This window comes from Armatimonas sp., assembly GCF_043757465.1.
Classification (GTDB): Bacteria; Armatimonadota; Armatimonadia; order Armatimonadales; family Armatimonadaceae; genus Armatimonas.
In genome coordinates this window covers 54,771-96,133 of the sequence record NZ_JAYVPL010000156.1, presented here as the reverse complement: position 1 = coordinate 96,133, position 41,363 = coordinate 54,771, and the positions used below count along the sequence as shown (strand labels likewise).

General features: G+C 59.1%; 44 protein-coding genes (1 of these 44 only partly in view). 23 read left to right on the top strand and 21 right to left on the bottom strand.

Annotated elements, in window-relative coordinates; all coding sequences use genetic code 11:
* The first annotated feature begins 207 nt into the window (after positions 1-207).
* On the top strand, positions 208-942 hold the full coding sequence (locus ACH2ED_RS21885; protein WP_395094856.1) for an SDR family NAD(P)-dependent oxidoreductase: 735 nt from the start codon (positions 208-210) through the stop codon (positions 940-942).
* Here ACH2ED_RS21885 and ACH2ED_RS21880 read toward each other — a convergent pair.
* The gene (locus ACH2ED_RS21880; RefSeq protein WP_395094855.1) at positions 939-1,586 is read right to left on the bottom strand and encodes a hypothetical protein; all 648 of its coding nucleotides are present in this window, start codon (positions 1,584-1,586) and stop codon (positions 939-941) included. The two genes, ACH2ED_RS21885 and ACH2ED_RS21880, sit on opposite strands and share 4 nt — an antisense overlap.
* A 15-nt stretch (positions 1,587-1,601) precedes the next feature.
* Complete coding sequence (gene hisG, locus ACH2ED_RS21875) at positions 1,602-2,474, bottom strand: ATP phosphoribosyltransferase (protein WP_395094854.1); 873 nt, start codon at positions 2,472-2,474, stop codon at positions 1,602-1,604.
* 93 nt (positions 2,475-2,567) lie between these two features.
* On the opposite strand from hisG, the gene ACH2ED_RS21870 reads away from it, so the two are divergent.
* The 9 genes from ACH2ED_RS21870 to ACH2ED_RS21830 all read left to right on the top strand — a co-directional run bounded on the left by ACH2ED_RS21870 (position 2,568) and on the right by ACH2ED_RS21830 (position 12,283).
* Complete coding sequence (locus tag ACH2ED_RS21870) at positions 2,568-3,287, top strand: hypothetical protein (protein WP_395094853.1); 720 nt, start codon at positions 2,568-2,570, stop codon at positions 3,285-3,287.
* Positions 3,288-3,431: 144 nt separating this feature from the next.
* On the top strand, positions 3,432-4,124 hold the full coding sequence (locus ACH2ED_RS21865) for an RNA polymerase sigma factor (RefSeq protein WP_395094852.1): 693 nt from the start codon (positions 3,432-3,434) through the stop codon (positions 4,122-4,124).
* 5 nt (positions 4,125-4,129) lie between these two features.
* Entirely contained in the window at positions 4,130-4,759 is a 630-nt protein-coding gene (locus ACH2ED_RS21860; protein WP_395094851.1) for an EI24 domain-containing protein, read from the top strand.
* Between the two features lie 5 nt (positions 4,760-4,764).
* Complete coding sequence (gene tsaD, locus ACH2ED_RS21855; RefSeq protein WP_395094850.1) at positions 4,765-5,778, top strand: tRNA (adenosine(37)-N6)-threonylcarbamoyltransferase complex transferase subunit TsaD; 1,014 nt, start codon at positions 4,765-4,767, stop codon at positions 5,776-5,778.
* 4 nt (positions 5,779-5,782) lie between these two features.
* Positions 5,783-7,186 (top strand): AAA family ATPase, encoded by a 1,404-nt coding sequence (locus tag ACH2ED_RS21850; RefSeq protein WP_395094849.1) that lies wholly within the window; start codon positions 5,783-5,785, stop codon positions 7,184-7,186.
* Complete coding sequence (locus tag ACH2ED_RS21845; protein ID WP_395094848.1) at positions 7,183-7,806, top strand: DUF4276 family protein; 624 nt, start codon at positions 7,183-7,185, stop codon at positions 7,804-7,806. The genes ACH2ED_RS21850 and ACH2ED_RS21845 overlap by 4 nt, the downstream gene beginning before the upstream one ends.
* Positions 7,803-9,071 (top strand): 3-deoxy-D-manno-octulosonic acid transferase, encoded by a 1,269-nt coding sequence (locus ACH2ED_RS21840; protein WP_395094847.1) that lies wholly within the window; start codon positions 7,803-7,805, stop codon positions 9,069-9,071. Before ACH2ED_RS21845 ends, ACH2ED_RS21840 begins: the two co-directional genes overlap by 4 nt.
* A 43-nt stretch (positions 9,072-9,114) precedes the next feature.
* Positions 9,115-10,203, top strand: a complete 1,089-nt coding sequence (gene lpxK, locus ACH2ED_RS21835) for a tetraacyldisaccharide 4'-kinase (RefSeq protein WP_395094846.1) — start codon at positions 9,115-9,117, stop codon at positions 10,201-10,203.
* Positions 10,136-12,283 carry a putative bifunctional diguanylate cyclase/phosphodiesterase gene (locus ACH2ED_RS21830; RefSeq protein WP_395094845.1) on the top strand — a complete coding sequence of 716 codons (2,148 nt, stop codon included), beginning with the start codon at positions 10,136-10,138 and terminating at the stop codon, positions 12,281-12,283. The genes lpxK and ACH2ED_RS21830 overlap by 68 nt, the downstream gene beginning before the upstream one ends.
* 8 nt (positions 12,284-12,291) lie before the next feature.
* Here ACH2ED_RS21830 and ACH2ED_RS21825 read toward each other — a convergent pair whose 3' ends face one another.
* Positions 12,292-13,071, bottom strand: a complete 780-nt coding sequence (locus ACH2ED_RS21825) for a sugar phosphate isomerase/epimerase family protein (protein WP_395094844.1) — start codon at positions 13,069-13,071, stop codon at positions 12,292-12,294.
* Between the two features lie 75 nt (positions 13,072-13,146).
* Here ACH2ED_RS21825 and ACH2ED_RS21820 point away from each other — a divergent pair, with 75 nt between their 5' ends.
* Positions 13,147-14,052 (top strand): ROK family protein, encoded by a 906-nt coding sequence (locus ACH2ED_RS21820; RefSeq protein ID WP_395094843.1) that lies wholly within the window; start codon positions 13,147-13,149, stop codon positions 14,050-14,052.
* Positions 14,052-15,329 carry a PP2C family protein-serine/threonine phosphatase gene (locus ACH2ED_RS21815; protein ID WP_395094842.1) on the top strand — a complete coding sequence of 426 codons (1,278 nt, stop codon included), beginning with the start codon at positions 14,052-14,054 and terminating at the stop codon, positions 15,327-15,329. Before ACH2ED_RS21820 ends, ACH2ED_RS21815 begins: the two co-directional genes overlap by 1 nt.
* Here ACH2ED_RS21815 and ACH2ED_RS21810 read toward each other — a convergent pair.
* Together ACH2ED_RS21810 and ACH2ED_RS21805 are read right to left on the bottom strand one after the other, a co-directional pair.
* Positions 15,326-16,117: an SDR family NAD(P)-dependent oxidoreductase gene (locus tag ACH2ED_RS21810; RefSeq protein WP_395094841.1), complete on the bottom strand. Its 792-nt coding sequence runs from the start codon at positions 16,115-16,117 to the stop codon at positions 15,326-15,328. The two genes, ACH2ED_RS21815 and ACH2ED_RS21810, sit on opposite strands and share 4 nt — an antisense overlap.
* On the bottom strand, positions 16,114-17,097 hold the full coding sequence (locus ACH2ED_RS21805; protein ID WP_395094840.1) for a sugar phosphate isomerase/epimerase family protein: 984 nt from the start codon (positions 17,095-17,097) through the stop codon (positions 16,114-16,116). The genes ACH2ED_RS21810 and ACH2ED_RS21805 overlap by 4 nt, the downstream gene beginning before the upstream one ends.
* Positions 17,098-17,191: 94 nt before the next feature.
* On the opposite strand from ACH2ED_RS21805, the gene ACH2ED_RS21800 reads away from it, so the two are divergent.
* The 4 genes from ACH2ED_RS21800 (at position 17,192) to ACH2ED_RS21785 (ending at position 21,876) form a co-directional block, all read left to right on the top strand.
* The gene (locus ACH2ED_RS21800; RefSeq protein ID WP_395094839.1) at positions 17,192-17,464 is read left to right on the top strand and encodes a hypothetical protein; all 273 of its coding nucleotides are present in this window, start codon (positions 17,192-17,194) and stop codon (positions 17,462-17,464) included.
* A gap of 12 nt (positions 17,465-17,476) precedes the next feature.
* Positions 17,477-17,749, top strand: coding sequence for a hypothetical protein (locus tag ACH2ED_RS21795; protein ID WP_395094838.1), 273 nt, complete (start codon positions 17,477-17,479; stop codon positions 17,747-17,749).
* 87 nt (positions 17,750-17,836) lie between these two features.
* Positions 17,837-19,762: a hypothetical protein gene (locus tag ACH2ED_RS21790; RefSeq protein WP_395094837.1), complete on the top strand. Its 1,926-nt coding sequence runs from the start codon at positions 17,837-17,839 to the stop codon at positions 19,760-19,762.
* 50 nt (positions 19,763-19,812) lie between these two features.
* A complete protein-coding gene (locus ACH2ED_RS21785; RefSeq protein WP_395094836.1) occupies positions 19,813-21,876 on the top strand; it encodes a hypothetical protein in 2,064 nt (687 codons plus the stop codon).
* A 20-nt stretch (positions 21,877-21,896) separates the two neighbouring features.
* Here the strand turns inward: ACH2ED_RS21785 and ACH2ED_RS21780 are convergent, their stop codons facing one another.
* Together ACH2ED_RS21780 and ACH2ED_RS21775 are read right to left on the bottom strand one after the other, a co-directional pair.
* Positions 21,897-22,220 (bottom strand): hypothetical protein, encoded by a 324-nt coding sequence (locus tag ACH2ED_RS21780; protein ID WP_395094835.1) that lies wholly within the window; start codon positions 22,218-22,220, stop codon positions 21,897-21,899.
* A gap of 3 nt (positions 22,221-22,223) precedes the next feature.
* Entirely contained in the window at positions 22,224-23,489 is a 1,266-nt protein-coding gene (locus ACH2ED_RS21775) for a Gfo/Idh/MocA family protein (protein ID WP_395094834.1), read from the bottom strand.
* A 326-nt stretch (positions 23,490-23,815) separates the two neighbouring features.
* Here ACH2ED_RS21775 and ACH2ED_RS21770 point away from each other — a divergent pair, with 326 nt between their 5' ends.
* Positions 23,816-25,204, top strand: coding sequence for a choice-of-anchor tandem repeat GloVer-containing protein (locus ACH2ED_RS21770; protein WP_395094833.1), 1,389 nt, complete (start codon positions 23,816-23,818; stop codon positions 25,202-25,204).
* Here the strand turns inward: ACH2ED_RS21770 and ACH2ED_RS21765 are convergent.
* On the bottom strand, positions 25,149-26,957 hold the full coding sequence (locus tag ACH2ED_RS21765) for a beta-L-arabinofuranosidase domain-containing protein (protein WP_395094832.1): 1,809 nt from the start codon (positions 26,955-26,957) through the stop codon (positions 25,149-25,151). The genes ACH2ED_RS21770 and ACH2ED_RS21765 overlap by 56 nt on opposite strands.
* Before the next feature lie 28 nt (positions 26,958-26,985).
* On the opposite strand from ACH2ED_RS21765, the gene ACH2ED_RS21760 reads away from it, so the two are divergent.
* The gene (locus tag ACH2ED_RS21760) at positions 26,986-28,422 is read left to right on the top strand and encodes a S10 family peptidase (protein ID WP_395094831.1); all 1,437 of its coding nucleotides are present in this window, start codon (positions 26,986-26,988) and stop codon (positions 28,420-28,422) included.
* A gap of 91 nt (positions 28,423-28,513) precedes the next feature.
* Here ACH2ED_RS21760 and ACH2ED_RS21755 read toward each other — a convergent pair whose 3' ends face one another.
* The 3 genes from ACH2ED_RS21755 to ACH2ED_RS21745 are packed head-to-tail and all read right to left on the bottom strand — an operon-like array spanning position 28,514 to position 30,969.
* Positions 28,514-29,023 (bottom strand): hypothetical protein, encoded by a 510-nt coding sequence (locus ACH2ED_RS21755; protein WP_395094830.1) that lies wholly within the window; start codon positions 29,021-29,023, stop codon positions 28,514-28,516.
* Between the two features lie 3 nt (positions 29,024-29,026).
* The gene (locus ACH2ED_RS21750) at positions 29,027-29,656 is read right to left on the bottom strand and encodes a hypothetical protein (RefSeq protein ID WP_395094829.1); all 630 of its coding nucleotides are present in this window, start codon (positions 29,654-29,656) and stop codon (positions 29,027-29,029) included.
* Between the two features lie 26 nt (positions 29,657-29,682).
* A complete protein-coding gene (locus tag ACH2ED_RS21745) occupies positions 29,683-30,969 on the bottom strand; it encodes a DUF4038 domain-containing protein (protein WP_395094828.1) in 1,287 nt (428 codons plus the stop codon).
* Positions 30,970-31,005: 36 nt separating this feature from the next.
* Here ACH2ED_RS21745 and ACH2ED_RS21740 point away from each other — a divergent pair, with 36 nt between their 5' ends.
* On the top strand, positions 31,006-31,266 hold the full coding sequence (locus ACH2ED_RS21740; protein WP_395094827.1) for a hypothetical protein: 261 nt from the start codon (positions 31,006-31,008) through the stop codon (positions 31,264-31,266).
* A 2-nt stretch (positions 31,267-31,268) separates the two neighbouring features.
* Positions 31,269-31,844, top strand: a complete 576-nt coding sequence (locus ACH2ED_RS21735) for a hypothetical protein (protein ID WP_395094826.1) — start codon at positions 31,269-31,271, stop codon at positions 31,842-31,844.
* 14 nt (positions 31,845-31,858) lie between these two features.
* On the opposite strand, the gene ACH2ED_RS21730 is transcribed toward ACH2ED_RS21735, so the two are convergent.
* The 7 genes from ACH2ED_RS21730 to ACH2ED_RS21700 are packed head-to-tail and all read right to left on the bottom strand — an operon-like array spanning position 31,859 to position 36,652.
* Complete coding sequence (locus ACH2ED_RS21730; protein ID WP_395094825.1) at positions 31,859-32,263, bottom strand: iron chaperone; 405 nt, start codon at positions 32,261-32,263, stop codon at positions 31,859-31,861.
* The gene (locus ACH2ED_RS21725; RefSeq protein WP_395094824.1) at positions 32,253-32,711 is read right to left on the bottom strand and encodes an SRPBCC family protein; all 459 of its coding nucleotides are present in this window, start codon (positions 32,709-32,711) and stop codon (positions 32,253-32,255) included. Before ACH2ED_RS21725 ends, ACH2ED_RS21730 begins: the two co-directional genes overlap by 11 nt.
* A 60-nt stretch (positions 32,712-32,771) precedes the next feature.
* Complete coding sequence (locus tag ACH2ED_RS21720; protein WP_395094823.1) at positions 32,772-33,620, bottom strand: NAD-dependent epimerase/dehydratase family protein; 849 nt, start codon at positions 33,618-33,620, stop codon at positions 32,772-32,774.
* 30 nt (positions 33,621-33,650) lie between these two features.
* Positions 33,651-34,253 (bottom strand): hypothetical protein, encoded by a 603-nt coding sequence (locus ACH2ED_RS21715; protein ID WP_395094822.1) that lies wholly within the window; start codon positions 34,251-34,253, stop codon positions 33,651-33,653.
* A gap of 32 nt (positions 34,254-34,285) precedes the next feature.
* Positions 34,286-35,143, bottom strand: coding sequence for a sugar phosphate isomerase/epimerase family protein (locus ACH2ED_RS21710; protein ID WP_395094821.1), 858 nt, complete (start codon positions 35,141-35,143; stop codon positions 34,286-34,288).
* A 14-nt stretch (positions 35,144-35,157) separates the two neighbouring features.
* Positions 35,158-35,757, bottom strand: coding sequence for a GDSL-type esterase/lipase family protein (locus ACH2ED_RS21705; RefSeq protein ID WP_395094820.1), 600 nt, complete (start codon positions 35,755-35,757; stop codon positions 35,158-35,160).
* A 7-nt stretch (positions 35,758-35,764) separates the two neighbouring features.
* Positions 35,765-36,652 carry an aminoglycoside phosphotransferase family protein gene (locus ACH2ED_RS21700; protein WP_395094819.1) on the bottom strand — a complete coding sequence of 296 codons (888 nt, stop codon included), beginning with the start codon at positions 36,650-36,652 and terminating at the stop codon, positions 35,765-35,767.
* 30 nt (positions 36,653-36,682) lie between these two features.
* On the opposite strand from ACH2ED_RS21700, the gene ACH2ED_RS21695 reads away from it, so the two are divergent.
* Positions 36,683-37,762 (top strand): hypothetical protein, encoded by a 1,080-nt coding sequence (locus ACH2ED_RS21695; protein WP_395094818.1) that lies wholly within the window; start codon positions 36,683-36,685, stop codon positions 37,760-37,762.
* An 89-nt stretch (positions 37,763-37,851) separates the two neighbouring features.
* Here the strand turns inward: ACH2ED_RS21695 and ACH2ED_RS21690 are convergent, their stop codons facing one another.
* Genes ACH2ED_RS21690 through ACH2ED_RS21680 form a run of 3 tightly spaced genes read right to left on the bottom strand, consistent with a single transcriptional unit; the run spans position 37,852 to position 38,738 of the window.
* Complete coding sequence (locus ACH2ED_RS21690; RefSeq protein WP_395094817.1) at positions 37,852-38,322, bottom strand: DUF1579 domain-containing protein; 471 nt, start codon at positions 38,320-38,322, stop codon at positions 37,852-37,854.
* A 39-nt stretch (positions 38,323-38,361) separates the two neighbouring features.
* Complete coding sequence (locus tag ACH2ED_RS21685; RefSeq protein ID WP_395094858.1) at positions 38,362-38,559, bottom strand: GNAT family N-acetyltransferase; 198 nt, start codon at positions 38,557-38,559, stop codon at positions 38,362-38,364.
* A gap of 20 nt (positions 38,560-38,579) precedes the next feature.
* Positions 38,580-38,738 (bottom strand): hypothetical protein, encoded by a 159-nt coding sequence (locus ACH2ED_RS21680; RefSeq protein WP_395094816.1) that lies wholly within the window; start codon positions 38,736-38,738, stop codon positions 38,580-38,582.
* Between ACH2ED_RS21680 and ACH2ED_RS21675 the strand changes: the two genes are divergently transcribed.
* Together ACH2ED_RS21675 and ACH2ED_RS21670 are read left to right on the top strand one after the other, a co-directional pair.
* Complete coding sequence (locus ACH2ED_RS21675; RefSeq protein ID WP_395094815.1) at positions 38,737-39,906, top strand: PQQ-binding-like beta-propeller repeat protein; 1,170 nt, start codon at positions 38,737-38,739, stop codon at positions 39,904-39,906. The two genes, ACH2ED_RS21680 and ACH2ED_RS21675, sit on opposite strands and share 2 nt — an antisense overlap.
* A gap of 165 nt (positions 39,907-40,071) precedes the next feature.
* On the top strand, positions 40,072-41,363 hold the 5' portion of the coding sequence (locus ACH2ED_RS21670; RefSeq protein WP_395094814.1) for an aldehyde dehydrogenase family protein. 133 nt of this gene lie beyond the right edge of the window; only the first 1,292 of its 1,425 coding nucleotides appear in the window; its start codon is at positions 40,072-40,074; its stop codon lies off the right edge, out of view.

Below are 41,363 nucleotides of genomic sequence, written 5' to 3'. Positions count from 1 at the left end.
GGGCATCTCTCAGGATGCCCACTTCTTCTAGGGTTTCGGCTCTCAGGCCGAAGTCTTCCGAGACATACCCCGGAGCTTGCTCCGGTCGGATTGTGATTCGCCTCCCGCCGCTGCCTGTCCACAATCCAGTCTTCCAGAATCAACATGGTTTTATTGTTTGCTTATTGTTTGCTATTCTATCACAATAGGAGAGGTACACTCGGAGGCATGCTACTAACGGGAAAGAAAGCGCTGGTGACGGGCGCGGGGCGAGGCGTAGGTAGGGCGATTGCGCTGCTGCTGGCCGCTGAGGGCGCAAGTGTCGTGGTGGCCTATCGCGCCTCGAAAGCCAGCGCGGAGAGCCTGGCAAATGAGATCGGGGGCGTGGCGCTGCAGGCGGATCTCACGGACACGGCGCAGGCGGAGCGCTTAGTTGCGGAGGCGTGGGAAAAACTGGGAGGGCTGGATATTCTAGTGAACAATGCCGCAGGCTTCGGGCCACTCAAATCGCTGGCGACCTTCACCTGGGACGAGATCAACACGGAGTGGGAGGCCGTGGTGAAGCCCGTTATCACAGTCACGCGCGCCGCGCTGCCGCACTTTCAGGCACAGAAATCCGGCAAGATCGTCAATCTCTCGGCCACTCTTTTGCAGCGGCCCGCACCGGGGCAGGGGGCGCACGCGATGGCAAAAGCCGCCGTGCTCGCCTACACCCGCTCGCTGGCACGAGAGATCGGCCCCGATGGGATCACGGTGAACGCCGTCTCGCCTGGTATGGCGCTCACGGAGTTTTCCGAGAGTCTTCCCGAGTCACTCAAAGCCGCCGTCGCCGAGCGCACCCCGCTGCGCCGCCTCGCCACACCCGAAGACGTCGCTCGCGCCGTGCTCTTTTTCTGCTCACCGCTCTCGGACTTCATCACGGGGGCGAACCTCGCCCCCGACGGTGGCCTGGCGGTGCTTTAGTCGGGCTCAGGTAGCGGATCAGTTTGGAAGAAGTTTGCCTGTGGAGGATTCCCCTGCACGATTGCCTCCAGAACATCAAGTTGTTCTGAAGAATAATTTGCCATGAGGGCGAGCTTTATCGCGAGAAATTTTTCCTCTCCCATACGCCTCAGTAGTTCTCCTGCCAGACTATTTAGCATTTCTTTTTTGCGGACGGGAGGTAATACTCTACCAAAGCGATCCTGAGCGTTTAAACTCACTCGAATCAGCGCGAGCGAATCCATCAAAAGTAAGGTTCGCCAGAGAGGTTTTCCTTCCTGCGGTTTTGCACTGTAAAGGAGAACATGAAGCAAAGACTCCCGAAATTTTGGTTGCGAATACAGCAGAGCGTGCTGTGTTGCACTCTGTCGCAGAGAGAAAGCCAGTAATTTCTGATGCTCATGATCGCTCAATAATGCTTCTAGGACTCCCTGTTTTGCCCGGACAAAACCCGCCAAATCCAGATCCACAGAACGGCGCACCTGATCTTCGTCCTGTGGCTTCCATTGATTACGCCACAGGCCAAACCCAAGAAGAGTAAAGGCATCCTCTGCTGTCGCAATATGCCGTGGGCGACGCGTAAAACGCGGATTCTCGGCAAGTTGTTCCCACTCTCCATGCTCCATAAGTCTTCTGGGAGGCTAGTACACGACTTTGTTGAGGGGATACTCAACCAGCCCACTGGCTCCGGCGCGCTTGAGGCGTGGAATCAGATCACGGGCTTGGTGCTCCTCGATAATGATCTCGATAGCAAAACCCTCATCGCCCCAGAGCGGGCTGACCGTGGGCTTCTTGAGCGCGGGAAGCTGCGCGATCACGGCCTCAAAGTCCTCTTTGGCGACATTGAGCTTAAGCCCGACAAGCCCTCCGGCGTTCAGAGCGCCCGTGAGCAGCATCGCAAGGCTCTCGATCTTGGCACGCTTTTCAGGATCCGCCCAAGACGCTTTGTTGGCCACAAAACGCGTGGTTGAGATAATAATCGGGTCGCCGACAATGCGTAGTTTGTGTGCTTTCAAGCTGGAGCCCGTCTCGGTGTTCACCACAATCGCATCCACGAGCTGCGGGACTTTCATCTCATCGGCCCCCCAGCTAAACTCGACATGTGCCGTCACGCCATTGGCCGCTAGCCAGTTGTTGGTCAGCCGGACATACTCCGTGGCCAGGCGCTTGCCCGCCAGGTCTTTTACCGACTGAATCTCCGAGTCGGCGGCAACAGCCAACACAATACGCATCGGGTTGCGGGTCGCCTTGGAGTAGGCCAGCTCACAGACCTCCACCACGTCTACGCCGTTGTCCGTGATCCAGTCCCAGCCCGTCAGACCCGCATCAATCACGCCATCTTCTAAGTAGCGCGGGATTTCCTGGGGGCGCATCAGAATCGCCTCGATTTCGGGGTCGTCCACCGTGGGATGGTACGAGCGAGAGTCCACGCGCACGCTCCAACCGGCCTGCGTGAAGAGCCGGAAGGTGGCCTCCTGTAAGCTGCCTTTGGGCAGTCCAAGCTTCAATTTCATAGTCGTCGCTCAGTATATCGCGCCCCAAAAAAATATTTTTTAAGTTTTGTCACATTTGTGCCATCGGCCACGTCTAACCAAATAAGGAAAGCAATGAAGAGCGCTGTGAGTGTAGATGAGAACTTAACTGCCCTTCCCCGGCTCCTCCCTGAAGGCCGGATCGAGGAGGAACCGCTCCCGTCTGCGTTTCATGAGCGCTTCCCCGTTTTGCTGATTGGGCGGCGGACACAGGGGACGATCTGGCCGGACCACTCTGAGAACGCGGCGGCGCTGGAGTGCTACCGTGAAGGCTATAAAGCTTTTCATGAGGATCAGGATGCCATCGCGGCAATGCGGGCCTACGAGCAGGCGCTGGAGCACGATCCACTCTACTTTCGGGTTTGGGTGGAGCTGGCAGTGGTTTGCTTGATAGATAATACGGCAGCGAGCATTGAGAAAGCGGAGGGAATCTTCGCCCGGCTCTGCTGCATTGAACCCGATGGGGAGTGGCTGACTCGGGAGGTCGCGAGTATCTTGCGCCAGAATCTGGGCTACACCCGGATAGTGCGCTACCAGCGGACAGGGGATAGAACCTATCTTGAGCTGGCGGACACGGAGTATAGGCTAGCCAACGCGCTGGCGGAGCAGGAGCGGCTGGAACTGCTCTGCTCCTGGGCTTATGTGAAATTGGAGCGGGGAGAAAAAGAGAGCGCGGAGCGTCTGTGGGAGCGTGCCGTCAAAGCGGCGCCCTCTCCAGCGACCCTCGCGGAATTTGTGGGTAAATTTGCTTCGCTTGCGGTACTATGGAAGCAGGATTCGAGAGTAAGACCATGAAAAAATTAATGCTTTTAAGCGTCGCAGCATTGTTGCTGACCGCAGTCGTTGTTCCGGCGTATGCACAGGTTGGCGTTCCTCCGCCTCCGCCCACTAAGGGCGGTTCGTAGTTTAAGAGATCTCTGGAGAAGGAGGCCTAAGACAATGAATGCACAGGCGCTAAATGCACTACAGGGGCTCAAAGCATGGCACGACCAAGCTGCCCCCCAACCGACCCAAGCTACTGTTTCTGCCGCACCGAAGCGACAGACCAATACAGAGCTGCTTGCCGTTATCCGCGAGAGTGCAAACTCCAAGCGGGAGCGTGATGTTGCCGCGGAGATGCTGCGACGGCAGGTCAAGTCACTGTGCGCGGCGACACTCGCGCGACAGGCACGCACCCTCCTGGCCAATGAGCTGGAGGATCTAACCCAGGAAGTGGTGATCCGTCTGCTTCAGAGCCCTGCGAGCACGGAGCCGACATCGGCCTACATCGCTCGGATCGCGACTAACCTGCTCATTGACCGCCAGCGCCATCTCGTGCGCCGTGGTCAGGACAAGCAGGCATTCTCCCTCGACGATACCGAAGACGGTGAGACCCGCGACCTGCCCGACCTGGAGACCCGTGTTGAGGAGAGCGTCCTGGCGCGCATTCAGCAGCGGGCGATCCGTGAGGCACTGCTCACTCTGCTCAAGCCCAATGAGGCTCTTGTTGTGCTGCGCCGCGCCGAGGGCGCTAGCCACGATGAGATCGCTGAGGAACTAGGCACGAACGCCGCCTGTGTCCGAAAGCAGGCCGAGCGTGGCCTCAAGCGCCTGCGCGAGCACGCCGAAGCGGGCCGCTTCGCCTTTGCTTAGTTTGTATGGACGCACTCAAAGGCATTGGCCTCTTACTCAAAACACCGCGCCTCTGGCCGCTCGCTCTTGTGCCGGGGCTAGTCGCCTCCGCGCTCTACTTGATCCTGGGGTGGATCACCTGGCAGCGCTACGGGGCGGGGCTGGAAGAAGGCGCAAAAGTCATCGCTTTTCTTTTGTATTTGGTGCTTTTCCCCTTCGCTTTTTATCTACTGGGAAGTAGTTTTTTGGGGGTGGTCTTCGATCCGCTGAGCCGGGAGACGGAGCGCCTGCTTGATGGCACGGTGCTCAACTGTCCGCTCAAGCCACTCCCGCTTTTTGGCGACACGTGCAAGCGGCTCCTGCTCAATGGAAGCATCTGCGTGCTCGCTTTCGCGCTTGGCCCCGTTCTAGGCTCCGTGGCGGGGGTGTGCGGTGCGGGACTGATCAGCCTGCTCGATTATACGTCGCCCGCGTTCTTGCGGCGCGGCACGACTCTGGGGCCCCAAGCCCGCTTGCTGCTCCCTAAACCCGATATCTACACACTCAGTTTTGCCGCCGTTGCCGGGCTCCTCTCACTCGTCCCCTTTTTGGGCCTCTTCTTCGCTCCTGGCCTGATCGTTGGGGGGACACTTCTGGCTCGCCGTCGGCTACAATAGCGTTTGTGATTGTTTTTGGAATTGAGACAAGCTGCGATGAGACAAGCGCAGCCGTAGTAGTAGACGGACGCACGCTGCTCTCTAATATCGTGGCCTCGCAGATGGAGGAGCACGCGCGCTACGGAGGCGTAGTGCCCGAGCTGGCGAGCCGCCGTCATGTGGAGCAGCTGATTCCTGTCTTTCGACAAGCGCTTGCCGAGGCGAACTGTGCGTGGACCGACATAGACGCCATCGCGGTGACCAACCGTCCTGGACTCTTGGGGGCGCTTCTGGTTGGGACATCGGCGGCAAAGGCACTAGGGATGGCGCTCAAAAAGCCCGTGATTCCCGTGCATCATATCGAGGCGCATCTCTACGCGAACTGGCTCACCCCCCCCGATAACGAGAGAGCTATTGCCGATTACCCTGCGGTGGCGCTGGTTGTCAGTGGTGGGCACACGGACTTATTTCACCTGCGCGGCCACGGCGACTATGTTTTATTAGGCCGCACGCGCGATGATGCTGCCGGAGAAGCTTTTGATAAGTGCGCACGCCTGATGGGCCTGGGCTATCCTGGGGGGCCTGCTGTGCAGAAAGCGGCAGAGGGCGGCAACCCCAAGGCGATTACTTTTCCCCGTGCCACGCTTCCGGGAACCCATGAGTTTAGCTTCTCGGGCCTCAAGACCTCGGTGCGCTACGCCTTGCAGGGCGAGAACTTACCCCCCATTGCCGATATTGCTGCGAGCTTCCAGGAGGCCGTGGTAGATGTGCTGAGCAAAAAGACTATCGCGGCGGCAAATGAGCTGGGGGTGGAGCGCGTCTTACTGGCAGGCGGTGTCTCCGCGAACACCCGTCTGCGTGAGGTGATGCAACAGCGCTGCGACAAAGCGGGGCTCGCGCTTTTCTACCCGGCCGTAGCGCTCTGCACCGACAACGCCGCCATGATCGCCTGCGCGGGTTACTGGTATCTACAAAATGGCCGCACCGCCACCCTCGACTTTGAGACTCGCGCCTCTGAGCCACTAGCAGGAGTACAATAGAGTTATGCTAACCCGTCTGAAAGTTCGTGGATTCAAGAACTTGGTAGATTTAGATGTACGTTTTGGCCCTTTCACCTGCATCGCAGGAGCTAATGGTGTTGGGAAGTCCAATCTTTTTGATGCGATCCAATTCTTGAGTGCTTTGGCGAGTGACACATTACTAGAGGCAACGAAGTCCGTACGCGATAGCCGTCGCCCAGATGTCCTTTCTCTCTTCTATCATGCCGGGGATAGCTATGCGGAAACCATCTTTTTTGAAGTGGAGATGGTAGTTCCCGCGGAAGGGGAAGATGATCTCGGGCAAAAAGCTCAAGCCAGCATGACATTTCTACGCTACACGCTAGAGCTTGGCTACCGCGAGGACGATGGCAATTTAGAGATACATCAGGAATCGTTGGTTCATATTAACAAGGGGGATGCGGTAAAACATCTGCTTTTTCCGCACAGTGTTGCTTGGCGTAACTCCGTTATTCAAGGACGACGAACAGAACCTCTGATTTCAACGGTGGTAAATAGCGTTGGAGAGACTGCGATTCGACTGCACCAGGATGGTGGGGGGAAAGGTGGGGGAAGACCCTCCCCACGCATCGCACGAACCCTACCACGAACACTGCTTCATCTTGCCAATGCGGCTGAGTACCGGACTGCTGTTCTTGCACGAAATGAGATGCGCTCATGGGCGCTTTTCCAGCTTGAGCCGACAGCACTTCGTGAAGCGGATGATCTTAAAACACCGGGGTATCTCACGACCAAGGGGGGGCACCTTCCTGCAACACTCTATCGGCTGGCACGCCGCTCTGAAGATCAACAAGTCTATGATACGGTGGCTCTGCGGATGAGCGAGCTGGTGCAGGAGATACGAGAAATTGGGGTAGAGCGAGATGACAAGCGTGATCTCTTGACGCTCTGGGCAGCTAGCTCCGATGGGACACGGCACTCTGCTCACGCTCTCTCCGACGGAACCCTGCGTTTTTTGGCACTAGCGACTCTTGAGATAGACCCCGATTTTCAAGGCGTTCTTTGCCTTGAGGAGCCTGAAAATGGAATTCACCCGGAGCGAATTGGGACAATGCTGAATCTTTTGCAAGCGCTTGCGGTGGATACTTCTCGCCCGGTAGATGAGGACAACCCCCTACGTCAGGTGATTATCAACACGCACTCGCCACTTGTTGTACTCTACACACCTGGTGAGAGCCTTCTTGCTGCGGAGGTAGTTCATGTTGCTGATCGGACGAGAGGTTTACAACTTTCTCTGTCGTGTCTTCCTGAGACTTGGCGTACTCGTGGTTCTAAAGGGGGCAACTTGATCAGTAAAAGTAAACTGCTACGCTATCTGCGTCCTGAGGTTAGTGAAGACCTTGCGCCCAATACTGTTGGGCAGCTTGCTTGGGTGGTAGATGCGCGATGATATGTCGCTATACGCTTCTGACGGAGGGCTCAACAGATGCGGCACTTTTGCCCATTTTAGATTGGACGATTCGGCGACACACCAATCAGGTTTTCTCTGGAGAGTTTGCTTACCGTCGGGGCCAGGGGTTGGCGGAGAAAATTCGCAATGCACTGGAGGATGCTCCGTGTGACCTGCTCTTTATTCATCGTGACTCTGATCGTGAAGAACCATTTCGGCGCTATGAGGAGATTCAGGCGGCTCTGACCGAAGCGAAAGTTGAGCAGCCCAGTGTTTGTGTTGTTCCCGTGCGAATGATGGAGGCATGGCTTCTCTTTGATCCGGGCGTCTTGCGACAAGCTGCAGGAAACCGAAATAGTCGTGCCACATTAAATCTACCAACGCATGCACAACTAGAAAATATAGCTGATCCCAAGACAGTGCTTCGCGAGGCACTTCGAACTGCAAGCGAGCGACGAGGACGACGGCTTGATGAATTCAATAAACAGATTCCTGCTGCAATGCGGCGCATTACGCAGCTTACCGATGACTTCAGCCCTCTTTTGCGCATGAGTGCTTTCCAGCGCTTACAAGATGATGTACGAGCAATTCTGGAAGCACGAAACTGGCGCGAAGAGTGATCTACAACATCCTCCTCTTTCTGCTCTCGCCTTTGCTTCTTGCCTATTATCTTTTTCGGCTGGCGACGGGCAAGGAAGACCCGGTGCACTGGCGCGAGCGCTTCGGCTATTTTCCCCCGTTATCGGGGGCTAGGGAGCAAAAAAGCTTCTGGGTGCATGCAGTCTCTGTCGGGGAGGTGATGGCGGCCAAGCCGATTCTGCGAGAGCTGCGCAAGCGCCATCCGGAGGCGTTTTTGCTGCTCACCACGACGACGCGTGGGGGGCGGGAAGTGGCGCAGGGCGTGGCGGAGGCATCGGCGGTGGCCTACTTTCCGCTGGACTTTCCGTGGGCCGTGTCACGCGCCCTGCGAGCGATTGGGCCTGATGCGCTCTTGCTGATGGAGTGGGAGATCTGGCCGAACTTTCTGGCGGCGGCAAAGAAACAAGGCGCGAAAGTCATGGTGCTCAATGGGCGCATCTCGGACAAAGGCTTGCGGCGCGGGCTGAAAGCGCAAGCCTTTATGAAAAGTGGACTGGCGTGTGTGGATCTCTTTGCAATGCAGTCGGATGAGGACGTGCGCCGGGCGGGTTTGGTGGGTGCGCCTCGTGAGAAGGTGCAGATGTTTGGCAATACCAAGTTCGATGAGTCCGCGACAATGCTAAGCGCTGAAGAGCGCACTAAGCTGCGCGAGGAGCTAGGGATTCCTCAAGACGCTCCTGTCTGGATCTGTGGCTCGACCCGCGATGGCAAAGAGGGCATCCCCGATGAGGAGCTGCTGGTGGCTGAGGCGGCGAAGCGTGTGCGGGAGCGTTTTGCAGGACTTGTCTTGATTGTCGCACCCCGGCATCTGGAGCGCGTGGAGACAGTGAAAGCACACTTGCCAGGAGCCGCACAGCGGAGCAAGGGCGAGTGTGGCCCCACGCTCATTCTGGATACTTTTGGTGAGCTGGGCCGTGTCTATGCCATTGCGGATATCGCATTTGTCGGGGGCTCGCTTGCGCCGTGGGGCGGGCAGAGTGTATTCCAGCCACTCGCTCAGGGTGTCCCCGCGCTCTTTGGCCCGAACATGAACAACCAGCGTGATATCGCGGCTCTGGCAGTTGCGGAAGGCGTGGGGGAGCAAGTCATGGATGCGGCAGGGCTGGCCAGCGCCGTGAGCCGCTGGTTGGCGCTCTCGGGGCAAGAGAGGGCCACTTCGGCGGTAAAGGCACGCGCACTGATCGAGCGGAACCAGGGAGTCTCCGCCAAGTGTATGGATGCTTTGGAGAGCCTCCTTGGACGCTAAGGCGCTACTGGAGGAGAAAAGCCTTCGAGGAACGCTGCTCCGCATGGCAATGACTCCGCTGGCGGGGCTGCACTTTGTGGGGCTGGCGCTGTATTTACTGCCCTATCGGCTGGGGATTCGCAAGCGCTACAAGCTCCCGGTGCCCGTGATCGCGATTGGTAATCTCAGCTCCGGGGGAACTGGTAAGACACCGATGGCGGCGCTGGTCGGGCGGCTTCTGCGCGAACAGGGACTCAGCGTGGTGTTACTCTCGCGAGGGCACGGTGGCACACACGAGAGAGAGGGCGGCGCCAAGATTGTGAGCCGGGGAGATGGGCAGCTCTTACTCAGCGCAGATGTCGCCGGAGATGAGCCGACTTTGCTTGCGCAGCTTCTGCCCGATGTGCCGGTGATTATCGGGCGGGACCGGCGGGTCTCAGGCAGCCTAGCCTGCGCACAGTTCGCCCCCGATGTGATCCTGCTCGACGATGCGCTTCAGTTCTGGCAGCTCCACCGCGACTTAGACATTGTTTTGCTAGATGCGCGCCGCCCGTTTGATAATGGCTGGATGCTCCCGCGTGGGCTTCTGCGCGAGCCGCCCTTTCATCTCGCCCGCGCTGGGATGGTCGTCCTCACCCGTGCTGACCGGGTTAGCTCGGAGCAGCTAGAGCGTACTAAAAGAGCGGTTCAGCGCCTCGCCCCCCGTGCTGGTCTCTTTACGGCGACCCACGAGCCGACGGGCTGGGTGGGGCTCGACGGTGCGCAAGAAACTCTGGAAGCCTTTGCTGCCGAGAGTGCGATTGCTTTTTCCGGCATCGCAGATGGGCAAGCTTTTCGTTCCACACTGGAGGCTTTGAAGCTCTCCCTGAAAAAATTCTGCGAGTTTGGGGACCATCATACCTACAATAAAGAGGAGACACTCGCTCTGATTGCGCAAGCACCGCAAGGACTCTTTGTTACGACGGAGAAAGACCTGATGCGGCTGCGGGCACTCTGGCCAGCGGAAGGGCCAGCACTCTGGGCACTACGCATCCAGATGCGGGTGGCGCACGACGAGAGTTTCAGTAGGGATTTATTAACTTTTTATGGCCGTACGCGAGAAAACACAACGCAGGGTAAATCGCCTGCCCCTCCCTTCCCCAGCCACGACTGAGGTTGGACGGCTCTCGCCGCTTGTGGTAGCTCCGCTAGTAGGAGTGGGATTTTTCGTGATCTTCTTGCTCCTGCGTGCGCCTATGTTTAGTAAGAGCTTGGTGCTGCCCGGAGTGCTCGCTCTGTCCCTGGGAAGTGCCCTCGCTCTTGTTCTGGCACGTGTCCAGAGAGCACAGCGTGAGATCGCAACGGCGCGACAGCAGCAGGAACAGGCCAAAGAGTACCAACAAAACCGCGAACGCTATCTTAAAGCTCTGGTGGAGCTGGAGCGCTTGCTCCTGGCAGATCACCGGGGACAGGCACTAGGAGAAGTGCTTCCTCTGCTTGGGGCTGCCACTCGGGCGGATCGGATCTATCTTTGCCAGTGCTATCCCGACCAGAGTGAGTACTATGCAAACCTTCTTGCAGAGTGGTGTGCCTCTGGAATCGCCGGGCAGATCAACAGTCCTGCCCGCATAGATGTGCCTCTCTCCAAGAATTTCCCCCGCTGGATTCAGGAGTTGGGGGACTCGAAGTTCATCTTAGGGCAAGTGAGTACCTTCCCGGATCAAGAGAAGCGCTTGCTAGAGACACAGGGCGTCTTCTCCCTCTTTATTCTCCCGCTGGTGATCGAAGGGGAGCTCTGGGGCTATCTTGCTCTGGAGAGCCGCCGGGCACCGCGACAGTGGTCCGCTGAGGAGCAGGGCTACCTTGCCATCGCTGCTGAGGCGATCACGGGCGCACAGGCACGGCGCAACAGTGAGCAAAACACACTCCAACAAGCACTCCATGACCCTCTGACAGGCCTCTCAAACCGCCGTCGCTTACGAGAGCAACTGGAGCTGTTCATTGAGCGGGCACAGAAAAATCACACGTCGGTAGTGGCGGTCTATATGGATTTGGATCGCTTTAAGCAGATCAACGATACGCTCGGCCATGCGTTTGGTGATCGTTTTTTGCAGTATGTCGTACGCCGAAGACTCCTGCCCACGATCGGGCAGAAGGATCTCCTGGCACGTGTGGGAGGCGATGAGTTTATCTTGATCATGAGTGAGGAGAACCACTCCGATATCATCAACAACGCGGCGAAGATGGCGGAATCTCTTCTTAAAGCCCTTACGGAGCCGATCTTGATGGAGGGACAGGAGCTAGTGATCTCCGCCAGTATCGGAATCAGCCGCTTTCCCACCGATGCCCAGGATGCGGACGCATTGATCAAGAATGCCGATGTGGCGATGTACCGCGCGAAAGAAGAGGGCCGAGGAGACTTTCGCTTCTTCACGCCGCAGATGAACCGCACGACCAAGGAGCGCTTCGAGCTGGAAGCAGATCTACGCCATGATCTCACACGTGCGCAGCCCTGCGATAACTTTTTGCTTTACTTCCAACCGCAGGTGGATGTGGGCAACGGACGGATGATCGGCGTCGAGAGCCTGATACGCTGGCGGCATGCCAAGCGCGGCCTCGTCTCGCCCGCGAAGTTTGTCCCGATTGCGGAGGAAACCGGCCTGATACAGCCGCTGGGGGAATTTGTCCTCAATGCCGCCTGTGCGCAGGCTGCCGCCTGGGTGGCATCGGGAAGCCCGCTCCGGGTGGCGGTGAACCTCTCGGCGCAGCAGCTCCGTAATCGGGAGCTCCCCGCACAAGTCGCCGAGGTGCTGGCACGCACGAAGCTCTCTGCGAACTTCTTAGAGCTGGAGCTGACGGAGACCGCGCTCCTGGACGATATTCCGGGGGCGCTGGTGGTGATGAACGCCCTCAAGCAGATGGGGGTGACTCTCTCGTTGGATGACTTTGGCGCGGGGTACTCGTCGCTCTCGCATCTGCGGCACTGCCCCTTCGATGTGGTGAAGATAGACCGCTCCTTTGTCAAGTCTATTGTGGGAAGTGTACGTGACCAGATGCTGGTCAAACATCTGGTACAGCTTGCACACGACCTCGGGATGAGTGTGGTGGCTGAGGGAGTGGAGACCACCGCTCAGTGCGACATTCTTCACCGTCTCGGCTGTCGGCAATTCCAGGGCTACCTTTTCAGTCCTCCCATGGAACCCGCTGAGCTGGAGCGCCGCTTCCTCAAGCCCAACGCCTCTCTGGCGGCGTAAAGCGACCGTTAGAGGCGGGCGCTGAGGTACTCAAACGACGAGCGCAGGCAGTCGAAGGGGTCGCGGCGGCAGGTATCTTGCTCGATGGCGTACCAGTCCACCCCGCTCTCTTCGCACGCGGGCAGAATCGTGTCCCAGGGAAGATTTCCCTCGCCGATAGCCGCGATGACGGGGCCATCTTTGGGGACGACTTCCTTGTCTTTGAGATGAATGACGGGAACGCGGCCTTTGCAGCGACGCATGAGAGCCGCCGGGTCAACGCCAGCGTGCCAGATCCAGTAGAGATCGGCCTCTAGGTAGTAGTCCGGGCCGCCTTCCTCGATGAGAATATCCCAGAGGGTCTGGGGGTTTGAAGGCGCAACCCGCACAAACTCATGGCTGTGGTTGTGGTGCCCGAAGCGAATCCCTGCCGCCTTGAGGGTTGCGATCACCGGAGCGGAGTCCGCTAGGAAGCGCCGGTAGCCGTCGGCGTGGTCGGCACCGTAAGGCTGGGGAATCCCCCCAATCGCCACGTAGTCGCAGCCGAGCGTGTGGTGCAGCGCAATCTCATCGTCGGTGTTCTGCGAGAGCCTCTCCCAGGATCTATGGGTGGCGATGCACTTGAGGCCATTGTCATCGAGCATCGTGCGCAGAGTGGTGGCATCGAACTCCGTCTCAAACGCCTTGACGGCGGAGACCTGTACGGCGCGGTACCCGATCTGGGAGAGGCGCTTGAGCGATGCGGCGACCTCCGCCGTGGTGGTCAGGTGGTCGCGGAGTGTGTAAAGCTGAACAGCGAGCTTGGTCATGTCCCTATTTTACCAGCCTCCCCCCGGCTTCGCCGACCCCCTCCGGCTCCGCGAAGGGGGTACAATACGAGCGGCGTGATTCTTGGAATTGATTTAGGGGGAACAAAATCGGCAGCACTGTTGCTGCACGAGGACGGAACGGTGGCGAAGCGGGTCGCCGCGCTCACGCCTGCCGACGCCGACGCCGAGGGACTTTTTGCGTTTTTGGTGGCCCTTGCGCAGCAAGTCCGTGGTAAAGAGGCACTGGAGGGAATTGGAGTTTCTGTGGGGGGAGCCACTGATGCCGCCAAGGGGCTGGTGTTTGCCGCGCCCAACTTGCCGGGCTGGGGCCACGACGGTTTCCCACTGGCTGCTCGGCTTTCTGAGGCACTTGTCCTTCCTGTGCAGCTTGAAAATGATGCGGATGCCACGGCACTGGCGGAGTGGCGCTTCGGGGCGGGGCAGGGAACCAAAAATATGGCGTTCCTGACCGTGGGCACTGGGATCGGTTCGGGGCTCGTGCTCAATGGCGCACTGCACCGAGGGCGGCGTGGTGCGGGCGGAGAGATCGGTCATATTGCTGTCGTCTTAGGGAACCAGGGGCGTGTGTGCTCCTGCGGCTTGCGCGGCTGCCTGGAAGCCTACGCCAGTGGACCGTCGGTGACTCGGATCGCACGCGAGTACGGCTGGCGAGGCGCTGTGAGCGGAAAAGCGGTGGTCGAAGCGGCGCGGGCGGGCGATACGGCCTGCCTTGCTGCGCTGGAGCAAGCTGCCGATCACTTAGGCGCGGCGCTTGCGATGCTCGCCATGCTGCTCGATTTAGAGCGCATCGTACTCGGGACACTGGCCGTTCACGCCGCCGACTTGCTACTTCCCAAAATCATAGAGAGTCTACGGGCGCGAGCCTGGCCACGCCTCACGGAGGGGCTGGAGGTTGTCCCAGCGGCACTGGGAGACCGTGCGCAAGATCTGGCGGCACTCTGCGCCTGGGGAGGCCACTAGTGCTTCTGGAGACCGAGGAGTTCCCCCGGCTTCTGCTGCGAGGGCGCTGGGCACTCGCGCTCACTGAGGCCGCAATCTCGATTTTTCTGGCGCTCTGGTACCACGAGCGCCCCGCTGCTGCCTGGATCGCGATGGCGTTGTTACTCGCCTACAATGGGGTTGTTCTGGTGCAGCTCTACCGCCTTCCCATACAGCGCATCCCGCTCCGGCTCTTAGTGGTGCTGGATCTGCTTTTTCTGGGCAACGCGGCTTACTACACCGGGGCGGCCACGAGTCCGTACTTAGGGTTATGTTACCTAATTGTTTTTGCGGCGGCACTCTTTGGAAACCTCAAGGGGGGGCTCCTGATTGGCGCACTCGCGGGGGCAATGACAGTTGGATTGGGGCTACTGGATCCGGAGAAAAGCCGCTATCGCTGGGAAGTGGTACGTGATACCGCCCCCTATTTTGTGATCGTGGGAGGCTTCACGGGCTATCTCGTCACCCAGATGAAGACCTGGTTCACCCGCTACCAGGGGAGTTTTGCACGCGAGCTGGACCAGCGCCGCACCGAGCAGGCACGCCAGAGGGAACTGGAGCTTGCCCGGGAGATTCAGCGCTCCTCGCTTCCTCTGGTCGCCCCCGACGTGGCGGGTCTGGTGCTCGTTCTTCGCACGGAACCGTCGCTTGAAGTCGGAGGGGACCTGCATGTTTTTATCCAGGATCCTATCGGGGGCCGTCTCGGCTTGGCGATTGGCGATGTGTCGGGCAAGGGGATGGCGGCGGCGCTGATTGCCACGAGTATTGGGTACTTACTGCCCTACTTAGACCCCCTCCGCAGCCCTCAGCAGGCGCTGGTGCGGCTCAACAAGGATCTCTGTGAGCGCCTCCCGGATTCGTCGTTCGCCACTCTGCTCTACGCGGAGCTTGCGCCACGGGAGGGGACACTGCGGCTGTGGAATGCGGGGCACCCGCCCGCGCTGCTCTGGCGCGCTCGCGATGGGCATATTGACTCCGCCGCCTGTGGGCAGGCACCGCCGCTGGGGCTCTTTACGATCTGGCATGCTCCGGAGCAGGAGCTGACTCTGGCACCAGGCGATATTGTTGTGTTCCACTCAGATGGCATCACGGAGGCGCAGGGCATGGGTGAGATGCGGCTCCATCAGCTCATCCGTGAAAATGCACCCGCCGGCCCCGAGGCTCTCGCCAATAGGATTATCGAAGCACTTCGCGCAGAGAATACGGAGCCCGTGGACGACCTGACACTGCTTATCTGCCAGCGCTGCCGGGAGACTTAAGGAGTACCTCCCGGATTCCCCGGCCAGTTGACCCCCGCCGCTCGAAACGCGCCGGTCTCGGGGCAAAGAATGCTCATTCCTCCGTCTACGGGGATTGTCGCACCGGTGAGGAAGCTGGCGGCGTCGGAGGCGAGAAACAGCGCAACGGCAGTGATCTCCTCCGGGTGCCCGACGCGGTCCAGAGGGTAGTGGGTAAAGAAAACCCGCTGCTCGGCTTGCGAAAAACGCTCTCGCCACGCCGCCTCGCCACTGGTCATGATGTGCCCTGGCGCGATGCAGTTCACCCGAATTCCGTAGCGTCCAATGTCTGCGGCGAGCGCACGAGTTAGCCCCGCGAGCGCGGCTTTCGAGGTCGAGTAGGCCACGCGCTCAGGGATGGGCTGGTTTCCCACAAGTGAGCCGAGATTAATAATGTTACCCTTAGTGGTTTTCAAGTGCTCCAACCCCGCCTGGGCAAAGAGATAGGGTGCACGGACATTGACGGCCTGAATCTGATCAAAGAGTGCCACGGACGTGTTTTCCAGAGTGGTGCCGCGCTGGTCGGCGGCATTATTGACGATGCAGTCCAGCCGCCCAAACTTCGCCACTGCCGCTTCGACAACTTTCGCGGGGAACGCAATATCGGTCACATCGCCTTCCAGACAAAGATGGGGCTCGCCCAGAAGCGCCGCCGTCTCGTCAATCTTGCGTAGATCCGTCGCACAGACCCTCCAGCCCGCCTGTGCGAACCCGAGTGCGAGCGCCTGCCCAATTCCCTGACCCGCGCCCGTCACAATCACTATTTTCACTTCAAGCCTCCAAAGTACGCCACGCTCTCGTCCACGAGCCGCCACTCCTCAGCACGGACAGCCTCGGAGTTTTCGCCGCGCTCCCACGCGCTGGAGTACGGTTCAGTGGCGGGACGGCCTTTTGCCCAGAGTATTTGGAGCGCGGGGATTAACGTCCGAACCTCGCGCTTCGGGTACTCTGCCCACCACGATGCTTCGAGCAACGGAATCGTGCGCGTTGCCTGCGCTGCGATCTCGATACCGGGAAGTAAGTCCGTAAATCCGTTGTTTTTCACTATTTCCAGAATTCTGGGAAAGTCCACCACGCCCGTTCCTGCGGCGCAGCGCACGAGCCGGTAGCCCTCAGGCGCGAAGTGAATCGTGTAGTCTTTGCAGTGGACATGCCGGATGAGCGGCGCGAGGGTCTGTGCCGTTTGAACCGGATCTTCGCCGACGGCCAGCGGGTTGCCCGCATCCAGGCAGACGCCGAATGCAGGGTGCTCGCCCGTCTTTTCGTAGAGCCAGAGAAAGTCCGAGAGATCAGCATCCTGGTGGTTCTCAAACGCCAGGGCGAGACCCAGGTCGGCGGCAAGCGGCAAGAGCTCGGAGATACGCTTTACCAGGGCATCGCGACGGGTGAGCCAGCCGCCCGGCCCAAGTGTGCGCCGGTCGCCGCAGAGAATCCCTGAGAGCGTGAAGCGTACCACTTTTGCTCCCACCAGCGCTGATTTTCTCAGATACGCCTCGGCGTTTTCCATCTCCAGAACGCTCATTGCCTCCACAACAAGTCGCAAACCACGCTTGGCAAGCGCGTCGCGCAGGGCCTCGGCGGAGAGGTCGGCAGGCAGAGGAATATCCACACCCGCGAGATTCCGGGCTTTGGCTGCATCTAGCAAGCCGAGAGGAGAGAGCGGGCCAGGATTCGGGGTGCCGTCTTTGGTGGACAGGTAGCCCAGCACGTGCGGCAGGGCGTAGGCGGTGAGAGCGAACGGGATTGGCATAAGAAAATTGTACCCGCCCGGGAACCAAGTGAGCGGTGATTTGGGTATTAGAGGTAGAATACGCTATCTTTGGAACTCTCAGGAGAAAGAAAACATGAATCGTTTACTGATCGCTCTGGTTGCCGTCTCTGTCGCTGGTGCTGCATTTGCTCAGGACAAGAAGCCTAAACCTGCTACTCCCAAGGCACAGACTAAGTGTGCTGTGACCGACGAAGACCTTGGCTCTATGGGCAAGCCTATTGAGATTGCTTACAAGGGCAAGAATGCCAAGTACAAGGGCAAGTCGGTCAAGGTTTGCTGCGGCGGCTGTGTTGGCAAAGTTGAGAAGGCGCAGGACAAGTACTTCACCAAAGTTTTTGGCAAGTAAGGAATAGAAATTATGAATCGTTTAGTGATTGCTCTGGTTGCCGTCTCCGTGGCCGCTGCCGCGTTCGCACAGAAACCCAAGCCCGTTGCTCCCGCGAAGGCCAAAGAGCAGACTAACTGCCCTATGATGACAAATAAAAAAGTGGACGCTCACTCCAAGTCGGTTGCCTACGCGGGTAAGAACCCCAAGTACAAGGGCAAGTCGGTCAAGTTCTGTTGCGGTATGTGCGAAGCCGCTATCAAGAAGGATCAGGATAAGTACTTCGCCGTCGTCTTCGGCAAGTAGTCTTCCAGACTGAAGCCCGTGTCGGGGAAGCCCGGCACGGGCTTTGTTGTCCGAGACGCTGCTTTCAAGCGGCGGGTACAATACGGTGTGAATACTTCTAAACTTCCCGTTTGTGCGGTGACGCTTTTCTCCTCCGGGGTGGCCTACACCCAGCGTGAGGGAACCATTGATTCGGGTGAGGCGACGGTGCCTCTGACGTTTCGTACCAATCAGATCAACGATATTCTCAAATCACTGGTACTCCTCGACGAAGAGGGTGGGGCGTTGCCTGCGATCTACCCGTCGCAAGACCCCGTGGAGCGCACTCTCCAGAGCTTCGCCGTGGATGTCTCGGCGTTCTCCACACGTGGCGAGCTGCTGCGCCAGCTCCGGGGCGTCGTGCTGAAGATCGAGACCATCAGCAAAGAAGCCTTTGAGGGGCAGATCGTGGCCGTGGAGTCTGAGAAGCAAGTGCGCGGCGAGCGCTCCGTGGTGGATGTGGAGACTCTGACACTGATTACGGCTGAGGGGCTTGTCTCGGTCTCGCTGGATAAAGTGCGGACGATCAAGTTACTCGACGAGCGCCGCGATGCCGAGCTCCGTGAAGCACTAACGGTGCTTGCCGGGGGCGCGGACGATGCCCGTAGAACCGTGCAGTTGCGCTTTGCGGGCAAGAAAAAGCGGAAAGTCCAGGTGGGCTATATCACCGAAGCGCCGCTCTGGAAGATCAGCTACCGGCTGGTGTTGAGTGATACCGAGGGACAGAAACCCTATATTCAGGGCTGGGCACTGGTGGAGAACACCACCGACGAAGACTGGGAAGGTGTCCAGCTCACGCTCGTCTCAGGCCGTCCGATCAGCTTTATCCAAGACCTCTACCAGCCGCTTTATCTGCCACGCCCCACAGTCGGCCCCGATATTATCCCCGCCGCAGTGCCACAAGTGCACGAGGGTGTCATGTCGCCGTTCGAGAGTGGGGGGGCAGTCGCGATGATGGCGGCTCCCGCTCCGATGGCGAAGCGCTCGCTGCGGGCGGAGTCCATGCGGCAATCCGTGGTTTCTCAGGCCGAGGGGCGGAGTGCGGGCGAGCTGTTTCAGTACAATATCAAAGCTCCCGTCGCGCTTCCGAGGCAGCAGGCGGCGATGATCCCGGTGGTCTCAGGCGATATCGGAGGGGAGAAGATCTCGCTCTACAACGCCGACACGGATCCCAAGTACCCGATGAACGCGATTAAATTAGTCAATGACACGGGCTTACACTTAAAAGCGGGGCCGATCACGGTCTTTGATGGCGGCACCTACGCCGGTGACGCGCGCCTCGGGGAAGTGCCGCCCAGCGATACCCGACTGATTACCTACGCCGTGGACTTGAGTATCGAAGGGGTTCGCACCGACGAGCTACGCAATGGCAATGAGCTGAGCCTGACCATCAAGCGTGGCGTGCTGACCATCACGTCCAAGAACCGCCGGGAGACGCTCTACAAGTTCACGTCCAAAGCCGCCGCGCCGCGCACCGTGCTGGTCGAGCACCCGCTCTGGGAAGGCTGGACATTAGTCGCACCCACGGAACCGACCGAGACCACGCGGGATCGCTACCGGTTCGCCGTCAGTATTGCGCCCGGGGCCAGCGCGAGTCTGTCTGTGGCACAGGAGCAGGCACTGGGAACCACGGTGGTACTACTCGAAGCGGACACAGCCCAGCTCACGCACTATGCCAGTAGCGGGGAGCTTCCCTCACGCCTCAAAGAAGCGCTGGCGGTGACAATTGCACGCCGTCGTAAGATCCACGAGCTGGAGACCAACGCCGATCTACTGGACAGAGAGCGCACCCAGATCCATGAGGAGCAGGGGCGTATCCGGGGCAACTTAGCGGCGCTTGATAAAGAATCGCCGCTCTACCATCGCTACTTAGACGAGCTCAACGGCCAGGAGAATCGCTTATTGGAGCTACGCGAGGAGGGCAATCGCCTGCGCAAAAATGCGCACGATGCCCAGGCCGAATTGAAGGCTTTCCTGGATACACTGGACTTATAAGAGTCGCCTCGATGGACCGGGGCGAAAACAAATCGGGGCGGGAGAAAGAAATGATGCTAACTACGATGCTACTTCCTTTAGTCGTGCTGGCGCAGGGGCCAGCGAAGGCGCAAGAGAGTGCGCTGCCCGTGCGCGCCGTGACCTTGTTTTCGTCGGGGGTGGCCTACACCCAGCGCGAGGGTGACGTGAGTGGCAACGCCACGGTGCCCTTAACATTTCGGACGGTGCAGATCAACGATATCTTGAAATCTCTGGTGTTAATTGACGAGAAGGGCAAGGTTCAGCCTGCTGTCTATGCCGCAAAAGACCCCGTCAACCGCACGCTCCAGGGTTTCGCGGTGGATGTCACCCAGCCGTTGGAGCGCACTGCACTGCTGAATCGCCTGCGTGGGCAGGTCGTTACCGTGACAACTGCAACGGCAACTAGTACGAGTGCGGTTACGGGCAAGCTGGTGAGTGTTGAGACGAAAAATCTCCTGAGTGCTGAGGGCAAGACAACCAGCGCCGAGTTCCTGAATCTGCTCACGGAGCGTGGCCTGACCACGGCGCGCCTTGATCTGGTGAGTGAGATCTCCTTCAATGATCCAAAAGTCGCTCGGGAGTTTGGCGAGGCGCTGACGTTGCTCGCCTCCGGTGCCGATGATAAGCGCCGCAGTGTGACCCTACGCTTCGACGGCCCCGGGACGCGGCGGGTGCAAGTGGGCTACATCACCGAGTCGCCGCTCTGGAAGATGAGCTACCGCTTGCTGCTCTCCGGCGCGAGAGAAGGCAGCACGCAGCCGTATATTCAGGGCTGGGCACTGGTGGAGAACACCACCGACGAGGACTGGACAGGGGTTGCTCTGACGCTTGTCTCAGGCCGACCGATTAGCTTTATTCAAGATCTCTACCAGCCGCAGTACCTCACCCGCCCCACCGTCAACGCGGACCACACGATCTCACCTGCGCCCCAGGTGTCCGAGGCGGCGCTGGACGATCGGAGCAACTTTGCGGCGAAGGCGGCCATCACCAATGCAATGGCGCGCGGGCAAGGGGGAGGGATGGGTGGTTTTGGTGGGGGACGGCCCGCGGGAATTGGTAATATTCTCAGCAAGGATGCCGATAACACGCTGATTGTCTCGAACGAGTCAGTAGCGGCGCAGGCGGCGGGGGAGAAGCAAGGCGAGCTGTTTACCTATAAGATCAACTCGCCCGTTGCGCTTCCGAGGCAGCAGGCGGCGATGATTCCGGTCGTGGCGCAGGAGATTAGCGGTGAGAAAGTCTCGCTCTACAACCCGGCCACCGACACGCGCTTTCCGCTGCACGGTGTTCGGCTCAAGAACAACACGGGGCTGCACCTTAAAGGCGGACCGGTGACACTCTTTGATGGCGGAGCCTATGCAGGCGATGCACGGATGCAGGACATCCCGCCAGGCGACACGCGTATTCTGACCTACGCCGTGGATTTAGGTTTGCAGGGCGAGCAGAAAGACAACGGCGGCACGGCTGTCGAAACGAGCCTGACGATCAAACGAGGCGTGCTGATCAGCGCCCGCAAAGAGACCACGGAGGTCGTCTACACGTTCCGCAATAAGTCCGACAAGCCGCGGCAGGTTCTGGTGGAGCACCCCTACAACGCCGAGTTTAAGCTGATCGCTCCAGCCAAGTTCGACGAGCGCACGGCGAATCTCTACCGTTTCTTGGTGGCCGTCCCTGCCGGAAAAACGGAGACGCTGATCGTTAAGACCGAGCGCCCGCTCTCGGAGACCTACGCGCTTTTGGACACCGACATAAACTTTATCGAAGTGACCACACAGCGCAAAGAGGGGGTTCCTCTCAAGCTCAAGATGGCACTGGAAGAAGTGCTCACCCGGCGGCACAAGCTGCAAGACCTCCAGAGCCAGATCACCGAGTACGAGGCGGAAGTCAAGCAGATCGAGCAGGATCAGAGCCGTATCCGCCAGAACATGAACGTGCTGGACCGCAACTCCGAGAGCTACAAGCGCTATGTTCAGCAGCTCGACGAGCAGGAAATTCGCATCCAAAGCCTGCGTAAGCAAGTCACCAGCCTAAGAGGCCAGCTCGCCACCGCCCAGCGCGATCTTCGTGCGTTTGTGAATAAGCTGGAGGTTTGAGGGAGAATCATCTCCCTTGGCTAGCCCCCGCGTCGCAAGCGTTCGCGGGCCATTTGGATATCGGCTTTGAGCTCGGGATCGGCGGCAAAGCGTGCGAGCGCTTTGTCGTCGGTCTTGCTGCCGATGTAGCCGACCAGCCGGGCGGCGTGGGCGCGCACGAGGCGAGGGCGCTTGCCGCTAAGAATCTCCAGCAGCTCTTTCAGATAATCCGTGCGGATGGTTTTGCTGCCTCCAGGCCTGCAAACTGTATGAATGGTCTGTGCCATGCTCAGCATCGCGGCTTTGGCCTGAACTTTGTCGGTACCCGCCATGAGGTCGGCGGCGGCGAGAAGAGAGTCGCGCATGGGTTAGATTCCTTTCAAGCTCCACGGAGCACGGTACGGTTCATAGAGCATCCGGTTGGCCTCTTCGTCACCGATAAACTTCCAGGTCTTAGGGTCGTAGGTGAGCTTGCGGCCAAGTGTGTAGGCGATATTGGCGATAATCGGCAGAATAATCACTTTGACCCCAATTTCTACGTCCATCACGGGCTTCTCCCGGGTTTTAATGCAGCGCCGCCAGTTACGGCGATGCCGTTCCGTGGGGTCGGTGTTCTCGGGTTCTAGAAACGCCTTGAAGCCACCGGCAGGCGGCGTATAGAGCTTGGCTTTTTCCTCCGTGGCGCAGCCGCCATCGCCGCCCGCCACAATCAGATCGCCTTTGTCGCCCGTGTAGGTGCCGCCCCACTCGCCCTCGAAGCGCTCGGGAACCACACCGGGCTGCTCCCAGATCAGAGTCCACTGCGGCTTGGAGAACTCCCACTTCACTTTCATCGTGAGGGGCGCATCATAGACCGAGTTGGGGTTGGTCTCGCCGCTTGCAGTCACCGTGACCGGCGCGTCCCAGTTGTCTTGGCCCGTGAGCCACAGAGCGATGGACAGGGCGTGGTTGCCGCGGTCGCGGATAAAGCCGCCGCCGGAGTCCATGAGCCAGCGGAAGTTAAAGTGCACAATCGCGGGGTTGTAGGGCCGCCAGCCGATCGGCCCCAGCCACATGTCCCAGTTCAGCTCAGGCGGCGCGGGGCCTTCCTTGCCAAAGCTGTTGTCCGAGACATAGTTATTGGGGTGCCAGAGCTTGACTTCCTTGACCGTGCCGATCTGCCCGTTGCGAATGTAGTTGCAGGCCACGGCGGCGCTCGGGTTCGAGCGTCCCTGCGAGCCGATCTGCACCACCCGCTTGTAGCGCCGCGCCGCTTCGATCATCGCCCTGCCCTCTTCGATGGTCTTACAAGTGGGCTTCTCGGAGTAGACATCTTTGCCCGCCTGGCAGGCATGCACCGTCATCAGGGCGTGCCAGTGATCCGGCGTGCCGATTGTCACAGCGTCAATGTCCTTGCGCTCCAAAACCCGCCGGTAGTCGTCGGTGAGCAGCGGCGACCCCTTCACTTTAGCGGCATTCGCCTTAAGGTGATTGGCGTCCACATCGCACAGCGCCGCGCACGAATCCGCCACCACGTGGCTGCTGCCCATACCGCCTAGTCCAATATGCCCGTAGATAATCTTCTCGTTCGCGCCCCGTGGGCTCTGGGGGAAGATCGTCGCAAATTTATTCACCACACGCTTCTTTGCTTCCATGCGCTTTAATTCGCGAGAGAGCAGGAGGGTTCCTTCTGGGCTGTACCTGTCCGCCCACACGAACGTGGGCGTCAGCAGGCGTGCCGCCCAAAAGTCGCTCCGCGACTGCCGAATTCCCTGGTTCCCTAGTCGCGGAGCGACTTCCCAGCCGAAGGCTTCTTGACGCCCAATTCCATTGGGCGGATTACGTGTCGGCGACGGGAATTTATTCGACGGTGAAAAAGAATTGAATGACCGTGGCAGATGCCGCGCAATAAAGGCGAGTCCGAAAGGGAAGGATTTATTGTGAGTTTGTCGAAATTTGGCTAAGAAAAGGACAATGATTTATGACTGGGCATCAATGCATCACGCGCACGCTCTTACTCACGGGGCTAGCCCTCTCCCTCGGTGCCGCGCGTGCACAGACCCTGACCGTGCTTTATGACTTCGGCTCTAACCCGGGCGACCCTCTCTATCCCCACGAAATAGGAATGCTTGCTCTGGGCAAGGATGGCAGTATTTTCGGCGCTTCCGAACAAGGTGGCACGGCCAATCGCGGGGCGATCTTTCGGTTTACGCCGGAGGGAAAGCTGACGGTTCTCAATAGTTTCAATCTGACACAAGGTGCCCAGGCCTTCGGCGGTCTATCTTTGGGAAACGATGGTGACTTCTACGGGACGACCTACAGCGGCGGTAAGCTACGAACGGGTGTTGTCTTTAAAATCACGGCAAGCGGAGTCTTTCGCGTGCTCTACGATTTCAAGAACACTGAGGACGGCTCCTATCCGCTGTCGCCGCCCGTTCAGGCCAAAGACGGCAACCTCTACGGGATTACCTCTAACTCTAGCAATCAGCAGAGCGGCACGATCTACAAAATCACGCCCAGTGGTTCGGTAGTCTCCCCCTTTGCACGCCTGCAAAAGTCGGACTTCGCCACTTTGGGAAATATGGGGAGTATGCTTGTGGCGGGCACCGACGGAAATCTTTATGGCACCACTCTCAAAGGTGGCACGGGCTTTGGCACCGTGATTAAGGTAACCCCCAGCGGCCAGATCATATTGCTACACAAGTTTGACAATGCCAACGGGGCAACCTCCTATAACCTCATGCAAGCCAGCGATGGCAACCTCTACGGCACCTGCTTTGCGGGCGGGGCGATGGCCTTGGGGCTTGTCTATCGGCTCACGCTGTCGGGAGAGTTCACGGTTTTGCACACGTTTTCCGGTAGCGACGGCTCTAACCCTCTGGCGGGGCTGGTGCAAGCCAAAGATGGCTATCTCTACGGGGCGACCCGGTTGGGTGGTGCGGGGGGACGGGGTGTTCTCTACCGCATCAAGCTCTCCGGCGAGGCATTCAGCGTGGTGTACTCCCGCGATCCGCGCATGACCGAGGGAATGTACTGCGTGCAGACACCCTTGCTCCATAGCAATGGCAAGCTCTACGGTCTTACCAGTCAGGGAGGAAGCAAAGGGCGAGGTGTGTTTTACTGCCTCGACATGACTGCATTCACCGTGACACCCCTCTCCGGGCGAGCGGAGAGCACGGTGACTCTATCAGGCTTTAACTTTACCGGTGCGTCCTCTGTTTCGTTCAACGGAGCTGCGGCTGGCTTTAAAGTCGAGTCGGATAGCAAGATCACCGTTAGGGTTCCAAAAGGTGCCACGAGTGGAGTTATCAAGGTCACAACGCCGCTTGGGATCCTGACAAGCAAAGTTCCGTTTCAAGTGGTTCCCTGAGAGACTCTGTCACCGGAAACTCCGCGATGCGCAGCAGGGTGGAGCCGTAGGGAACCAGCGTGACTTCCTCCGCCGGTGTTGTCACTCTTACCGGGGACTCTGGCAGCGGCCCGGCGGCGTGTTTTTCGAGTCCCCACTCCGGGACGCGATGTCCCGTTGCGGTGATCGTCAGCGTCTCTTTATCGAGCACCAGCGGCTTACTCAGATCGATCGCGTAGTTCCACGGCGTGGTCGGGTGCACCTCGCGATCCGCCCACGGCTCCGGCCCTTCTTTTCGTACGTCCTCCCCGATCTTGAGCCCAAAGAGTAGCGGCCCCACGTAGACCGAAACCCCACCTGAGGGGCGCTGTTCCGTGCGCGGCGTGAACGCAAAGTGTAGCGTGACGGGAGCTTCTGGTGTCAGTGTTGCGTCAAAAGAGCTGGCTTCGAGGAAGTTCTCGCCATTGCAGGTTGCATCCTCAGCCCAAGGAGGAATCGTGAGGCGAAGTTTTGCGCTTCCCTTGGTTGCCCGGATTGTAACGGTCTCGCTGTAGGGATACTCGGTCTCGACGGTGAAGGAAACGGCTTCGGTGGTGACGGTGCACGGAGCAAGAGAGAGCGGTGCCAGGGTGCCATCTTTCCTTTGCATCCAAAGGTGGCTCGTGAGCTTGGGCCAGCCTTGGTGGAAGTTAGCGGTGCAGCAGCCGAAGTTGGGCTCTAGGCCGAAGAGGTTAGAACGTGGACCATTGGTCGTGAAGACTGTGTCTTCTTTTGTTTTGGAGTCCATACAAAGCACTTGGTTCACTTGCTGGTCGTACTGGTGCGCCCACATATCGTCTGTAAAGGTGGCCGGGAGCGCGTTGTAGGCGATCTCTTCGAAAAGAATGGCATCGAATACATTTCCACCTTGTGCAAAGCAGAGCTCCAGAGAGAACATGGCTTCTACTACGGCGCAGAGCTCGGTGCCTTGCGAGGGAGAAAGCCCTGCTAGTGATTCGTCACCGCTGAACATTCCATTGGCTTGTCCATGAAACTTCATGAGCTTACCGTAGACATTGGGAGCATTTCCCTTGTGGTAAATTGGTTCTTTCAGCGCCATAGCGTGGTTGACGACATGGTTCTCCAGCGTCCATTTCGTTGCTTTTTCCGTGTGCTCGAAGTTCTCGAAGTGCGCTTGCCAGTTGTAGCCTTGCTGGGCGGCAAGCAAGAGTAACTCATCCAGCCAGGCTTCGCCCGTTTGCTCTTTCAGCCATTTAATGGAGATCGCCAGCTCCATCCAGCGCATCTTGGCCCAGTCCCAGAGCGGGGTTTCTTGCAGCACCGAATGAATGCGCTTGGTGGCGCTGAGCATCGCGGGGATAATCCGAGGGTCGCCCGTGGCTTCGTGCCACTGGGTGAAGACTTTAAACAAGATAAACTGCGGCCAGGGATCGTCTTTGCGTGCCCCGTGGCTCTCGTTGGCGGTGCGTGGCCCAAACCAGCCGTCGCTGTGCTGGCCCACGAGGATACTCTCGATCCACTCCCGCGCCACGGCAATGAGTTTTGCATCCTCTAGCAGAAACGCCAGCGGGACGAAGCCATCGAGCCAGTAGGGGACGCGCTCCCAGCCCTCGGCGCTCCCGCCACGCCACTGGCTATCTTTGATATCCGGCCAGAACTCATGCAAGTGCCCGCCCAGCCCGTCGGCCTGGGTCTGAAGCTGACGCAGCAGCCAGCCTTTGGGAAGAATCGCGCCCAGTGGCAAGGGCGTTGCGAAGGGTATCGCCGTATTCATAGGGAGATTGTACAGGTATAATTCCCCCATGAGCGAAGAGAAGAAGCCCGATGAGGGCGCAAAGAAGAACGAGTTTGTCGAAGAGACACCGGTTGTGACGCAGCATGAAGTCGTGCTGAATGGGAAAACCATCAAGTACTCGGTGACGGCGGGGCGGATGCCGCTGAAGAATGCCAAAGACGAGATTGAGGCGCAGGTCTTCTACATGGCCTACACCAAAGACGACGACCGGCCCGCCACGGAGCGCCCGCTGCTGATCTCCTTCAACGGTGGCCCTGGTTCGTCGAGCGTCTGGCTGCACTTAGGCACCATCGGCCCCAAGCGTGCTGCGCAGCTCCCTGATGGTAGCCTGCCCCCGCCACCGTACGCTGTCGAGGACAACCCGCACACGTGGCTGGAACAGTTTGACTTAGTCTTTATTGATCCCGTCGGTACCGGCTTCTCGCGCGCCAAGGACGATGAAACCGCTAAGAAGTTCTGGGGCGTTCAGGGCGATATCGAGAGCCTCGGGGAGTTTATCCGGCTCTTTATCACCCGTAATAAGCGCTGGAGCTCGCCGCTCTACATGGTGGGCGAGAGCTACGGCACCACGCGGGGCGCGGGGTTGGCGGGCTATCTGATTGACAAGGGAATCGCTCTCTCGGGGCTTCTCTTGATCTCGACCGTGCTAAACTTCCAGACCCTGCGCTTCACGCAGGGCAATGATCTTCCCTACATTCTCTACTTGCCGACCTACGCCGCTACCGCTTGGTACCACAAAAAGCTGGCGAAGATTATTCTCAATAAACCCGTGGAGAAGCTCATCAAGGAAGTCGAGGCGTTTGCCTTCGGTGAGTACGCCACCGCGCTGTTCAAGGGTGATAGATTACTGCCCAAAGAGCGGACAAGGATTATCGCGACCCTCGCCCGGATCACGGGCCTCTCGGAGACGTATATTGACCAGCGGGACCTGCGCATCGAGCACTTCCGCTTCTGCAAGGAGCTTCTGCGTGATCGTGGCGTTGTTGTAGGCCGCTTAGACAGCCGCCTCACGGCGCAGCAGGGCAACGAGGGCGCGGAAAACCCTGAGTTTGATCCGTCGCACGCCGCCATCTCCCCGGGCTACACGGCCTGCTTCAATAGCTATGTTCGTGAGCAACTTGGCTACGAGAGTGATCTGGAGTACAACATTCTAGGCGGACTCTACGGCAAGTGGAACTGGGGCGATGGCAATAACTTCACGGACACCGCAGGGGCGCTGAAGTCCGCGCTGACCAAGAACCCGTACATGAAGGTCTTTGTTGCACAGGGATTTTATGATCTGGCCACGCCGCATGCTGCTGCCGAGTACACGTTTGCACACATGGGCCTGCCGGTTGTGCGGAAAACCAACTTCACCCAGCGCTACTATCCGTCGGGGCACATGATGTATATCGAGGAAGGCTGCCTCGCGCAGCTCAAATCCGACGTGCTAGCCTGGCTTTAGGTTGCCCCCTAACCCCCGTGCAACGGGGGGACAACAAGGAATTTTCCTTATATTCCCCCCGCTAGGCGGGGTTAGGGGGTAAGCTGCAAGATCACGGAACGCATCCAATGGCCTCCTCTAAACTGTGCCAGCGTGCAGCTTGCTCTGCCGCTGGGATGCTTTTCTTGTCCCATCGGCGCAAGGTCTCGACGCGCCAGGCACGAGGGATGTTGTCTTCGTACTCCGCGATCCAGAGGCAGGCTGCACGGAGTTTTTCACGGAGCCGTTCGCCTTCTTCCTCCGTAGCGGGGTAGTGGATCGGGGCAGTGCGCACCGTCCAGACATCGGGCGACGTCTCAGAGGGCGCAAGGCGAATCTTGAAGTCCTGGCGCAACAGCCAGAGGCCATCGTAAAACAGCCCGAATGCCCAGAGCGTGGCCGGGGGGGAAACATATCGCGAGAGGTCTTTCTCGCTCTCGTGGCGCTCGCGCACAAAGCCGTGCTTGAGGAGCAGGTTGCCCTCCGTATGGCGAATATCCTGCCCCCAGCACCAGCACTGCTGGTCCAGTAAGAGCTTCCCCTCACGGATCACCGAGGGCGGCACGCGCCAGATGGACCCCATCGGCTAGCGACGCTTTGTAGTTGCGGCGGCTGTCGTCTTTTTGGTCGCCTGAGCCCGCCGGACTGCAAGCTGGCGACGAACCGTTCGTAGCTGGCTTTGAAGTATTTTCATGCCCTCGTTATCAGGTCCCATGTTTTCTTTGGCGCTGGCGATTTCTTGCTCCAAAAGATTGGCTTGCAATTCCAGAACCGCGATGACTGGATCGCCGTTTGAGGCAACATTCAGACTTGCGATAGTGGGGTTCTTGGGCATGTAGTTACTGACATGCACTTGAGCGGGGGCGATATTGACCTGTGGCGGTGCAGCCGGTGCGGTTGGGGCGAGCTTAAGAATCCAGACACCGTTTTTGCGGGTCTCTACGTTTATGGGCTTGTCGGAGGCGGCCAGCAAGAGCGCGACGGCTTCCTGGAGCGGGAGTGCGGCAATATCCACGGTGAAGCTGAGCTTACCCTCAATGCCAGGGCCGATGAGGTAGGGAACCTTTTGCTTCTCAAAAAGCGCCGTCAGCGCATCACGAAGCGTGGTCTCTGTACGGGCGATGGCAGCCAGTGGGGGAACAGGTGCAGGTTCCTGAGCGTGTACAGGGAAAACGGGAGTGAGAGCCAGAGTGGCAAGTAACAAGAGGCGGGACATAAAGCAAACCTCCTGAAGACAAAATTCTAATCTTCTTCATCATTGTCGGCCAGCTCGCTGGCTTCTAAACAAAGCACCCAGTCGTTGTGGCGGCCTAGTGTGGGCGGGGCGACATTGATCTCCCCATTGCAGTCCACTTCGTCATCGTCCACCGCGATCCCGGTACGTGGATCGTACCAGCTCACGGCGGCGGTGTCAAAGCCTAAATCATCAACGCTCAGTGTCAGCTCGCCGCCTTCGGGCAGATAGCAAAGAAGCCAGCCGTCGCCGATTAAGCAGCGGGCACCTGTGTCCTCGGTAAGAATGCGCTCCTGTGCCGGGATGCCCGTGGTGAAGTCGCGCTCCTCTAGCAGAGAGCGCAGGTGGCGCACCTGCCAGGCTCCGGAGAAGTGCAGCGCCTCGCTCCAGTGCGTGTCGGCAAACGCAATCGCGGGGTGCCGGCTCGAATCAAAGAACTGCCAGACATCCTGACAACCGTAGGTGACGCCACACGCCCCCGCCAGCACCGAGCGCCAGAGGGAGATTCGCACATCATCATCGCGAAAGCGGCTCGTGTCCGGCTTCCAGTTGATCGGGTGGTTCTCGTAGTTGGGCTCCGCATCCAGGGTCGGCTTGATGGGTGAAAGCGCGTAGTCCTTGTCCACCATCGCCGCGTTGTCAATGCGGCGTGCGCCGTGGCCGGACTGAATCTGGTTAAAATCCAGCCAGTCCTCGGTGTGAAAGTCCGTGCTGGAGTGGCAGCCGCCCTGGGGATGGAACGTAATCAGGTGATTCGGGTCGGAGTCACGCAGGGCTTGCCCGAGCTTACGAAACGTCTCTTTTTCATCATCGGTCTGCGGCTTTCTATCGCCGCCATTGATCCAGATAAGATTCTCATGGTGCAGATAGCGCAGGCCCAGCCACTTGCCGTAGGCGTAGGCATTTTGTGGATTGAAGACGACTGGCCCTGTGCCCCACGCCTTCACGACTTTATCGCCCCAGGTCGGGAGCAGCCCGACAATCAGGCCCAGCGACTCCGCGTACTCTAAGACGGCGTCCACGTGGGCGAAGTAGCGCTCATTAGGCTTGGTCGGGTCGAGGTCATGGAGCGGTAGGTCGCCGTTTTGGTTGGGCTCCGTCAGACCGTCGAACTCCGCAAGTAAGACCGCCTGTATCACAGTGAAGCCCTGCTCCGCGCGCACGTCTAAATAATGCTTCGCCTCCTCAAGTGTCAGGCGGTGAAACAGCTCCCAGGCAGTGTCGGCGAGGTAGAAAAACGGGGTCTGGTCGTCCCACTGAAGAAAACGGCCATTGTCGGTAACGCAGAGGTTCATGCGCATAGAATACCTGAAGGGCGGTAAAATGTCCTTATGAAACCCCTGATGGAAGATACGCCCCCTGAGATTGAGGAGCGCTGGTTGGTGGGCTTGCGCAGACGCACCCCAGCGGAGCGGTTTCGGCGTGTGGGGGAGCTGAATGCGATGCTGCACCAGCTTGCTCTTGCGGAGACGCGCCGCCGCCATCCCGACGCCAGTGAGCGCGAGCTTCAGCTCCGCGTCGCCTCCCGCCGCATCCCCGCCGAGCTGATGCGCAAAGCCTTCGGCTGGGACCCGGATAAAGAGGGATACTGAGCGTGCTCCCCGAGCCTCTGCAAGTGGTTCAGCGATTGATCCAGACATTCGAGGCGCTGGAGATCGCGTATCTGGTCGGCGGCTCCGTTGCTAGCTCGGTTGTGGGGGTGGAGCGTGCCACCCAGGATGTAGACTTTGTTGTGGCACTGGCGGAAAGTAACGTGGACGCTCTGGCGGCAGCACTCGCGGACGATTTCTATGCCGATGCGGAGCTTCTGCGCGAAGCGATTCGGCACGGCTCGTCGGCCAATGTGATCCACTTGCCGACGATGATCAAGGCCGATCTCTTCATTCTGCCTGACACGCCGTTTGCTCAATCTCAGCTACAGCGACGGCTCCAACTGCCGCTTCTGGGAGAAGACGGCTCTCTCGTTTGCGTGACCAGCGCCGAGGACATGATCCTGCAAAAACTGCGCTGGTTTCGCCTCACGGGAGAGTGCTCTGAGAAACAGTGGGGCGACGTACAGGGGATTTTTCGGATTCAGGGGGCCGCTTTGGATCAGAGCTACCTCACCGACTGGGCGCAAGAGCTGGCACTCTCTGATTTGCTAGAGAAGGCTCGCGAGGAATCCTGTTAGGAGTGCTGGGGATTTCAATCCCCCGAAGCCTGTAGACAATTTTTTTGCTTCAGGGTTGGCTTCTCTCGAATTTCCTTTACGCGAAATGTCACAATCTGCTTAATCAAAGGCCATGGGATGGACTTGTCGAGCGGGAACTGAACGGAGCCTTTCGCATTTTTATACGCGGACAACTCGTCTCTAAATCGCTCGATTCCCGAAGGGGTCGGATAGAGCCCGATGTGCTTCTGGTAGGCAGCAAAATGCACGAGGTTTTCCTTGAGCACAAAAGTCGGCATCCCGTATTTGATGGCCTCGACGGCATCGGGTGCCGCTTTCTGGACAATGTCTCGTAGCTCCGCGAGTATCTCCTGAACCTCGCTTGGGAAGCCCGCGATGTAGTCGTCAATGTTGGCAGGGAGTGTGGCGCTAGGGGCCATCGGGGATCTCCGGCTCGACGAGAGGTGCGAGGAGCGAGAGGGACTCCTGCCAGCCCAGGTAGCAGAACTCCAGGGGAATCGTTGCGGGCAGCCCTTCCTGCACAATGGTGAGCTCGGTGCCGCACGCGACAGGACGTAGTGCGATGGTGACTTGCATCGGACCGGGCATATTAGGGTCGTCGAACTGATCGGTGTAGCGAATGCACTCCTGAGGGGTTAGCTCGACGTAGGTGCCGCCAAACGAGTGGCTCTTGCCCGTGCCGAAGTTCGTGAAGGACATCTTGTAGGTGCCCCCGACGTGCGCATCCAGGTGGTGGACTTTGCCGGTAAAGCCGTGGGGCGGTAGCCACTTGACCAGGGCATCGGGATCAAGAAAGGCGCGGTAGACGCGCTCAGGAGCCGCGCGAAGGACGCGGTGAAGACGAACGGTGTTAGTCAGGGGATCCATGTGGCTTCACTCAAGCAAAAATCTCGCAGCCGGAATCCGCTCTGCAACAAATTTTTCCGGCTACTGATTGCGCCAGGAGTGCGCGGCTTTCCAGCCCAGAAGACGCTCGGCCTTGCGGCAGTCGAAGACGGACTGGAGATCGCCGTGGCCTTCGGCAAGGAGCGCCAGAGCAGCGTTGCCGTACTGATCCTGAAGCGCATTGCGCAACGGAACGTCGAGGCACGTGTCGGCGGCGGCGATCAGAAAGACTTCGTGGCCGAGGGTGTCGGCTTCAAGGGCGGCGCGAAACGCGGTGGCGACATCGCGCACATCAATGTAGCTCCAGAAGTTGCCGCTGCCGCCGTGCGGATAGCTAGCACGGCGGTCCGCGAGCCAGGTGTAGGTCTCGGGCGTGATGACATTGTTGATGCGCAGCGAGACAATCGGCATCTGCGGGTAGCGCACTGAGAGCGAGTCGCAGATTACCTCACCCAGAAATTTCGAGAGCGCGTAGGCGTTAGGTGTGGTCGCGCGGTCGCTCTCGTCGAAGGGAAGTTTCGGAGGGAGCTGATCGGTTGTCAGCCAGCCCGTCGCCATCTCCGACGAGGCGTAGACGAAGCGTTTCACGCCTAAGTCTCCGGCGGCCTGCAAGACGTGATAGGTCGAGAGCGTGTTATTGGCAAAAACCGTCTGCCTTGGATCGCCGCTTGGCGACGGGTTAGCCGCGACATGGCAGACAAAATCGGGTCTGACTTGCGCAAACGCATCGTAGACCTCGCCGGAGTTCGTCAGATCCACTTTGATGAACTGCCCCGGCAGGCCCTCTAAGCGCCGCTGGTCCAGATTCGTGACCTCGTAGCCTGCCGCCGCCAGCTCGCGGACGACATACGCGCCCGCTTTCCCACTTCCACCCGTCACCAGAGTTTTCATGGGGTGATTATACCCCCATGGACGAAAACGCTAGTTCTTGCCCTTGCCTTTCCAGGCATCCAGAAGCGCTTGCTGGCTCGGGTTCAGTAGCGGGCGAAGCTGGGCACGGACATCGTCCATAATCGCCTTGTTTTTCAGGGCAAGATCCTTGCGCGTGGTCGGATCCTTGCGTGCGTCCGGGTTGCGCGTCTCCGTCAGCTCCGTGAGCTTCTTCTGGGCGGAGTCCACAATAGGATCCACCCGCTTGCTCTGCTCCGGGGAGAGCGCGAGTGTCTCCAGTAAATCCGCGAAGGGGCCGCGCTTCTCGCGTTTTTCCTGAGTCTTATCGCCCTTCTGGGTCTGTGTCAGCGCCTCTTTGAACTGTGCTTGCTGATCGGGGGTGAGCGTGGCGAGAATATCCGCCTCCAGCTTCAGGGCGACGGCTTCGAGCTTGGTGCGCTGGGCATCCGAGAGAGTCAGAGAGTGGAGCGCCGCGACCAGAGTGGCGAGCTGGCTCCGGTCGGGTGTGGCCTTGTTTGCGGTAGCGACGAGATTGCGATCCGCTTTGCGGGCTTGCTTGTCGGGCTTTTGGGCGTGGGCAGGCAGGCTCAGGGCCAGAAGGATAGTGGTGGCGAGAAGGGCAATATTTTTCATACCCCGCTAGACGCAAGAGCCTGTTTTGGAGTTCACTTTGAGGCGCGGCCCTCCTGCTCATCGGTGAGGAGTGGGTTGCCGGTTTTGACGCTAGCCGCGTCGAGGCTCTCGCCTCTCTGTTGCTCCCAGAGCAGCTGGGAGAGAACCTTGCGCACCATGGCGAGCTGCAGGGCGATCTCGGCGTACTCGTTTTGCTTGGAGTGGTGCTCGACTCCCCAGTAGCCTGTGTAGCCCGCATTGAGCAGGAGCTGCATCTTCTCGAACAGGTAGGTGCGGGTGATCTTGGCATCCACGTGCGTGTGCACGGCGTAGGGGGCCAGCCGCCTATCGCCCTCATCCGGATCGCCCTGTTCCCAGTGTCCGATATGTAACAGAATCCCGTAGGCCGGGTGCGCAACTGTCTTGGCAATCTCTTCCATATTGTCGGCGATGAGCGAGATGCCCCAGTGGGTCTCCGGCCCCACCGAGAAGCCATGCTCTTGGCCAAAGGCGCAGTATTCCCGGAACTGATCCGAGACAATCGTGAGCTGTTCAGCCGTCATGCGCTCCAGCTTGCCGCCCGTGTCAATCCGCACGGTCTTCGCCCCGAGAGCCGCCGCCACTTTTAAGTGCTCAAAGGCCAGTGCCCGGTTTCTTGCTCGCGCCTCAGGCGAGTCTTCCCAAACATGGCAGCCATCGGCGTGGTAGTTGACCAGAGTCAGCTCGCGCTCATCGAGGCTGTGCCGCACTTTACGAATAAAGTCATCGTCGAGCGTGGGCAGCAGTCCGTTCCAGATGTCCGCCGTGGCGAGGCCGAAGCGGTAGCGGCAGCTCTCTAAATACCCAAAAATATCAATCTTGCCCTCGGAGAGAAGCCCGTGGACACTGTAGCCTGCGATAGAGATTTTCATAGAAGTTACGTTTCCTAACGAGTGAGATAGGGACGCACGGCGTCCGCTAGAATCTTGTAGCCGTCGGGATTGAGATGGAGCTTGTCGATGATAAACAGCTCGGAACGCGGCTCACGGCTCGGGCCAAAGAGTTTCGCTCGCACCGGGATAAAGTCCACCTCATTGCGCTGACAGAGCCGGGCGATAATCGCATTGGTCTCGACCACGGCATCGCGCTGCGCCCAGCGGCTCGGGCTACTGGTCAGCTCGATAAACGAAATCCGAGTGGCGGGCAGAAGCTGGCGCACCGTGAGGACAAAGTCGCTGAAGTCCTGGGCCACTTGCCGGGGTGTCCGCTTGGCATTGATATCGTTGGTGCCCGCGAACAAAACAATCTGGCGCGGCTGGTAGGGGCGTAGAATCCGGGGGGCAAAGTACGTAGAATCCGGGAGCTGAGAGCCGCCAAAGCCACGGTTGAGTGGGCTATAGCCAGGGAAGTCTTTGTCGAGGCTCTTCCATATCCGAATGGTAGAGCTCCCCACAAAGACAATGCCGCCGGGCAGGGGGCGGCGCTTGCGGTCTGCGGCCTCAAAGGCCGCGATCTCTTTTTCCCATGCTTTTGGATTTGCTTGCATGGGCAAATTATGCCACAGATTGTGCTTGGGCGCAGGCTTTTTCTGCTAGGTCCATGATCCGTATTGGGCAGCGATCTATGGCCCAGCGCACCAGATCAAAGGATTTGAGAAGCGCCAGAGTCTCTACTTCTGCAAAGAGTACGCCTCGCTCCGCGACCGGCCAGCCGTAGCCATCGAGAAACGCCGTTTGGTGTTCCGTAGGGATGTTGAGAAGATCGTAGTGGGGGATAAGGTGCGCTTCGGCGCAGCCCCAGTCGAGCAAGAAGAGCTGCCCGTCCGGGGCAAGAATCGTATTGCGAGGGGCGAGATCGCCATGGCAGAGACCAAACAGAAACGAGCGTTTTTGTAGCGCGGTGAAGCGGGTGTGGACTTCATCGCGCTGGTGGGTGGAGTAAACGCCAAGCTCGAGTAGCAGATCATCTTTGGTGAGGCTGGCGAGATTGTAGGTAAGAAAGCGCTCCCAGCCCGCGTTGCCGTCGCCCGCTAAGAACTCAGGGAGCGTCTCGCCAAAGCCTGTCAGCGTGATTTCGTGGAAACGCTTGGCATACTCTCCGAGCGTCTGCCACAAAACCGTCGTATCCAGAGTGCTCTGCTCGCCGTTGGTGCCCTCAACAAAGCTCTGAATCTGGTACGGCCAGCCGTCGTGTGTGCCTTGTGCCAGCACGCTTGGGCCGGGGATTCCAAGCAGCGCCGCTTGCTCCATGCACCAGAGTTCTTTGGCATAGAAGCTATCGGCACGCTCACGATCTTCGGGCTTGGGAAGTCGGATGATGATCCGTTTTTTGGGGAACTGTGCCACGAAAATCTCGTTTACACTTCCAAGGCCCAGCAGTCCTTCAACACTTGTGGCGGCTTGGCCGAAAAACTCCGTGGCGATTGCTTCCGCGCGAACCATAGCCTTTATCGTATCAGGTATCCTAAAATCATGAGCACTGTTTCCCCCGACACAATCCAAGCCGCCCAAGAGGCTCTCGATGCCCATGTGCGCGAGATCATCCACTGGCACTTCTCCCCCGAGACCGGCTCCCCGTTCTGGCTAGACTGGGCCAAGACCGCCGATTTCGATCCGATTAAAGCTGTCACTTGCGCTGCGGATCTGAGCAAGTTTCCGCACTTTCAGGACGAGTGGCTGCGTGACTTGCCCAACGAAGTCTGGGTGCCCAAGCAGTATGTTGGACGTCCCTTCTTTGTCTTTGAGACCGGCGGCACCACGGGCATGCCCAAGCAGCGGATCGGCTGGGAAGACCACAAGCACGATTATGAGGAGTTCTCGGCGGGCCTCGACGATAAATATTTCCCCAAGGGCGGCAACTGGCTCATGCTCGGCCCTACCGGCCCACGTCGCTTGCGCCTCTCGATAGAGCACCTCGCCAACTTTCGAGGCGGCTCGTGTTACCACACCGACCTCGACCCGCGCTGGGTCAAGCGCCTGATCGCGGATAAAGAGTTCGAGACGGCTAAAAAGTACAAAAAGCACGCCGTGGAGCAAGGTGCGACCCTGCTCAAGAACCGTAAGATTAGCTGCCTCTTCACCACGCCGCTGCTCTTAGAGGCGCTGGATGAGTATGTCAATGTGCCCGATGCCGGGATCAAGGGAGTCTTCTGCGGCGGCACTTCGATGAACCCACAGACCGTGCGCTTCTTAGTCGAGGAGATTTTAGACAACCGCGCCCAGTTTGTCCCGACCTATGGCAACACGCTCATGGGCCTGGCGCAGAGCCGCCCCGTGACCCGCGAGGACAACTACTCCATCACGTATCATGCTCCGCAGCCCCGTGCCATTCTCCGGGTCGTAGACCCCAACGACACGAAGACCACCGTGGACTACGACACCTGGGGCCGCGTCGAGCTCTCGACGCTTACCAAAGAGTTCTTCATGCCCCGCTTCCTAGAGCGCGACGAAGCCCTGCGCCGCACCCCCTGGGGCCGCTTCGCCTGGGACGGTGTGGCTGAAGTCCGCCCGTTTGGCGCGCTGGAGACCAAGGCCATCGAGGGCGTTTACTAAAGCCGCCGATTGAAAGCGGCGTCTGAAGGCATTCTGCCAAAAAATCGCTCCGCGATTGACCAAATCTTTACGCGGAGCGATCTCTTAATCTAGGGTTTTACGCGGTGATACACGGTTTCGACACCCTTTGCTTCTTGCCCGTCGGGGGTAATGTTATAGGCGGTGATCGTGAGATGGTTTGCGTCAATGACTTCGAAGACGGTCTTCCAGCCCCACGGTGGGGTGTTTGGGCCAACATCGTAGTGGCCTTTCACTTCAAAACCATTCTCTGTCACGTCGCCCTCGGAGAACAGGATCGCATAATTCATGTGGAAATCGTCCACCCAAGAGATTTGGAATTTCTTCGTCACGGAGTTAAATGCGATGGTCTCGTCTCCGTGGCGTGGTTTTCCCTGGATAGTGCCTGTGTACTCATGGCGAACGAACAACTCACCAAGCAGAGGGCGAATCATGCCCTTGACTTTAGATTCATCGGCGAGCTTGCCCGGCTCGAACCAGGTACAGCAGGTGCCTTCCCACGTGCCGACAAGGGATTTTAGGAGATCTGTTGGTAGCTTCATAGCTCGCTACTAGGACGGGGCAGGGCAACCCGGAAAGGTTCAGAAATTGCGCGTCATAAAAATACTGTTGGGGTCTTCGTTGTAGCTGTCAAACGGGCCGCAGAGCTGGAATCCGAAGCGGGTGTAGAGCTGGTGGGCTGGGGCAAAGAACGGCTGTGAGCCGGTTTCTAAGCTCAGGCGTTGGTAACCGCGCTGCTGGGCTTCGTCGAGGACATGCTGGAGGAGCCTTGCCGCGATCCCCCTGCGCCGAAATAACGTTATCTCGGGCTTGTGCAGCCCCGCAAGATCGAGAGCATGTGTGGCGAGATCGCTCGCATCTCAAAGAGGTGCTCTAGCAGGAGCTGCTGAATCTCAGGGCCGGTTAAATCATCAAGGCGTATCATCGGAATCCAGTTTGGCAGGTAGAATAGCTTCATGCAAGACTGGACACGGTTTCGAGGACCCAATGGCACAGGCATCGGGTTGCCTACGGGAGTCGCGGCGGACTTTACGGACAAAGACATTCGGTGGAAAGCCACGCTTCCGGGCGAGGGGCACTCGTCGCCGGTTTTGATGGGCGAGTCGGTGTTTGTGACGGCGGCGCAGAAAGAAACCGGCAAGCGGCACCTGGTCTGTCTGGACACGAAAACGGGAAAGGAGCGCTGGCGGCAGAGCTTTGACTACAAGGCGTACCACACCCATGAGCTGAACACGGCGGCCAGCGCGACTCCCACGGTGGACAAAGAGCGTGTCTACTCGACCTGGCCTGCACCGGAGAACTTTGTGGTGACGGCGCACACGCTGGCGGGAAAAGAGGTCTGGCGGCGGGAGTTTGGCGAGTTTCCCACCCAGCACGGAGGCGGGTCTGGCTCGATCCTCCACGACGGTATGCTGATCTTCTCCCGCGAGCCGGAGAACGCGCCGGGGAGCCTGCTGGCTTTAGATGCTAAGACCGGCCAGACGCGCTGGGAGGTCAAGCGGCCCAGCAAAGACGCGCCCTATGCCGTCCCGTGCCTCTACCAGCCCGAAAAAACCGCCCCGATGCAGCTTCTCTTTGCCAGCACACTTCAGGGAATCGCCAGCGTCGAGGCCAAGACCGGCAAAGTGCTCTGGGAGACCCCGGGGCTCTTTACCTACCGCTGCGTCGGCTCTCCCCTTGTGGCAGGCGGACTGATTTTTGCGGGAACGGGAGTCGGCAATGGCAGTCGGCTCTTTGTGGCCCTAAAACCAAATGCCACTGGGAAACCCGAGATCGCCTGGAAGCAGACACGTAACACGCCCTATGTTCCCTGTCCGCTCTACGTCAACGACCTTCTCTTTCTCTGGGGCGACGGCGGCGTGGTTCACTGCGTCAAGCCCGAGTCAGGGGAGACGGTCTGGCTGGAGCGCGTTGGTGGGAACTTCTACGGCTCTCCCGTGTTTTGTGAGGGGAAGCTCTGGGCGATGAGCAATAAAGGTGAGCTGATCGTGATCGCCGCCGAGAAGACTTTCAAGCTTTTGGGACGACACGAGCTGGGCGAGATCACCAATGCCACTCCGGCGTTTGGCGAGAAGACGCTGTATCTGCGCACCCTGAGCCATCTCATTGCCGTGAGCGGAAAATAAAATCGCCCCCATGAACGGGGGCGTCTTGTTGTCGCTTCGCGACACGAAGGGCGTGCCGCCCATAGAAATTTGGGATGGCCGCTTGCGGCCTTTGTGTCCGAGGGATGAGGACAATAACACGCCCCCGTTCATGGGGGCGATTTTATCGAAATAGAGGAAAAAAACATGTCACTACCGTATCTGCCAACACTGCGTCGGGGTCAGGTGTACGAGAGTTTGGAGCGTGCGGAGCTCAAGAGTGTCAAGAGTGGGGAAGTGGTCGCGCATGTGGGGCAGGTCAATGCGGGCGTGATCCGCCGCGACCTGCGCAAGCCGTCGCGTACGTGTCTGCGGGATATTCCAATCGCGCGGCTTCTGGAGATCTGCGCCGAGGCCGGCAAGCACTTTGTGGAGTCCGCGCTTCCGCTGGGCGATGGCCAAGTCCAGACCCCTGAGGACTATATTGCGCAGCTTGCCGCCACCAGCGGCCTGCCCCACGTGATGATCCGCCGCAACATGGCTAAGATCAACCAAGTCTTCACCCAGATGCCGACGATCCTCAAGGGCCTCACGCGCGGGATGCCCTTAGAGGTTTTAGACAAGGGCTACGGCGAGCAGAACGGCGTCCCCGTGAGCTACTACGCCACCACCGAGGCACTCGGCGTGGTGCTCCCTAGCAACTCGCCGGGCGTGAACTCGCTCTGGATTCCTTGCATTGCCCTCAAGATTCCGATTGTTTTGAAGCCGGGCCGCGAGGAGCCCTGGACCCCGTTTCGCATTATTCAGGCCTTTATCGCAGCGGGCGCTCCCCCCGAGGCATTCAGCTTCTACCCCACGGATCACGAGGGTAGCGCCGCCGTGATGGAGCACTGCAAGAGGGCGATTATCTTCGGCGACCAGGCGACGGTCGAGCGCTACGCGGGCAACCCCGGCGTCAGTGTCCATGGCCCTGGCTGGAGCAAAGTCCTCATCGGCGACGACTGCATTGAGCGCTGGCCGGAGTTTATTGACGTGATTGCGTCCTCAATTGCCGACAACGGAGGCCGTAGCTGTATCAACGCCAGCGCGGTCGTGGTGCCAAAATACGGAGCCGAGATCGCCGATGCCCTGGCCAAGAAGCTTGCCGTCATCGAGCCGCGTCCCGCCAGTGACCCCGCCGCCGTGCTCTCGGGCTTCGCCAATCCCAAGATGGCTGAGTTTATGGATGGTGCCGTGACCGACGGCCTCAAAACCTCGGGCGCAGAAGACATCACCGCCAAGCACCGCACCGGCGAGCGCCTGGTGGAGATGGATGGCAGCACGTATCTGCGGCCCACTGTTATTCACTGCAATAGCTTCCAGCACCCACTCTCGAACAAAGAGTATCTGTTCCCCTACGCCAGTGTCGTCGAGGTACCCCAGAGTGAGATGCTCGCGCAGATCGGCCCGTCGCTAGTCGTCATGGCCATCACGCAAGACGAAGCCTTCATTGATCAGCT

Excerpts from the sequence above, each read along its gene's own strand:
- ACH2ED_RS21850 (WP_395094849.1), top strand. The coding sequence starts at position 5,783 with ATGCTAACCCGTCTGAAAGTTCGTGGATTCAAGAACTTGGTAGATTTA.
- ACH2ED_RS21725 (WP_395094824.1), bottom strand. The coding sequence starts at position 32,711 with ATGGATCCCCTGACTAACACCGTTCGTCTTCACCGCGTCCTTCGCGCG.
- ACH2ED_RS21870 (WP_395094853.1), top strand. The coding sequence starts at position 2,568 with ATGAAGAGCGCTGTGAGTGTAGATGAGAACTTAACTGCCCTTCCCCGG.
- ACH2ED_RS21825 (WP_395094844.1), bottom strand. The coding sequence starts at position 13,071 with ATGACCAAGCTCGCTGTTCAGCTTTACACACTCCGCGACCACCTGACC.
- ACH2ED_RS21760 (WP_395094831.1), top strand. The coding sequence starts at position 26,986 with ATGAGCGAAGAGAAGAAGCCCGATGAGGGCGCAAAGAAGAACGAGTTT.
- ACH2ED_RS21780 (WP_395094835.1), bottom strand. The coding sequence starts at position 22,220 with ATGCGCGACTCTCTTCTCGCCGCCGCCGACCTCATGGCGGGTACCGAC.
- ACH2ED_RS21730 (WP_395094825.1), bottom strand. The coding sequence starts at position 32,263 with ATGGCCCCTAGCGCCACACTCCCTGCCAACATTGACGACTACATCGCG.
- ACH2ED_RS21770 (WP_395094833.1), top strand. The coding sequence starts at position 23,816 with ATGACTGGGCATCAATGCATCACGCGCACGCTCTTACTCACGGGGCTA.
- ACH2ED_RS21690 (WP_395094817.1), bottom strand. The coding sequence starts at position 38,322 with ATGAAGCTACCAACAGATCTCCTAAAATCCCTTGTCGGCACGTGGGAA.
- ACH2ED_RS21710 (WP_395094821.1), bottom strand. The coding sequence starts at position 35,143 with ATGAAAATCTCTATCGCAGGCTACAGTGTCCACGGGCTTCTCTCCGAG.
- ACH2ED_RS21675 (WP_395094815.1), top strand. The coding sequence starts at position 38,737 with ATGCAAGACTGGACACGGTTTCGAGGACCCAATGGCACAGGCATCGGG.
- ACH2ED_RS21740 (WP_395094827.1), top strand. The coding sequence starts at position 31,006 with ATGAAACCCCTGATGGAAGATACGCCCCCTGAGATTGAGGAGCGCTGG.
- ACH2ED_RS21865 (WP_395094852.1), top strand. The coding sequence starts at position 3,432 with ATGAATGCACAGGCGCTAAATGCACTACAGGGGCTCAAAGCATGGCAC.
- ACH2ED_RS21885 (WP_395094856.1), top strand. The coding sequence starts at position 208 with ATGCTACTAACGGGAAAGAAAGCGCTGGTGACGGGCGCGGGGCGAGGC.
- ACH2ED_RS21830 (WP_395094845.1), top strand. The coding sequence starts at position 10,136 with ATGGCCGTACGCGAGAAAACACAACGCAGGGTAAATCGCCTGCCCCTC.
- ACH2ED_RS21715 (WP_395094822.1), bottom strand. The coding sequence starts at position 34,253 with ATGAAAAATATTGCCCTTCTCGCCACCACTATCCTTCTGGCCCTGAGC.
- ACH2ED_RS21750 (WP_395094829.1), bottom strand. The coding sequence starts at position 29,656 with ATGTCCCGCCTCTTGTTACTTGCCACTCTGGCTCTCACTCCCGTTTTC.
- ACH2ED_RS21765 (WP_395094832.1), bottom strand. The coding sequence starts at position 26,957 with ATGAATACGGCGATACCCTTCGCAACGCCCTTGCCACTGGGCGCGATT.
- hisG (WP_395094854.1), bottom strand. The coding sequence starts at position 2,474 with ATGAAATTGAAGCTTGGACTGCCCAAAGGCAGCTTACAGGAGGCCACC.
- ACH2ED_RS21845 (WP_395094848.1), top strand. The coding sequence starts at position 7,183 with ATGATATGTCGCTATACGCTTCTGACGGAGGGCTCAACAGATGCGGCA.
- ACH2ED_RS21745 (WP_395094828.1), bottom strand. The coding sequence starts at position 30,969 with ATGAACCTCTGCGTTACCGACAATGGCCGTTTTCTTCAGTGGGACGAC.
- ACH2ED_RS21720 (WP_395094823.1), bottom strand. The coding sequence starts at position 33,620 with ATGAAAACTCTGGTGACGGGTGGAAGTGGGAAAGCGGGCGCGTATGTC.
- ACH2ED_RS21700 (WP_395094819.1), bottom strand. The coding sequence starts at position 36,652 with ATGGTTCGCGCGGAAGCAATCGCCACGGAGTTTTTCGGCCAAGCCGCC.
- ACH2ED_RS21795 (WP_395094838.1), top strand. The coding sequence starts at position 17,477 with ATGAATCGTTTAGTGATTGCTCTGGTTGCCGTCTCCGTGGCCGCTGCC.
- ACH2ED_RS21880 (WP_395094855.1), bottom strand. The coding sequence starts at position 1,586 with ATGGAGCATGGAGAGTGGGAACAACTTGCCGAGAATCCGCGTTTTACG.
- ACH2ED_RS21695 (WP_395094818.1), top strand. The coding sequence starts at position 36,683 with ATGAGCACTGTTTCCCCCGACACAATCCAAGCCGCCCAAGAGGCTCTC.
- ACH2ED_RS21680 (WP_395094816.1), bottom strand. The coding sequence starts at position 38,738 with ATGAAGCTATTCTACCTGCCAAACTGGATTCCGATGATACGCCTTGAT.
- ACH2ED_RS21805 (WP_395094840.1), bottom strand. The coding sequence starts at position 17,097 with ATGCCAATCCCGTTCGCTCTCACCGCCTACGCCCTGCCGCACGTGCTG.
- ACH2ED_RS21785 (WP_395094836.1), top strand. The coding sequence starts at position 19,813 with ATGATGCTAACTACGATGCTACTTCCTTTAGTCGTGCTGGCGCAGGGG.
- ACH2ED_RS21800 (WP_395094839.1), top strand. The coding sequence starts at position 17,192 with ATGAATCGTTTACTGATCGCTCTGGTTGCCGTCTCTGTCGCTGGTGCT.
- ACH2ED_RS21705 (WP_395094820.1), bottom strand. The coding sequence starts at position 35,757 with ATGCAAGCAAATCCAAAAGCATGGGAAAAAGAGATCGCGGCCTTTGAG.
- ACH2ED_RS21755 (WP_395094830.1), bottom strand. The coding sequence starts at position 29,023 with ATGGGGTCCATCTGGCGCGTGCCGCCCTCGGTGATCCGTGAGGGGAAG.
- ACH2ED_RS21775 (WP_395094834.1), bottom strand. The coding sequence starts at position 23,489 with ATGGAAGCAAAGAAGCGTGTGGTGAATAAATTTGCGACGATCTTCCCC.
- lpxK (WP_395094846.1), top strand. The coding sequence starts at position 9,115 with ATGGCAATGACTCCGCTGGCGGGGCTGCACTTTGTGGGGCTGGCGCTG.
- ACH2ED_RS21860 (WP_395094851.1), top strand. The coding sequence starts at position 4,130 with ATGGACGCACTCAAAGGCATTGGCCTCTTACTCAAAACACCGCGCCTC.